Consider the following 57671-nt stretch of genomic DNA (forward strand, 5'->3'; position numbering starts at 1 on the left):
GTCTTCCCATGATCAACGTGACCAATCGTACCAATATTAACATGCGGTTTTGTTCGTTCAAACTTGCTCTTCGCCATTGCTATTAATCTCTTGTTTTATTCCCTATTTTTGTTAGCATCTAGGGACAGTCCTTCAAAACTGAGTCTGACCAGACTGTAACCAGCCCAACCACTACAACTCTTAGACGGAAAACCCCACCCAATCTATAAATGGAATATCCTCCATCATACCTAATTTGCCCAATCATCAACAATCCTTTGGAGCGGGTAGCGGGAATCGAACCCGCATATTCAGCTTGGAAGGCTGCTGCTCTACCATTGAGCTATACCCGCATGAACCCACGTACTAACTCTCCTTCGATGAATGGTGGAGGGGGTTGGATTCGAACCAACGTAGCATACGCAACGGATTTACAGTCCGCCCCCTTTAACCACTCGGGCACCCCTCCATTACACCGGTAAAGTCGCGCAATGAGACATCACGACAACCATCTTGAATACCCATTCAATTCAATCTGATTGCGAAGTGGTTATGACGATTACTATTGTATCTGTCAACAGAATAAATACAATTCTGTACAAATTTCCTGCTCATAACTTTAAATCATAGATTTTTTCTCTCTATTTTTCTTATTAACACGCTATAAAGAAGCTATGAAAGAAAAAATATCACAAAATTCTCATTATGCTCGTTTACGTCGCCGATATCGCGATATAAAAGGCTCTCCTTCTCGATCTTTTACACACCTAAAGCAGAAAGCTGCTTCTTCACAGCAAGGGATAATCCATCTTTATGGCATTCATTCTGTTCAGGCTGCTTTAAAAAACCCAAAAAGAATTTTAAAATGTCTTTACGTTACACAAAATGCCTTAAAACGATTAAATATATCCGAATCAGATTATCCTTGCTCTGTTACATTATGCACCCCCAAATATCTTGATTCGCTTGTTGGAAGTGAGGCTGTTCATCAAGGTATTGTTTTGGAAACTCTTCCCCTCAAACCATGCAAACTGTCGGAACTAACCAATACTGATCTGGTCATTGTCATGGATCAAATTACCGATCCACATAATGTTGGCGCTATTATGCGCTCTGCAGTTGCATTGAAAGCTAAAGCACTTATTACAACTTGCCGTCACTCTCCCCACGAAAGCGGTGTCCTTGCGAAAGTAGCATCTGGAGCTTTGGAAATGATTCATTATATTACCGTACGAAACCTCGCTGAAGCTCTTCAAGAACTTCATCAAACAGGTTTTACAAGCTTTGGTCTCGATTCAGAAGGTGACAAACCTCTAGAAACAGCATTAACAGGGAATAAAATTGCTCTTGTTTTAGGTGCAGAAGGTAAAGGTTTACGTAAAAAAACACGCGAAACCGTTTGCGTTTTAACACGCCTTGATATGCCTGGAAATATTAAATCATTAAATGTTTCAAATGCAGCAACAATAGCGCTTTATATGGCACATAAATATCTTAGATTCTAGTTTTTAATTTTTTGTGAAACATCAAAAAAACCAACCGACAAAAAACCCGCAAGAAACCCGCCAATATGAGCTTCCCATGCTATTGAGATGCCATTTTTTTCAAACAAAATAGAAGAAATACCTATGATAAAATCAGCTGTCAGCCACACACTCATATAAACAAGTACCCCCTTAGAACACAGAGCTTTTTTGACGGACAATAAAGATCCCAAAAGTTTTTCGTTCTGCGCATTGACATCTAGATAACCACTAAAAAAACCGTAACGTGCAATAGCCCCCATCATTCCAGATACAGCACCTGACGCCCCAATAAGTGATATGGTACTTTCTTGATGAAATGTAAAATAAGTCAAAACAGAAATAACTGCCGTTAACACCCAAAAAATTAAAAAACGTAAAACACCAAAATGCCTTGCTAAAGGAGAGCCAAAAACCAAAAGCCAAACCATATTAAGAGCAACATGTTTAAAACTACTATGCATAAATGAATAACTCACCATGGTATAACAAAATGCTATAGGATCCCTCTTAAATAATGCTGGTATAAATAAAAAAAACTCAAGACTTTCAACATAAACCTGATGAGAAAAAAAATACTGAGAAAGACAATAAAGACAAAAACAAAATGCTATCAAAACAACTATAATAAATGGAACATTCAACAAGGGTTCTTTAGGTTGTTTCGGCAATCGGGAAACATCATCATGTTGGTGACTAGAAACTTTCATTGTATAAAATCTCGTATTCTTTAGAGAATGGGTTATTCTTTATACAAAATAAATATACCACTCCCAGTGATGCAGAATCTTTTCAATACCTCTTCGAAGCCACTTTTTAAATTTTTAATAGCTCTACATGAAAATACGTGTATTTGATACAAAAGATTTTAAAAAGCATGAATATCAAGAATATGATTTACAAACTTAGTGATATCCTGCTTATTTAAATGTAAAGTTATCATGCAATATACAAGAACTTACGAATAGACAAATTCGCTTATGAGGTAGTGTATAATAAAAATATATAAACATTGTTTTTTTACTAGAAATATACTGATCATTGCATTTTTTAACCAAGCTATACTTCACTTCGATTGATAAACTTTAAATAATCTTAAGTCTCAATTTTTTCATTAATATAGCTTGCATTTCTTCTACTCTTTGAATGAAAAACGACATCTCTATGAGAAAAAAACTACCAACACTGCGTTTTCTGATATAGTAATTGGTGTTTCATGATGAATTACTCACTTGATAGTCTGTTTCCCTCATAAATGCAAAAGCGTCCATCCATCTCTTTAACAAATGTAAACAGGACTTTCATTTCAACCTCTAACAGATATAATTCAAGAACTGTCTCCTATGAACCACTGAAAAAATATGTTGATTTTAATGATGCGTCTTTGAATTTAAACAATTCATGAAGGAAATTTTTATTCCTTTCTTAGACAATCTCATCTACACATCCGCCACTTGTAACACGCAAGAGAATAGTTTGAATTAATTCAATATAAAAAAATTAAATGAGGCAATCATAGGAATTTGAACCTCTTATTAAGTTGTAAAATGATAAAGGAGCATTATAAATCAATGTATTATAAATAGATAACACACTAATCATTGAAGAGGAAGATCTTGAGAATTCTGCTTGCAATCCTTTAACCACACATCATAAATAGGATGCTCAACAGCGTTCAAACCAGGACTATCTGCAAACATCCATCCTGTAAAAATACGCCGTATTTTTTTATCTAATGTCACTTCACTGACTTCAACAAAACCAGTTGTACGCGTTGGTTCATCTTTAGAGCTCGTATAACACGCACGTGGCGTTACCTGTAATGCACCATACTGATAAATTTTACCAAGAGTAACTTCAAAACGTGTAGTCCGCCCCGTGATTTTGTCAAGACCTGCAAAAACAGCAATTCCATTGCTAATACGCTCAGCCCGCACTCCACTATTTAAGGACAAAAACACTAAAACTCCCATTAAAGAAATATATATAAAATACCTCACCCTTAACAATAAAAAAAATCTCATCATATCAAAATCAATCGTACCTTGAAAAATAATTCTTTTCATAACATAGAGTCAAGTAAGACAAAAATACACGCGCACATTAAAACATTTTATTTTTTAGGTGACCACGCATCATAATCTTCATGCACACAAGAACGTTCTCCATTGGAGGTGATAGCCCCCTTCGGTCGATAGTCCTCACTTGTTCCTGTCATATTTGCAACATGAGGCTTTTCCCATTCATAAGGATGATAATCTTCCTGTGTTGGTGGACACTCACAGCGATGATGAATCCAGCCGTGCCAGCCTGGTGGAATAGTAGAAGCCTCAGAATAGTCTTTATAAATAACCCAACGATGCGGATAACCATCCTTATGAAGTCCTCCTTCATAATATATATTTCCAAATTGATCTTCCCCTATCTGCTTACCTTTGCGCCATGTGAAAAAACGCGTACCAATGGTGTTGCCATTCCACCATGTGAAGATTTGCTTAAAAAAACGAGCCATCTGCTATTCCATTCATTTAGTGCTCTCATGAAATTAATCATTGGAATAAAATTGTTAACGATTGAAATTCCCGAAAAAATTACTAGTAAATTCAGCTACAATCCCAATTGATAGGATAACGTGCTATCCCTTAATTTCAAGAAGATATCATATATATGGCTTCTTCTCCACCTCATAAAATTTAATCTATGCCAAGTTTCATCTTAACCAATTCATTAACAGCTTGAGGATTTGCCTTACCACCTGTTGCTTTCATTACCTGTCCAACAAACCAACCAGCTAAAGCAGGTTTGTATTTTGCTTGCGCAACTTTATCAGAATTATTGGCAACGATCTCATCAACAGCTCTTTCAATAGCCTTCGTATCCGTTACCTGCCTCATATTTCGCTCTTCTACAATTTGGCGTGCATCTCCCCCCTCATTCCAAATAATCTCAAAAAGATCTTTGGCAATTTTTCCAGAAATAACTCCTTCTTTTATAAGATCAATAATACTTCCCAATTGATTTGCCGATACTGGTGACTCTTCAATCTCACGATTATCTTTATTTAAAGCCCCTAAAAGGTCATTAATCACCCAATTGGCAACTATTTTTCCATCACGCCCACGTGCTACTTCTTCAAAATAATCAGCAATAGCCTTTTCTGTCACAAGAATGGAAGCATCATACACTGTCAATCCCATTTCCTTAACAAAACGTGCTTTTATAGCGTCAGGCAATTCTGGTAAATCTGCTGCCAAAGCATCCACAAATGCTTGATCAAATTCTAATGGTACAAGATCAGGATCAGGAAAATAACGATAATCATGCGCTTCTTCCTTTGAGCGCATAGAGCGTGTTTCGCCTTTAGCGGCATCAAAAAGCCGAGTCTCTTGATCTATGATGCCTCCATCTTCTAAAATTGCGATCTGACGACGCGCTTCATACTCAATTGCTTGACCAATAAAGCGGATAGAATTAACGTTTTTAATTTCACAGCGCGTTCCAAAATTTTCACCAGGACGACGAACAGATACATTGACATCTGCACGCATAGAACCTTCATCCATATTGCCATCGCAAGTGCCCAAATAACGAACAATTGTACGCAATTTTGTCATATAGGCTTTGGCTTCATCTGATGAGCGCATATCAGGTTTGGAAACAATTTCCATAAGAGCAACACCAGAACGATTAAGATCTACAAAAGACATCGTTGGATGTTGATCATGTATTGATTTTCCAGCATCCTGTTCAAGATGCAACCTCTCAATTCCCACTTCAATATCCTCAAATTCTCCATTCGAATCTGGACCAACAGATATGATAATTTTTCCCTCCCCCACAATGGGATAGCGAAATTGAGAAATCTGATACCCTTGCGGTAAATCTGGATAAAAATAATTTTTGCGATCAAAAACAGATTTTAAATTAATATGCGCCTTTAATCCTAACCCCGTTCGAACCGCTTGACGAACACATTCTTGATTAAGAACAGGCAACATACCTGGCATGGCGGCATCAATAAGTGATACATGATTGTTCGGCTCTGCACCAAATTTGGCTGATGCTCCTGAAAAAAGTTTCGAATTTGATATGATTTGCGCATGAACTTCCATGCCAATGATGACTTCCCAATCACCTGTAAGTCCAGAAATAAAACGCTTAGAATCAGGAGTACGCGTATCAATGATGCTCATTGCCAATCCACTACCAATATTTTAAAGATATACTCATGGCTTATCTAAAACCATTCTCTCAGTGCAATCCTAGGATATAATCTTACAAAAAGCCCGATTCCATCGAGCTTTTTCTGTTTGCATAAGTATTAAGCTTTTTTAAGAGCCTTTTTCTTAGCTGATGTTTTCTCTGTAGATGTTTCTTTCACTGCAGATTTTTTCTTTGCCGGCTTTTCTTCAGCTACATCTGATTCGTCATATTCTTTCATCAACTCTTCAACCGTCACTTTTTTATCTGTAACTTTTATCTGTGTTAATAAATAATCAATGACCTTTTCTTCAAAAATCGGAGCACGTAGATTTTCAACAGCTTCCGGAGTCCTACGGAAAAAATCCATAATCTCTTTCTCTTGTCCAGGATACTGGCGAACCTGATCAAAAACGGCTGCTTTTAGCTCATCCTCACTAACTTTAACACCAACCTTCATTCCAATTTCAGAAAGCACCAAACCAAGACGAACACGACGTTGCGCAAGGACACGATATTCCTCCCGTGCCTTTTCTTCTATAATACCTTCATCTTCAAAACTGCGCCCAGCCTTTTTCAAATCATCATTAACCTGAGCCCATATATTGTTAAATTCAATCTCTAAAAGTTCTTCAGGAATTTCAAAATTATAATCAGCATCTAAAGCATCAAGAATTTGACGCTTAACTTTTTGACGTGTCACTGAACCATATTGGCTTTCAATCTGCCCACGAACAACCTCCCGTAAGCGATCTAGAGATTCTAAACCAACTTTTTGCGCTGCTTCATCATCAATTTTTAACTCATCTGGTTTAAAGACAGCTTTGACACTAATGTCAAACTCTGCTTCCCGTCCCGCCAAATGTGCTGCACTGTAATTATCAGGAAATTTAACAGAAATGGTTTTTGCATCTCCAGCTTTAACACCAACCAATTGCTCTTCAAAATCAGGAATAAATTGTTTTGACCCAAGAATCAGTTGTGCATCACTATCTGTCCCACCTTCAAATGGAACGCCTTCAAGCTTACCTTGATAATCTATGGTAATACGATCACCTTCTTCAGAAGCCCCTTCTTTTAGGGAATAATTACGCGTAGAAGAAAGGACGCGATTGACTTGATCATCAATATCCTGTTCAGGAATAGTTGCAATTTCACGAACAATCTCAATATGTTCAAAATCTTTAATTTCAATTTTTGGTAAAACTTCATACTTTATACTAAAAGTAAAATCGGCTTTGCCATCTAGAATTTTTTCATCTTCATCTACATCAATTTTTGGCTGCATCGCTGCACGTTCATTGCGGTCTGCTAAAATAGAACGGGGTGCATCACTAAGTATCTCATTGAGAATCTCCGCCATAAAGGATTTACCATACATTTTTCGCAAATGCGCACCAGGTACTTTACCGGGACGAAAACCATTAAGCTTGATTTTTCCCTTGGTATCATCCAATCGTTCATTCAACTTTTCTTCTAAATCTTTCGCTGGAACCACGATCTTAATTTCGCGCTTCAGTCCTTCATTAAGCGTCTCGGTAACCTGCATTAAACACCTTCATTTTTCTAAGGAGAGGGATAAACCCACTCTAATAATCATTACATTCTAACACTTCGAGTGTTACATTTACCATGAAGCGGAATTTCAGACACGTAGAAATCCGTAGCACTTAAGGGATTGCTTTGGTGCGGATGGAGGGACTCGAACCCCCACGGTCTCCCGCCAGAACCTAAATCTGGTGCGTCTACCAATTTCGCCACATCCGCTCAAACTTACAAGCTAATAACCTTATACAAGCGGCGTCTCTATACCATTAATTACAGAAAAAAAGCAAACAAATATATTAAAAAAACAAAATCTATGCTTTTCATACATAACTCCTTACGCTAAAAGTCAATTATGTTAAAGACATTTGATATCCCAATTCATATCATCGGTGGCGGTCTTGCGGGGTGTGAAGCGAGCTGGCAAATCGCTCAATCAGGAATTCCTGTTGTTTTGCATGAAATGCGACCCGAAAAAAAATCAGATGCCCATAAAACCGATAAATTAGCAGAACTGGTTTGTTCAAATTCATTTCGTTGCGATGATTCATTAACAAATGCCGTAGGGCTTTTACATGCTGAAATGCGATTAGCGAAATCGTTAATTATGAAAGCTGCTGATGCCAACAAAGTTCCCGCAGGTAGTGCCCTTGCTGTTGACCGTGATGGATTTTCAAAAACCGTTACAACAGCACTCGAAAACCATCCTCTTATAACAATCAAACGTGAAGAAGTTCAAGAAATTCCTAAAACTTGGAAACATGTTGTCATTGCAACGGGTCCCCTTACATCGCCTGCACTTGCTCAGGAATTACAAACAATAACCGGTATAAAAGCTCTTTCTTTTTTTGATGCGATTGCACCTATTATCCATACCGATAGTATTGATATCAACATTTGTTGGTATCAGTCTCGCTATGATAAAATTGGTCCTGAGGGAACAGGAAAAGATTATCTTAATTGTCCCCTCAACAAAGAACAATATAAAACATTCGTGGAAGCATTAAAAAATGCTGAAAAAACAGAGTTTCGTGACTTTGAAAAAACGCCCTATTTTGATGGATGCCTCCCCATTGAAATTATGGCTGAGCGCGGACTTGAAACGTTAAGACATGGTCCTATGAAACCTATGGGCTTAACCAATACCCATAACCCTACAGTTAAACCCTATGCTGTCGTTCAATTACGCCAAGATAATAAACTTGGAACACTTTACAATATGGTCGGCTTTCAAACAAAACTGAAATATGGTGAACAAATTCGCATTTTTAGAATGATTCCCGGTCTTGAAAAAGCAGAGTTTGCGCGTCTTGGTGGTCTTCACCGCAATACCTACCTTAACTCGCCAATCATTCTTGACCAAACTCTTCGTTTAAAACAAAAAAAACAACTACGCTTTGCAGGGCAAATTACCGGATGTGAAGGTTATGTAGAATCAGCGGCAATAGGGCTTCTTGCTGGACATTTTGCTGCTGCCGAATATCATCATATTTCTCCTTACCTACCCCCACAAACTACAGCATTCGGAGCCCTTTTGAATTATATTACAGGGGGACACATCATAGATGAAAAAGCAGAAACACAGTCCTTTCAGCCAATGAATATTAATTTCGGACTATTTCCCCCTATTACTTCGATTAAAGATTCAGAAAAACACTTACCAAGTAAAGAAAAAAAATTAATAAAAAAACAAGCCATAACAACGAGAGCTCTCAATGATTGTACTCAGTGGTTAGCAGATAAAGAATCAAAGAGTTCCTGTTTATAAAAAGCACACAATTCGCCTCTCACCTACTGAATAGATCTTTGTGACTCTTGTGAAAAAATCATTCTAAAGCCTTTTAAAGACTGTCTCCCCCAATCAATAAATACTACCCTACGTTTCATCATTTATTCAATTATGTAGGTGCTGTAAAATAACTTTTAGCTATAAAAAACCTTTACCGCTATTAACAATTATGATTTAATGACTAAAAGTAAAATAGATGGAAAATACACAAGCAATACTATATTATCTCTATCGAGAGATATTACGTAATATACATTATTCATAAGAGTAATTTTTCTGTTTTTTAACTTCCTCTCTCAAAATTTGTGATATTCTCTCATTTTAACTCTTGTGTGATGAAGAAAAAGCGCTCGCTTGCATATCACAAGTGAAATAAAGATATGGAAAGAATATTTGTAGGATAGAGCTTGATCTATCTCTTCCCTCTCAAATGCCAAGAAAAATCACAATATTGAAAGCGAAATCTGAATATCATAAGATTCTTTTATTTCAGACTCTCTTATAATAAATCAATAAAAATTATCCTCTTGGTGTATCACAAGCAAAGTTGGCGTATAAGTAAAAAATAAAACTATCCTTTATGCACGCGTCTCAGATATTGAGAGCTGGTCGCAACATTATAGGAACTGAGAAAAATAGTACGGTGGCACCAACATGCGCTTTTATTAAGCGTAAATGGTGGTATATAATAATTTTTATAGACTTTACAGAGTTTTTTGCCTCATACTATTTACGGATCTTGTTTTGAATTAAACACCGTGACACTTCAGCATAATAAAAGTTAACATTACATTTTATAAGCCATACCAGCGATTCATTAATCCAGTGCAATATTTTATTGAAAAGGCTAAAAATATCTCAAAGTTTTATATGAAAAACACGCATAACACATGTGTTAAAAAAACCCGCTTATAAATAAATCGGGTTTTTTTAATGTAGCTTAAATTATTTTTTATTAACTGCTTCTTTAAGGCTTTTTCCTGCAGAAAATTTGGGTACAGAACGTGCTGGAATATTGATTTCAGCACCCGTTGAAGGATTACGCCCCTTTGTTGCAGCACGATGAGAAACTTCAAAAGAGCCAAAACCTGGAAGACGAACATCTCCCCCTGAAGCCAAAGCTTCTGTTACAGAAGCCATAAAAGCATCAACAGCAGCACCAGCTTGCGCTTTCGAAACACCTGCCTTTTCAGCAACGGAGCTAACCAATTCACTTTTATTCATAAAATATTTCCTTTCCCTATATTACCTGACAACATAACTTAATCATGTTATTGGTCAGTTTATTGAAAAGTACCGCAAACAGAAGTCTTATTTTTATTCGAAACATTGTTTTTTTAGCAATAATCACAGTTATTCACGGAATTTTTCACTTTTTCCAACAAAAAACAGAATAATAACCTCAACAACGCCTTCTGCCACCTAAAAAATGCCGTTATAAATGAGATAAGTGAATCAGTGCGCAATCTGTATTCCTTCACTATCACTGCTCTCTGACCGGATTGGGACAGCCACTGTAGAGGGTTCTTTCCATTCAATAGTATCTGGAAAACGAACCAAAGCATGTTTCAAAACTTCACTCACATGATTTACCGGAATAATTTCCATATTATTTTTGACATCATCTGGAATATCAACCAAATCTTTTGCGTTGTCTTCAGGAATAAGTACCTTTTTTATCCCTCCTCGAAGAGCTGCTAGGAGTTTTTCTTTTAATCCACCAATTGGTAAAACGCGTCCACGTAAAGTAATTTCACCAGTCATTGCAATATCTTTATGCACAGCTACTCCTGTAAGGACCGAAACAATTGCTGTCACCATTGCAACCCCAGCAGATGGGCCATCTTTTGGTGTCGCTCCCTCTGGAACATGAACATGGATATCGCGTTTTTCAAAAAGTGGAGGTTCAATACCAAAGTCAACAGCACGAGAACGTACATAAGATGCTGCCGCTGAAATGGACTCTTTCATAATATCACGTAAATTTCCAGTTACAGTCATCTTACCTTTGCCGGGCATCATAACTCCTTCAATGGTCAATAACTCTCCACCGACTTCTGTCCACGCAAGGCCTGTTACAACACCAATTTGATTTTCTCCTTCAATCTGATTGTAATGATAACGTTTAACACCCAAGAAATCATGAATATTATTTTCTGTAACTTTTACAGATTTTTGATGCGTTTTGAGAATTTTTGTAACGGATTTGCGGGAAATTTTCATGAGTTCACGCTCAAGGTTACGAACGCCTGCCTCACGTGTGTAAAACTGAATAATCGACCTTAGTGCTCCATCAGAAATACTGAGTTCTTTTTTAGACAAACAGTGATCTTTTAGTGCCTTTGGTAAAAGATGCTGTTTAATAATTTCCATTTTCTCACATTCAGTATAACCAGCAATACGAATAATTTCCATACGATCCATTAACGGACCTGGAATATTAAGCGTATTGGCAGTTGTGATAAACATGACATCAGAAAGATCATATTCAACTTCCAAATAGTGATCAATGAATGTACTATTTTGTTCAGGATCAAGAACTTCTAATAAAGCAGATGAAGGATCTCCACGAAAATCTTGTCCCATTTTATCAATTTCATCAAGCAAGAAAAGCGGATTAGATTTTTTTGCTTTTTTCATAGACTGGATAATTTTTCCAGGCATCGAACCAATATATGTTCGGCGATGTCCGCGAATTTCTGCTTCATCCCGGACACCTCCCAATGAGATACGAACATACTCACGCCCCGTCGCCTTTGTAATAGAGCGCGCTAATGATGTTTTCCCTACACCAGGAGGACCTAACAAACAAATAATGGGACCTTTTATCTTTGACGCGCGACTTTGTACGGCTAAATATTCAATAATTCGCTCCTTAACTTTTTCAAGACCGAAATGTTCATTATTCATGACCTTTTCAGCAAAATCTAAATTGTTTTTAATTTTAGATTTTTTACCCCAAGGCATTGCTAATAACCAATCGAGATAGTTACGTACAACTGTCGCTTCTGCAGACATAGGAGACATATTCCGTAATTTTCTCAATTCTGCCCCAGCTTTTTCCTGTGCTTCCTTGGATAGTTTTGTATTCTTGATACGCTCTTCTAATTCAGAGAGTTCATCTCGGCTATCATCTCCTGCTCCTAACTCTTTTTGAATAGCCTTCATCTGCTCATTGAGATAATATTCTCGTTGGTTTTTTTCCATTTGCCGTTTAACATGCGAACGAATACGTTTTTCAACCTGCAAAACAGAAATTTCTCCTTCCATAAAGGACAGAACACGTTCAAGACGGGCCCGTACAGGTAAGAGCTCTAATAATTCCTGTTTTTCTGCAAGTTTAATCATCAAATGAGAAGCAATCGTATCAGCAAGCTTAGAAGGATTATCGATCTGGCCAATCGCATTGACAACTTCAGGAGAGATTTTTTTATTAAGCTTTACATAGTTTTCAAAATAAGCAATCACTGACCTTGAAAGAGCTTCAATCTCAACATCACTCTCTCTAGGTTCTTCTGTAACAGTTGCAAAAGCCTGATGATAACCTTCACTTAAAGCAAATTGACTAATTTTTGCACGTGCAGTTCCTTCAACCAAAACCTTTACAGTACCATCAGGAAGCTTTAAAAGTTGAAGAATATTAGCAAATGTACCAATATGATAAATATCCTCTGATTTTGGATCGTCATCAGAAGCATTTTTTTGTGTCACCAATAGTATTTGCTTGTCAACCGCCATCGTTTCTTCAAGAGCACGAATTGATTTTTCGCGGCCCACAAAAAGTGGAACAATCATATGGGGGAAGACAACAATATCACGAAGAGGTAAAACAGCATAAACCCCATCTCTCACTTCATCTGTCTTTTCATCAATATATTGCATAACTCTCCTTTCTGGAGCCTATGAGCTATCTACAACAACCAGCCCACCTTTAGAAAACCTCAGCTCTTCACAGTACATGAAGTGGTAATTACTAATACATAAATCAAGCATTATAATGATATTATTAGAAACACCCCTCAAATACCGTTCATTACCATCTTTTATATTGTGCATCGCACAATGTCATGCTGATACATTTTCTTTATCGTCTGCACGTTCTGAGTAAATATAAAGAGGACGCGCTTTCCCATCAACGACATCACTCGAAATAACCACTTTTTGAACGCCTTCAAGAGCCGGTAGCTCAAACATCGTCTCAAGAAGGATCTTCTCCATAATAGAACGTAAACCACGAGCACCAGTTTTACGTTCAATTGCTTTCTTTGCAATAACACGTAAAGCATCTTCATGAAATGCTAACTCAACATTCTCCATTTCAAAAAGACGCTGATATTGCTTTACTAACGCATTTTTAGGTTGTGATAAAATTTGCATGAGGGCGTTAACATCTAAATCCTCTAAGGTAGCGACTATAGGAAGGCGTCCAATAAATTCTGGTATTAAACCAAATTTTATAAGATCTTCAGGCTCTAAATCACGAAAAATTTCACCTACACAACGCTCATCAGGAGCTTTAACGGTCGCAGAAAAACCAATAGAAGTTTTTTCACCACGCCCTGAAATAATCCGTTCTAAACCTGCAAAAGCCCCCCCACAAATAAATAAAATGTTTGTGGTGTCAACCTGAAGAAACTCTTGTTGCGGATGTTTACGTCCACCTTGAGGAGGAACAGAAGCAATCGTTCCTTCCATAATTTTTAATAACGCCTGCTGAACTCCTTCCCCCGAAACATCTCTTGTAATAGAAGGATTATCTGCTTTACGAGAAATCTTATCAACCTCATCAATATAAACAATACCACGCTGCGCACGTTCAACATTATAATCTGCTGCTTGCAGAAGCTTAAGAATAATATTTTCAACATCTTCACCCACATAACCTGCTTCAGTCAAAGTGGTTGCATCCGCCATCGTAAAAGGCACATCAATAATACGTGCTAATGTTTGTGCAAGATAAGTTTTACCACAGCCCGTGGGACCAACAAGAAGAATATTTGATTTAGCCAACTCAATATCATTGCTTTTAGACTGATGCGCCAACCGTTTATAATGATTATGAACAGCAACAGAAAGAACACGCTTCGCATGCTGCTGACCAATAACATAATCATCAAGAACTGTTATAATTTCCTGTGGCGTAGGGACACCATCACGCACCTTAACCCCAGAAGACTTATTTTCTTCCCGAATAATATCCATGCAAAGCTCTACACATTCATCACAGATAAATACAGTAGGCCCCGCAATGAGCTTACGCACCTCATGCTGACTCTTGCCGCAGAACGAGCAATAGAGAGTATTTTTTGATTCGTTCCCGCTATTGCTAATTTTGCTCATTTTTCTTTCCTTTCACCACGATACATGAATACTTTACCTTTTCAAAGGAAGCTTTTTATCATGAAAACTAAAAGACATATAGAAAACCATGCATGTCTTAATATTTTTAGGTGTTTCTCTTATTTTACGATATTTTTTATAAAACTCTTTGATTTAAAGTAGCTGTTTTTTCTATAAAAATTCTTAATCTTTTTCTTCTTTTTCAGTTTCTGCACGATATTGTATAACATCATCAACTAAGCCAAACGCTTTGGCTTCTTCTGCTGTCATAAAATGATCGCGATCGAGAGTTCTCTCAATAACCTCATAATCTTGACCTGTATGTTGAACATAAATTTCATTTAAACGCCGTTTCATCTTTATAATATCTTGCGCATGTCGCTCAATATCTGAAGCTTGACCTTGAAAACCACCAGATGGTTGATGCACCATGATACGTGCGTTTGGCAATGTAAAACGATGACCTTTTGCTCCAGCTGTTAACAATAAAGACCCCATAGATGCCGCCTGCCCCATGCAAAGCGTAGAAACAGGAGGGCGAATAAACTGCATAGTATCATAAATAGCCATACCAGATGTTACGACACCACCTGGAGAATTAATGTAAAGACTAATTTCTTTTTTAGGATTTTCTGCTTCCAAGAAAAGCAATTGTGCACAAACAAGCATTGCCATACCATCTTCGACAGGACCATTAATAAAAATAATCCGCTCCTTTAAAAGACGGGAAAAAATATCATAGGCCCGTTCACCACGATTGGTTTGTTCAATAACCATAGGAACAAGGCTTAATGCTGTTTTCATTGGATCACTCATATTTTTACTTTCCGTTCATATAACAACAGCTCTTTACACATTCAATGTTTTTATCCATATGTTAAGTTAACATTACTCTCTTGCGCAAGCTACAATCAAGAGCTGTTTAAGATAGATTAAAATCTCAATAGTTAAAATAGCAATAATAACTCTACCTAAACAAATGATGAACATCAGGAATGCGAGATACCGCCCAATGGTAAAAACTTCCTTCCTGAGGTCTTTTCGTGGTCTTTGTCTTTCTGTGAATATGAAAGCCTATCAAGCGTGAATCTGTAAGCGGCTTTACACCAAAAGCTGGCTCAAAAATACGTTCAGTTTTTCGCCCAATCCAATAATAAAAAGTTTCCTTTTCCTTTGCTTCATGAAAAAAACCATATCGTTTTGCTAATCGTGAAATACCATCATTGCCAAATATCGTAACGCCAAGACTTCCTGGTAAAATCGGTATTTTTTTCCTCTTTAACCAGAACGGTCTCCAAACACGACGCTTAAATCCAAGCCAACGAGGAATAATTTCTGTGCCTGCCCAATAATCTTCAAATATTTTTATAATAGGGTTATTGGGCGGAAAATAAAGTGCAGAAACGCCTACTCTTGTATTATTTTCTCTTGCCAACCAAACCTTATCTGCATCTGGATGAAATTGTTTAACAAGGTAAACATCTGTATCTAACCAAACACCTTGTTGGTATTTCATCAGCATAACACGAAAAAAATCCGAGAACTGAACAATTGTACACCCTGGTTTATCATCAGAAAAATCGGGATCAAGGCGATAAATTGCTGAGCGTGGTAAAATTGATTCGGCTTCATGCAACTCAACACCAGCAGGGAGATTATCTATTTTTTTATCATAACTAAAAAGCTTAACGCGCTGTCCAGTTTTAACCATTGAGGACAAACAAAGCCTATCCACCAATCTTAATTGTCCACTATACCAAAAAGTACAAATATCCATAGATAATATATCAAAAATATTCTAAACTTACGCGAAAGAGTTGTTCAACATCACGAACCCTATCAGCAAGAGCAAAAATCACTATTCTATCACCAGACAAAATACGCGTATCTGCCGAAAGCTGTATTATTGTCTTATTGCGATAAATTGCACCAATTCTCAAACCATCTGATAAATTAAGCTCTGATAATGACTTACCAACCAATGAAGATGTTTGCATCACTTCAGCTTCAATAATTTCTGCTCGACCATTAAAAACTGAATGAACAGAACGAATACGCCCACGGCGCATTTGTTGCAAAATTCTCGATATTGTAACGCTATGGGGATTAAGGTATGCATCCACACCAACAGCACGACTAAATTCTTGGTAGGCAACATTATTAATCAACACCATATTGGCTTTGCAGCCCAATCTTTTAGCAATAATAGCGCTTAAGAGATTAACCTGATCTTGATTGGTCAATGTAATCATTAAATCGGACTGATCAATTCCCGCATCTTGAAGAATTACTGGATCTAATACGTTGCCGTATAAAACTGTTGTTTTTTCAAGCTGATCAGCAATTGTGAGGGCTCTTTCTCTATGCGATTCTATAATCTTCAATTTTAATTTATGGAAACGCTTTTCAATAGCCTGTGCAACATAAAGGCCAATGTGACCACCCCCTGCAATAATCATACGGTGGGCATCTTGTTCTTTATGACCAAAAAGCCCTACAGCACGACGCATCTGTTCACGAGAAACAACAAGATAGGTTATATCACCAACGCGTAATTGCGTTTCTGAATGTGCAACCAATAATTCTGCGCCACGTTTTATAGCGGTAACCGTCGTATGAAGATCTGGAAAAAGCTCTGTTAATTGACGCAAAGGTGTATTAATAACTGGACAATCTTCCATGCATTCCAAGGCTAGCGCAACAATATCATCATTACAAAAATAAAGAACATCTATTGCACCAGGTAAAGCAATACGGCGCAAAACCATTTCACCAACTTCAACTTCTGGCGAAATAACCACATCAATGGGAATATTCTCTCTAGAAAAAAGCGTCTTATAACGTGGTTCTAAATAAGATTGTGAACGAATACGAGCAATTTTTGTAGGCACATTAAATAATGAATGTGCTACTTGGCAAGCTACCATATTGACTTCATCAAACAAAGTGACAGCAATCAACATATCAGCTTTGTCTGCATCCGCAGCCAAAAGAACTTCAGGACGTGAACCGTGACCAACAAAACCTCTCACATCCAATGTATCGCGAATCTTTTCAATTAATCTCGTTTCAATATCAATAACAGTAACATCGTGATTTTCAGCAGCAAGACGCTCTGCTATCCCATAACCAACCTGTCCTGCTCCGCAAATAATAACACGCATCGCTTTAAGAAACTCCAAGCGCTTTAAGTTTACGGTGCAAAGCTGAACGCTCCATGCCTATAAATTCAGCAGTACGTGATATGTTTCCACCCAAACGCCCAATCTGCGCCACTAAATATCTCTTTTCAAACAATTCTCGTGCTTCACGTAACGGCAAATCCATTATACTTTCATCTGAATCCATTTGAAGACGTGGCAAAAAATCACTTACTTCACTGGGAAGAAAGTCCGCTGTTATAGGACCATCACCATCCCGCACAAGAATAAGAAGACGCTCAATATTATTACGTAATTGCCGCACATTACCCGGCCAAGCGTGCGTTTGCAAAATAGCAATCACATCATCACTGATTGCACGCGGTTTAATCCCAACTTGCTGTGATATTGTTTTTACAAAATGATGTACAAGTTCTGGAATATCTTCACGACGCGCTGAAAGAGGCGGAACAGCAATAGGAACAACGGAAAGACGGTGGAAAAGATCTTCTCTAAAGCGCCCATCGGAAATGAGGTTTTCAAGATTTTGCGCTGTCGAAGAAATAATACGGACATCCACCTTAACACGTTTTGTGCCGCCAACTCTCTCAAATGTCTGCCCCGTTAACACCCGAAGAATCTTACCTTGAGTCTCACGTGGCATGTCAGCAATTTCATCAAGATATAATATACCGCCATGAGCTTCTTCTAAGGCACCGATCTTGCGCTCTCTTCCTTCCATTTCACTGCCAAACAGCTCTATTTCCATTCTTTCCGGAGTAATCGTTGCAGCATTTATTGTAACAAATGGCCCATTCGAACGCGTTGAGAGCGCATGAATAGTTCGTGCAACAGTCTCTTTTCCTGCCCCTGAAGGACCTGTTATCATGATGCGACTATTGGTTGGTGCTACTTTTTCTATGATTTGACGCAAATTTTTTACAACTGTCGATTTTCCAAGCAACTCTAATGTCTCGTTCGAACGCTTTCGCAATTCTAAAAGCTCACGTTTTAAATTTGAGTTTTCAAGTGTTCTCTCTGCAACCAATACAAGTCTATCAGCTTTAAAAGGTTTTTCAATGAAATCATATGCCCCTCGCTTTATAGCGGAAACAGCCGTCTCAATATTACCATGACCAGAGATCATAACGACCGGAAGAGCCGGATATTGCGTTTTAATTTCATCAAGCAGTGCTAAACCATCGAGACGACTACCCTGTAGCCAAATATCCAAAAAAATGAGCTTTGGAATACGCTCACTAATTTGAGCCAATGCCTCATCAGAGTTACAAGCAACACGCGTTTCATAACCTTCATCATCTAAAATACCAGCAACAAGCTCACGAATATCTGCTTCATCATCAACAATCAAGATATCTGATACCATACTATTCCCCTATCTTATGATTTATGGCTTGTATAATACTACCCTGCTTACCCCCATCCGCCGGAAATATCAAACGGATCATCGCACCACGACCTTCATAAAAACTCTCCGGTGCATCATGAAGCTCCATGGAACCACCGTGATCTTCAATAACTTTGCGCACAATGGCTAACCCGAGCCCTGTTCCTTTTTCTCGCGTTGTTATATAGGGTTCTAATAACTTTTGTCTTTGCTCTTTAGGAAGTCCTTTCCCATTATCAACAACATCCACAACCATCCATTCCTTTTGACGATAAGAACGGACAAGAATATGACCGTGAATATTTTCCTCTCGCATAACTGAATCTATGGATTCGCTCGCGTTTTTGATAACATTGCAAAAAGCTTGTACAATGAGGCGGTTATCAAATGCACCCATAAGTGGTAGACTTCCTAAATCTTGCTCAAAATGAATATCATGTCGCGTCACTTCTATCAAGAAACATGCTTCGCGCAACAATTCTCGTATATCTAAAATATGCATTTGTGGTTTGGGCATACGTGCAAAAGAGGAAAACTCATCAACCATACGCCCAATATCTCCAACCTGTCGAATAATTGTCTCAATACACCGCTCAAAGACCTCTCTATCTTGTGTAATAACTTTGTTATAACGTTTACGAATGCGTTCAGCGGATAACTGAATAGGTGTGAGAGGATTTTTAATTTCGTGTGCAATACGCCGTGCAATATCCGCCCAGGCCGCTGTACGTTGTGCTGCAACAAGGTCTGTAATATCATCAATTGTTAGAACCCAAGATTGCCCCTGTCCATCATCCTCTTCCATCGTAACTTGGACATTACAGACACGCTCTTTTCCTGCAACATTTAAAGTAACCTGCTCACGATGATTTTTACGATCCAATGAACGTGCAAACTGAAAAACCTGCCAAATTTCAGCACTTAAAGATAAAAGACTTTGTCCAACAACGTGTTCAGAGCGAATATCAAACATCGCTTCAATAGACCGATTAATAATTGTAATATCACCATTATCATCTATACCTGCTACTCCTGCTGTTACACCAGATAACACTGCTTCAGAAAAACGCCGCCTCTCATCAATTTGATCACGCACTGCAATCAACTCATTGCGCCGACTTTTCAATTCACTAACCATGTAATTAAAAGTTTTGGATAATTGCCCAATATCTCCGTCCTTCGCGCGTACTGGCACGAAAATTTCCATATTTCCAGTAGCAACATCATCAGCAGCACTAATGAGAAGACGAATAGGACTTACTAAGCGATCAGCGACAGCAATAGCGGCCCAAATAGCTGATAAGAATAAACTAAAAAAAAGACATAAATAAAGCATACCAAATGCAATTTGCGTCAGCAGGCGATTTGCATTTAAATCACGATAACGATCTGTATTGACTTCTGTCAAACGCAAAGCAGATAAAACACTTTTATCAACGTCACGCACCAAATATAAAAATGTGTTTGGAATGTTGGTAAATTTTAAAATAATACCAAAATAATCATGAACGCCTGGTTGAAAAGAAAAAGGCCTTGCACTGGTTGCACGTTTAATAAGATTGGAAGGAGGAATTGGCAGTTTATCTTCATCACCAAGAGCACTCGATACAAAAATAGCTCCGCTAGAACTTAACAAAAATGCACCACGCAAATTGCGTCCTATAGCATGACGCGTTAATTGCATCCTATATTCAGCTGGATTACGTTCTAAGAGTTTTTTGTTATCAAGTGCAAATGCCATCGCGTAGGATAAATTTTTTAAATTTTGAAGCATTTCATCTGCATAAGCATTTGCTAAGTCAATAGAAGAGCCTACAATTTGCCGCGTTGTTGTATCAAACCATCGATCAAGTCCCAAATTTAAAGCTGGACCCGATACAAGAGCTACAGCAACAGCTGGCATTGTTGCAACAAGTGCAAACAATGAAATAAGGCGCACATGAAGACGCGATCCTGCACGCCTTGAACGCCAAGCACGAATGATCGGAATCATCTCATAAAAAACGATGACAATAAGCCCTAAAACCCAAAAACTATTAATCCCTATAAGAATAAGGGTTACTGTTTTACTGGGAACAACAGGGGTTAATCCAATAAGAATAATAAATGAAACAGAGGCCGTAAGTAAAGCCAATACAATAATTGTAATCCCTAAAAAAATATATATCTTACTTAAATGATACAACTCATCGTTATAAGTATTTTTATCTATGTCTTGAAGATTTGTCACAGATGTTATATTCATCATGAGCTTACGTACCCTTATCCCATTATTCTCATATAACCTTTTGTAGCAAAAATTGACAATACTAATACTACATTTAAAATAGGGAAAATAAAGAACTTCTATATTTTGCAAAATATCTTTAAAATAAACTGCGTTCGACGATACTTTACAAAGGAAATGAGATGCGATTAACAAAACAAACAAATTATGCTCTTAGAATGCTCATGTATTGTGCAGATAATCAGGGAACTCTCAGTCGTGTTCCAGAAATTGCTAAAGCATATGCCGTTTCAGAACTTTTTTTATTTAAAATCCTTCAGCTGCTTGTTCAAGCCGGTTTTATACAAACAGTGCGTGGACGCAATGGTGGAGTTAGATTGGCTAAACCCGCAGCAGAAATTTCAGTCGCTGATGTTTTGAAAGTAACAGAAGACAACTTTTCCCTCGCAGAATGTTTTGATACTGCAGAACCGACTTGCCCCTTGATCGATTTTTGTGGTTTAAATACCGCACTTCAAAAAGCATTAAATGCTTTTTTTGAGGTGTTATCCGTGATATCCCTTGCTGATCTACAACAACCATCCTTTCAAAATCATTTTAAAATTAATGACAAAAAAGTAAACTAGGATTACAATACAAGGAGATTAAGTATTTCTATTGCAGCAATAATATTAGCCGCTGGACGTGGTGAAAGAGCAGGATCTCCCCATAAAATTCCAAAACAATATCGGCTTCTAGGACAAAAGCCGATTATTTATCATACCGTGCATTGTTTTTTGCAGCATCCAGCTATCACAACAATTATCCTTGTTATTCATCCAGAAGATCGTCAAATCTGTGAACAAGCTATTGGCGATTTAAAAGAGCGCCTTATTATCGTTGAAGGAGGCAATACACGTCAAATCTCTACCTTACATGGACTTCAGGCACTCAAAAAATTCAATCTCCAATATGTGCATATTCATGATGGCGCACGCCCCTTTATCGAAAACAAGCTTCTTGATAACATTCACAACACGATCACGCCTCAAGAAGGTGTTCTTCCTGTTCTGCCGATCTCTGATACCCTTAAACGTGTAAATAATCAGCATGTTTTAGAAACAATTCCCCGTACCCATCTTTATAGTGCACAAACTCCACAGTGTTTTCCCTTTGAACATATCTTAGCGGCCCATAAACAAGCGAAACAAGCTTGCAAAAAAGAATTTACTGACGACTCTGCGATTGCTGAATGGTTTGGAATTCCTATGCGTACCGTTCTTGGGGATCCTAACAACATAAAAATTACATGGCATGAAGATTTTAATACTGCACATTTATATCTCCAAAAGAAAATGCAAATGTTTCCTGATATCCGCACCGGCAATGGTTATGATGTTCACTCTTTCGAGGATGGTGATTTTCTTATATTATGTGGTATAAAAATCCCTTTTCATAAAAAATTAAATGGACACTCCGATGCGGATGTTGCTCTTCATGCATTAACAGATGCCCTTCTTGCAACTCAAGGTGCAGGAGATATCGGTACACTTTTTCCTCCCTCTGATCCTCAATGGAAAAATGTATCATCAGAAATTTTTCTCCGTTATGCTCTTCAGATTCTAAAACAAGCAGGTGGTCGTATCGCCAATGTTGATATCACAATTATTGCTGAAAATCCTAAAATTGGTCCCTATCGTCATGCCATGACAGAAAATCTTATGACAATACTTGCAATGACACCTGATCGAATCTCTATCAAAGCAACAACAAATGAAAGGCTTGGATTTATTGGTCGTGGTGAAGGAATTGCTGCTCTTGCAACAGCGAGCGTTCTTTATTCAGGAGAACTTCCCCAATGACATATCTTTGTGAAACACAAGCACATGAAGTCCTTAATATCTTTCGCCAAAAAGGTTTGCTGTTAACAACTGTAGAGTCTTGTACAGGAGGACTCATTGCTGCAAGCCTCACAAATATTGCAGGATCGTCAGATGTTCTCGATTGTGGATTTGTTGTTTATTCAAATGAATCCAAAACACGCCTTGTTGGCGTTTGTGCTGAACTTATAAGAACCTATGGTGCCGTTTCAAAAGAAGTTGCTCTTGCAATGGCTGAGGGTGGATTAAAACATTCACAAGCTGACATAGCAGTTTCTGTAACAGGAATTGCTGGTCCTGGAGGTGCAAGTCTTGATAAACCCGTAGGACTTGTGCATTGCGCAGTTGCTTACAAAAATCACTCCCCCCTGCACAAAGAAATGCACTTCAGTCATCTTAATCGCAATGCTGTTCGCCATGCAACTGTTGAAAATGTTTTTAAAATGATTCTGGAATTGCTTCACTGAATTCCCCATACCAATTTCAAAACTCTCTATTCCACATTGAGTCTATAATCGTCAACATCTTGAAAAAATAATTTATTGTATCACAACTTGAAATAAAAGACCTGAATATCGTAAAGTTATCTCACTTCAATCCTATGTAGGTTGAATTAATCAAATTTATTCACTTGCACACCACAAGAGAAAAAAATCGTATAAATAAAATGATTCAAGAAAGAGATACTTGTACCTCTCTCTTAAGTGCTAAGAGCTGGCGTAACATCTTGAGAGGTGGCAAATAAATGGTGCAGGCTAACTTCTTCATAAGTGTAAAGATGTGGATTTTACATACTTTTACGAGGATCTATACTATTTATTATGAGCGCTATTCTGAAATGGGTATGACGCAAGCATGTTCTATTTGGGCGTTTTGTTTAACGGATGTGCCTTCATTAAAAAAGAGAAATAAAAGCGTGAGGCTGTGCATCATCTTCATCATTTTAAATAATATTCCTTCAATATGCTTTTGAACGCTGAATTAAAAACAAATAGTAAAGATGGAAACCGGTTTTTACTTTCACGCTGTTATAAATAATACGTATTGTTAAAAAACAAAAGAATAGACTACGTTACCGTAGAGCCATAAATCTGATGCGCACGCTTCTCAAAAGCCTCGGTAAATTTACGAAACGCAATATCAAACATTGAGCCCATCACTAATCCAAGAGTTTTACTTTTAAATTCATAATCAATAAAAAACTCTACATTACATGCATTGGTATTTTCAATATCATGAAAAGCCCAACGATTTTCAAGATATTTGAATGGACCATCAATATATTTAACTTCTATAAGATTTTTTTCTGTCTGAAGAAATACTTGAGTCGTAAAAGTTTCACGGATAATCTTATAGCCAACGGTCATATCCGCAAGAAGCAATATTTTTTTCCCATATTCTTTTCGAGAACGTACTATTAAAGACTCACACATTGGTAAAAATTCAGGATAACGCTCAATATCTGAAACAAGATCAAACATTTCACTGGCACTATGGGTGATCTGCCGATGTATTGTAAAAATCGGCATAATTATCTCTGTAAGGAAAATTTTTCATCACGCGCTTTTTGCAAAATGGCAAAATCATCTCCAGCATGATGAGATGAACGCGTCAGAGGATTAGAGGCCATATGTAAAAATCCTTTTACTTTACCAATCTTGGCAAAAGACTCAAATTCTTCAGGAGGCACAAAACGAATAACCGGATGATGCTTTCGTGTAGGCTGCAAATATTGCCCTATTGTCATAAAGTCAACATCAGCAGAGCGTAAATCATCCATCAATTGAAGAATTTCATTTCGGTCCTCCCCAAGCCCAACCATAATACCTGATTTTGTAAAGATTGTTGGGTCAAGTTCTTTAACGCGTTGTAACAACCGAATTGAATGAAAATAGCGCGCTCCTGGACGGATCTTTAAATATTTAGAGGGAACTGTTTCCAAATTATGGTTAAAAACATCAGGCTTAGCAGCAACAACGATTTCTAACGCGCCATCCTTATGGCGAAAATCAGGAGTAAGAACTTCAATTGTTGTCTTGGGAGCTTTTCGACGAATAGCATAAATAACTTTTGCAAAATGCTGTGCACCACCATCTGCAAGATCATCGCGATCAACAGATGTAATCACAACATGTTTTAATTCCATCTGTGCAACAGCATCCGCTACACGTTCTGGCTCATTATCATCAACAGCAAGTGGAATACCTGTTGCAACGTTACAAAAAGCACAAGCACGCGTACATATTTCACCTAAAATCATAAAGCTAGCATGCCGCTGGCTCCAACATTCGCCAATATTAGGGCAACCAGCTTCTTCACATACAGTCACTAACTTATGCGTACGTACAATTCCATATGTTTCCTTATAAATTGGCGAGGTTGGCGCTTTTACACGAATCCAATCTGGCTTTTTTTGAACGCTTGTATCAGAACGATGTGCCTTTTCAGGATGACGCAAACGTCTATTTGTAACTCTATCAACAACCTTAACCATTTAAGCCTTTGCCTTATAAATACGAAGTAACAATCAAAAATATAAAATCTTCCATACAATCTAGTCATCAAGCGTTTAAAACTTGACCATAAGCATCCAATACACTTTCTTTTATCATTTCCGATAAGGTCGGATGTGGAAAGACAGTATGCATTAATTCTTCTTCTGTTGTTTCAAGATTCATGGCAATAACAAAACCCTGTATCAATTCTGTTACCTCAGCCCCTACCATATGGGCCCCAAGAAGCTGTCCTGTTTTTTTATCAAAAATCGTTTTTACTAACCCCTGATCTTCACCCAAAGCAATTGCCTTGCCATTCGCAGCAAAAGAATAACGACCAATCCGTATATCATAACCTGCTTCTTTTGCTGTAGCTTCTGAAAGCCCTACGGAGGCAACCTGTGGTGTACAATATGTACACCCTGGTATTTTTCTTTTATCAAGCGGATGAGTACTCTTCAAACCTGCAAGATGCTCAATACATATCACACCTTCTTCTTCTGCTTTATGTGCCAACATAGGAGGACCTGCTACATCACCAATAGCATAAATGCCTTCCACCCCCGTCCAACTCCATTCATCGGTTACAATGCATCCGCGATCGGTTTTTATACCTAATGCTTCCAATCCAAGATTTTCAATATTACCCTGAACCCCAACAGCTGAAATGAGCCGATTAGCTGTGATTGTTTCTGTCTTACCCTTTACATCAATATGTGCGGTGAGAGAATCAGAGGCTTTTTCAACCTTTGTTAATTTTGCTTGCGTGAGGATTCGTATACCCCTTTTCTCTAACTGCTTACGAGCAAATGTTGAAATTTCAACATCTTCAGCTGGCATAATATGAGGCATCATTTCAACAACAGTTACCGTCGCCCCCATATCATGATAAAAAGAGGCAAATTCAATACCTATTGCCCCTGATCCTATTACCAAAAGCGATTTCGGTATTGTGTGAGGAATCATAGCTTCAAAATAAGTCCAAATAAGCTTTCCATCTGGCTCAATACCAGGAAGATAACGAGGGCGTGCACCCGTTGCAATAATGACATGCTTTGCTTGATAGTTCCCCTCTCCTAATGTTCCTTTAGGGACCGGATTTTGTGGTTGCATAATCGGTTTGGCAGATGAAGAAACCATAATTTCCGCAAGCTCACTCTCTTTCGCCTTCTTGGTAAGCTTGGCTTCACCCCAAATAATATCAATTTTGTTTTTTTTCATCAAAAAACCAACACCAGCATTTAAACGTGCTGAAACACCCCGTGAACGTGCCACAACATCTTTGATGTTTGCCTCAATTGAACCATTAATTTTTAATCCATAATTTGTCGCATGTTCAGCAAAATGTTTCATTTCCGCTGAACGTAGAAGAGCCTTTGTTGGAATACATCCCCAATTTAAACAGATCCCTCCCAAATGTTCACGTTCAACAATCGCAGTCTTAAAGCCACATTGTGCTGCACGAATTGCGGTTACATATCCGCCTGGACCTGATCCAATCACAATTACATCATAAAGATTTACCACAGTAATTCCTCCATGGATATATATAAAATGGATATGCATTTTTTGAACTTAAGTCTGTAAAAAAACATGACAGAATTATCTTATGTCTTTTGCTTTAAGCTTCACGCAAATGCTTTATCCAAACCAGAAATAGCAATAACATTGCTCTTTAAACTCTTTAAATTTGTTTCTATTCTCTTAACACGCTTTCTCACAATTTACGTGAAGAACTGTTAAACAGTTCAAACCAACATTGCTAATGGATTTTCAATCATCTTCTTAAAAGTCCGCGCGAGCTCTGCTGCTAAAGCACCATCGACAGCACGATGATCCGCAGAAAGCGTAACTGACATAACTGTCGCAACAACTAATGCACCATTTTTAACAACGGCGCGTTGGTCCCCTGCACCAATCGCAAAAATCGTTGCATGCGGTGGATTAAGGATAGCAGAAAAACTTTTTATACCATACATCCCCATATTTGATACAGCTGTTGTTCCACCCTGATATTCTTCCATTTTTAACTTGCCCTCACGCGCACGCTTTGCAAAATCCTTCATCTCTTTGGAAATAAGTGATAACGGCTTTTCCTCTGCATGGCGAATAATCGGTGTAATTAATCCATTAGGAATAGAAACAGCAACCCCAACATCACAATGTTTATGATGAAGCATTCCGCCTTCAAGCCAAGAGACATTCGCATCAGGAACCGCTTTCAAAGAAAGTGCGACAGCTTTGATCACCATATCATTAACAGAAAGCTTATAAGTAGGCTGAGTTTCTTCGTTCCCCTTAACCATTGGTGCAGCAGCATTCAGTTGTGTACGCAGTGCTAATAGCGCATCAAGTTCACAATCTACCGTTACATAGAAATGTGGAACTCTCTGTTTTGATTCCATCAAACGTGTCGCGATTGTTTTACGCATATTATTATGGGGAGCGAAGCTATATTCATCCTCTTTGAAGAGTTTCAATATCTGTTTGTCCGAAGCACCTGTAGCTACTAACTCCCCTATCGGTGAGAAATAAGACACTTTAGACATATCGCTGCTCACAGCTTTTTCTACATCGCGCTTAATAATACGCCCATGCGGACCACTTCCAGAAATAAGGGATAAATCAAGACCTGCCTGAGATGCTAATCGCCGCGCTAAGGGAGAGGCAAAAAGACGAGCTTCCTTTTTATCTTGCTGTATTAATTGCCCAGTTGATGATTCATGAGACATTTTTATTCCCTTTGAGTCCGTCTGTTTCAGAGAATCTGTCTGTTTGATGCCCTCTGGTTTTTGTCTTGTAGAAGAAGAGATTTCTTCTGTAACTTTTGCAGCTTCAGCTAAATCTTCACCTTCTTCTGCTAAAACAACAATTAAAGCATTTACTTTAACGCCTTGTGTTCCAGCAGGAACAACAATTTTAGCAACCCTACCTTCATCAACGGCTTCGACTTCCATTGTCGCTTTATCCGTCTCAATCTCAGCAATAACATCACCAGAGGAAACCTTATCTCCCTCCTTAATATTCCATTTTGTTAAATTTCCCTCTTCCATCGTAGGGGAAAGCGCTGGCATTGTAATTTTAATGGGCATTATGCTTTCCTCCGTTATGCTCTATATGTCACAGCCTTAACGGCCTCAATAATTTCAGCAGTATTAGGCAAAGCCAACTTCTCAAGATTAGCGGCATAAGGCATCGGAACATCTTTGCCAGAAATCGTAGCAATTGGCGCATCAAGATAGTCAAAAGCCTGCTGCATAACACGCGTTGCTATTTCAGTTCCCACAGATGACTGAGGAAATCCCTCTTCAATTGTTACCAAACGACCTGTTTTTTTAACTGAAGAAAGAATTGTTGGAAGATCCATCGGGCGAATGGTTCGTAAATCAATCAATTCAACATCAATACCAAGTTGTGCAATTTCCGGCAACGCTTGAACGGCATAATGCATCCCAATTCCACATGCAACAATCGTCACATCTTGTCCAAACTTATGAATACGTGCCTTACCAATAGGCAAAACAAAATCATCCAGTTGAGGAACATCAAATTGATGCCCATACAAAATCTCATTTTCAAGGAAAATAACAGGATTATCATCACGAATAGCAGCTTTCAGCAAACCTTTTGCATCTGCAGCACTATAAGGCATGACAACTTTCAGACCTGGTACATGACTATACCATGCAGCATAACATTGAGAATGTTGAGCACCAACACGGGCAGCCGCGCCATTGGGACCTCGGAAAACCATAGGAGCGGTCATTTGTCCACCAGACATATAACGTGTTTTGGCTGCTGAGTTAATAATTTGGTCCATCGCCTGCATCGCAAAATTAAATGTCATAAACTCAACAATGGGACGTAACCCACCAAAAGCAGCCCCGACAGCCAGCCCAGCAAAGCCGTGCTCTGTAATTGGGGTATCAATAACTCGGCGTTCTCCGAATTCTTCCAACAAACCTTGACTAACCTTATAGGCACCTTGATATTGCCCGACTTCTTCTCCCATAAGAAAAACTTTTTCATCACGCCGCATTTCTTCAGCCAAAGCCTGATTAAGCGCTTCACGAACCGTCATTGTAACCATTTGTGTTCCCGCTGGAATATCAAAATCAGGAGACGTATCAAAAGTAGGAGCCTGCGGAACTGACGAAGGCAGAGAAAGAGAAGATTCCTTAGGTTTTTGTGGTGTATCAGTAGGTTGCGAAATATCCTCAGCACGCTCACTTTCTTCTAACAAAATCGCAATAACAGTGTTAACCTTTACGCCTTCAGAACCTTCAGGCACAAAAATTTTACCAAGAGTACCTTCATCAACGGCCTCTACTTCCATTGTAGCCTTATCCGTTTCAATTTCAGCAATAACATCGCCAGAGCTAACCTTATCACCTTCTTTCTTGAGCCATTTAGACAGTTTACCTTCTTCCATAGTTGGTGAAAGCGCCGGCATCAAAATATCAATAGACATACTTGCTTCCCTCGCATCAAACTAAAATATCAGTATAGAGCTCAGAAGCATCTGGCTCTTGATCACTTTGTGCAAAATCTACCGCATCAGCAACAATTGCACGGACCTCTTTCTCAATAGATTTTAAATAGTCTTCGCTCGCCCAATTTTTTCTAAGAATCCGACTTTTTACTTGATCAATCGGATCGTGCTCCTCTTTTATTTTTTGGACTTCTTCCTTTGAACGATATTTTGCTGGATCAGACATGGAATGACCACGATAGCGATAGGTCTGCATATCAAGAATGATCGGTCCTTTACCTGATCGTGCCCAAGAAATTGCTTCATCAGCAGCTCCTTTTACTGATCGAACATCCATACCGTCAACAACAATACCTGGAATTTCAAAAGAAAGACCACGTCGGGAAAAATCAGTTTCTGCAGATGCACGTGAAACTGACGTTCCCATAGCATACTGATTGTTTTCAATAATATAAACAACGGGAAGCTTCCAAAGTGAAGCCATATTAAAACTCTCGTAAACCTGTCCCTGATTTGCAGCGCCATCACCAAAATAAACCAATGTCACATTATCTTTACCAAGGTACTGATTCGAAAATGCCAAACCTGAACCAATGGGAACCTGCGCACCAACAATACCATGTCCTCCATAAAAGTTCTTTTCTTTAGAGAACATATGCATCGAGCCACCTTTCCCTTTGGAAAAGCCCCCTTGACGTCCTGTTAATTCTGCCATGACACCACGCGGACTCATCCCAACGGCTAACATATGACCATGATCACGGTAAGACGTAATAACCTGATCACCTTCTTTTGCCGCTTTCAATGTTCCTATAACAACAGCTTCCTGACCAATATAAAGGTGACAAAATCCCCCAATAAGCCCCATACCATAAAGTTGTCCTGCTTTTTCTTCAAAACGGCGAATTAAAAGCATTTCACGATAAGCATCAATTTCTTCTTCTTTTGTAAAATCTGCTATTGGTGCTTTCTTTGTGGTGCTTGATAATGCAGTGCGCGCCGCCGACGCAGAATTTTTTTTAAGTCGTTCTGCCATATTAAACTCCCTTTTATGATTATTCAGGAATAACCTTTACGAACAAAAGTTACAAGCCTTATCAATCGGCTTAAACAATATCATTGCTGATTGTCGTTTAAATTAAGCGATTTTTCATTTACCTTTGGTATCATTTCGAGGTATTAAGATTGTTAGTTCATTTGGCTTAGAAAAGTTTAAGTTCTTTCGGACATACTCATCCAACATATCTTTTTCTATATGCCCGTTGCGTAAAAGAGAAATACGCTTTTCCATGAATATCCGCTCAGCTTCTATTTTATGAAGCTCCTTTTCTAATTCGCTAATATGCTGATTAACTTCACTGCGTGAATACAACCCATACTCACCATGATAAATGTGATAACTGAAATAGCTTAAGACTCCCACCGTCATAAGAGGTAGTACAAAGCGTACTTTGATTGATCGACGTTTCTGCTTTGTCCACATAAAATAACACAGTCTTTACAGCTCAAATTTCTTAATATTTTGCTCAACTATGCATGATTTTGATTAATACCTCATTACCAAATCTACACCAAAATAATTTGTTATTTCAATTTATCCCCCCTTAATACGATCAAAGTAAGCTGAATGCCTCACTTTTTATATGACAAATATTGGACATCCCACTAACTTGTGATTTTACACCCATCTTTGTCCTTAAAATTTGCTGTTAAAATGACTATAAAATCAATCAATACCCAAGGTATAATTATAAAAATAATCCCTATAATCCCTAAGCCAAAAGTAAATGGTAGACTGATTATACTTAGTATATTTATAAGAAGTATTGCAATGCCAGTTCCAACTTTACCAACCATAAAACGATGAATTCCTAGTCCACCTAGAAAAAACAAACGACCGCTAACGTCATTTTTGATTGCTGTGCCTGACCTTCAGTTAATATAGGGAATATAGGGAAAATAGATTTAATGGTATCCCCTTCACACACAAAATCAACAACGTCACCAACCTTCGGCGGCGTTTTTCCTAACCAATCCCAACTCGCAAATTGATAACGCTTACCATCAGCCCCTGAAATAATCTCCTTGATCATGACCAATAATCTTACCTTTCATCCTCAACCACCTATAAAGCTGCTCCTCATGTGTTATTCATAAAGAGATTATTTCTTTTTATAATATGTTGATTAACTCACGGCGTAAATAAAATTTGTAGCAGCCGTGATAAACGTGGAATTAAAATAGTTTTGATCCCCCCAATGATCTAATGTTTTCTGCTGCTATAAGCAGCAATACAAAATACACCTTGGTGGATTTACATCGTTGTTTTACCCGTATAAAATAGCACTGTCTTTTTCAATATTTTTATTTAACTGTGCATATTTTTCTTAATATCTCACATTAAAGACATATAGTACAATAATTCGGCATTATGAACTTAATACATTGATAAAAATAAAAAGCGAACTAAATTACTTTCTCTTTATTATAAATTTTTTACAAATCTGTAATCTGATTCCCATCTTTATCCGTAAATCTTCCACCAAGAATGACTATAAAATCAACAATTGCCCAAATACCGGTAATTATCAATCCAAACAATGATAAAGATAGAATCAGCATTAAAGCACCAGTCCGAACTTTACCAACCATAAAGCGATGAACACCAAAGATACCCGAACACCAACAAAGGAGTGCGAACATTATCTTTGAGTTCTCTGTACCTGGTCTCAACAATGGAAAAACAGAACTGACACCCCCCCCCTCACAGACAAAATCAACAGTATAACCGACCCTTGGCGGATTCTTTCCCATCCAATCCCAAGTCGCAAACTGATAACGTTTACCATCATCACCCGAAACGAGATAAGTTCCTTGATCTTGACTAATAATTATACCTCTCATCTTAATCCCTATAAATTTAAACACTTAAAAATTATTGCGTATATGCCTTTGATAAGAAATCTCAATTTCATAATCTAAATGATCTTATACTTTCATATTTTGTGCTCACAACTATACACGATATAAATCACCAGCATAACGTGCTTGGGCTCCTAGCATTTCTTCAATACGAATAAGTTGATTGTATTTTGCTAATCTATCCGAACGTGCAAGAGAACCTGTTTTAATTTGTCCACAATTCGTTGCAACAGCAAGATCTGCAATGAAAGAATCCTCTGTTTCGCCTGAACGATGAGATATAATGGCACGATAACCTGCTTTATGTGCTACTTCTACAGCATCAAGTGTTTCACTCAATGTACCAATTTGATTAACTTTTATGAGAATAGAATTGCCTACCCCCATTTTGATACCATCACGCAAACGTGCTGAATTTGTTACAAACAAATCATCGCCAACAAGCTGACATTTTTCTCCAATTGTGTCAGTGAGTAACTTCCAACCTTCCCAATCATCCTCTGCCATTCCATCTTCAATTGTAACAATAGGATAATTTTTCACAAGTTGCGCTAAATAATCTACCTGCTCTTGGGTGTCACGGCATTTCCCCTCACCTTTATAAAAATACGAACTATTTTTATAAAATTCGGTTGAAGCACAGTCTAAACCAATAGCAATTTGTTCACCTGGTTTATAGCCGCATGTTATGATAGATTCCATAATAAAATCAATTGCTTGATCAGCACTTTTAAATTGAGGTGCAAAACCACCTTCATCACCAACATTGGTATTATAACCCACATCTTTTAAACGCTTTTTCAACACATGGAAAATTTCAGCGCCATAACGAATGGCTTCTCTTACAGTAGGGGCTCCTATAGGAATAATCATAAACTCTTGAAAATCAATCAAATTATCAGCATGAACGCCACCATTAATAATATTCATCATGGGGGTTGGAAGAATATGCGCTTGTGTACCACCAATATAACGATACAAAGGTAAATTTAATGAATCCGCAGCGGCTTTTGCCACAGCTAATGAAACACCAAGAAGTGCATTGGCACCAAGACGGGCTTTGTTTGGCGTTCCATCTAAAGCAATCATTGCTTGATCAATAGCAATTTGATTTGTTGCATCCCGCCCACCAAGTTCTTCAAGAATTTCGCCATTAACTGCAGCAATCGCTTTTTCAACACCTTTCCCTTGATAGCGCAAACCACCATCACGAAGCTCTATAGCCTCATGTGCTCCTGTTGAAGCTCCCGAGGGAACCAGAGCACGACCAAAAGCTCCATTCTCCAAATGAACATCAACTTCTACCGTTGGATTACCACGGCTATCAAGAACTTCACGTCCAATGATATCGACAATTATAGTCATATGTGTTTCCTTATCCAATAAAGGTCTCGATTCATTTCTAATGCCCTATTAATGAAATATTTTTTCTCTTCTCAATTCAACTTCTTTGACAGATAATCAAATTCCATTAAAGTCTCAAGCAATCTGTGTAAATCATCAATTTTAACCATATTGGGTCCATCAGAAGGTGCGTTATCTGGATCTTGATGCGTTTCTAAAAAAACACCTGCTACCCCAATAGAAACAGCCGCACGTGCTAAAACTTCAACAAATTGACGCTGTCCACCAGATGAAGCACCCTGCCCCCCAGGTTCTTGAACAGAATGCGTTGCATCAAAAATAACAGGAGCACCAAATGAACGTAAAATAGGCAACGAACGCATATCAGAAATAAGTCGGTTGTAACCAAATGACGTGCCTCGCTCACAAAGCATAACATTCGGATTACCACTGTAAACAACCTTTTTTAAAACATTCTCCATGTCCCACGGCGCTAAAAACTGACCTTTTTTAATGTTAATAACACACTCTGTTTTGGCGGCTGCTACCAAAAGATCTGTTTGACGACATAAAAAAGCCGGTATTTGTAAAATATCAACTGTAGAAGAAACAATTTTACATTGGTCTTCTGTATGCACATCAGTTAATATGGGACAATTAAACTCCTTTTTTAAATCAGAAAAAACAGCCATTGCTTTTTCAAGACCAATACCACGTACTGCTCCCAAAGAAGTTCGGTTAGCTTTATCGTAACTTGATTTATAAACAAACCCGATACCAAGCTGATCGGTAATTGTTTTAATACGACCAGCCATTTCAAAAGCATGATCGCAACTTTCCATCTGACACGGCCCTGCAATTAATGAAAGAGGCATTTCATTTGAAAAAGTAATATTTCCAACTTTCACACAAGCATTTGGTTTAGTCATTTTATCTCTCAAAAGCAAAGTAACCCTATGTTATTGCATTAAACTAATCGACTTTGTTCTACAGCGGCTTCAATAAAAGAAGAAAAAAGCGGATGTGGATCAAAAGGACGGGATTTTAATTCTGGATGATATTGAACACCAATAAACCATGGATGATCTGCATATTCTATAGCTTCTGGTAAAATACCATCAGGAGACATCCCAGAAAAAATTAAACCACACTGTTCTAACTTATCTTTATAATCAATATTGACCTCATAACGATGACGATGTCGCTCGACAATCTTCGTCATCCCATAAATTTGAGCAATATGACTCTCTTCTTTTAATTCAGCAGCAAAAGCACCAAGACGCATTGATCCGCCAAAATCACCATTTCTTGTACGTTTTTCAAGAACATCTCCTTTAAGCCATTCTGTCATTAAACCTACAACTGGATTTTCTGTTTCGCAAAACTCACTTGATGAAGCATTCTTAATCTGTGCAATATTGCGCGCAGCTTCTATACAAGCTAATTGCATCCCAAAACAAATCCCTAAAAATGGAACTTTACGCTCTCGTGCAAATTGAACTGCTCGAATCTTTCCTTCTGCCCCTCGTGCCCCAAAAGCACCTGGAACCAAAATTCCATGGGATTTTTGTAAAGCTGAAACAGAATCTTCTTTTTCAAAAAGTTCCGAATCAATCCACTCAATATTAACTTTCACTTTATTCGCTAAACCACCATGCGCAATCGCTTCAATAAGAGATTTATAAGCATCCTTTAAGCCTGTATATTTTCCTACAACAGCAATCGTAACTTCTCCTTCAGGATGGTGAATCCGATGCGTAATATCTTCCCAACGATCCATCTGAGGGGAAGGAGCCGAATCGATTCCAAAAGCGCAAAGAACTTCAGAGTCCAAACCCTCCTTATGATATGCCATAGGAACATCATAAATTGTTGGCATATCTAATGCTTGAATGACTGCATTGGAGTGAACATTGCAAAAAAGTGATAATTTGCACCGTTCTGTTTCTGGAATAGACCGATCTGCACGCACAAGCAAAATATCAGGAGAAATACCAATTGCCTGCAATTCTTTGACAGAATGTTGTGTTGGTTTCGTTTTTAATTCACCTGCCGAAGGAATATAAGGCATTAATGTGAGATGGACATAAACGACATTTTGTCTTGGTAGCTCATTGCGAAGCTGACGAATCGCTTCTAGAAAAGGCATTGCTTCAATATCACCAACTGTTCCACCTATTTCACACAAAACAAAATCAAATTCTTCATTTCCCATCGTAATGAATCTCTTAATTTCATCCGTAACATGAGGAATAACTTGGACTGTTGCCCCCAAATAATCACCACGCCGCTCTCGTTCAATGATATTGCGATAAATACGCCCTGTTGTAATATTATCTTGGCTATTTGCAGAGCGCCCAGTAAAACGCTCATAATGACCAAGATCAAGATCCGTTTCCGCACCATCATCGGTCACAAATACTTCACCATGTTGATAAGGTGACATCGTACCTGGATCAACATTTAAATAAGGATCAAGTTTGCGAAGACGTACACGATAGCCACGAGCCTGTAATAACGCTGCTAACGCCGCCGCTGCGATGCCTTTTCCAAGGGAAGAAACCACACCACCAGTAATAAAAACATAACGTGCCATGGGCTTATGGTGATAAGCAATTTATAATGATTTTTCCAGCAAAAAATGCAAAAAGAAACAATTTTTCTTCTAAAATAAAAAAGGTGAAAAAATCACCTTTTAAAAAAGTCTATATTTTCTAAAAAAACTATTTTGCACTGTTATCCGGAACTGTATTTTCAAGAACTGGTGGAACTGGACTTTCCGCTTTAGGATTTGTCGACTGTTTCTGTTCTTGCGGAGAATTCGAAGTGCCTCCTAGCTGTTCAAGAATAGAAGGGGAAGACTCACCATCTGATGATGGGACTGATCCTGAGCCTTTATTGGTAGAATTCTGCTCTGAATTAACCGGTATACGCTTTAAAATATCAGAACTAGAATTTGATATATTACCCACCACAGTAAGTCCAATAGACACAACAAAAAAACAACAAGCTAAAATAGCAGTTAAACGTGTTAAAGGGTTCCGAGATCCACGAGTTTTCATCAACCCTGAGCTATTACTCACACCCAGCCCACCACCTTCTGAAGGTTGGATTAATATAACACCAACCAAAGTAATCACAATCAACAAATGAATAACTATAAGTACTGTTTGCATAAACCCTGCTCTTCAAATAACTCTTTCATAGCTATTTACACATAAATAACACACAATCCAAGGGAAAACTCAAATTTCTCTGCTATAGTTTACGACAAACATCGCCAATAGTTAAAAAATCAACCGCTTTTAAGCTTGCTCCACCTATCAAAGCGCCATTAACATGAGGAATGCTTAAAAGCTCAAATGCATTGGATGGCTTTACAGATCCACCATAAAGCAAACGTATCTTATTGCCTTCATCACCAAAACGAGAGCGCACCTTATCACGAATGAAATGATGTATTTTTGCAATATCTTCTGGAGTCGCTGTATTGCCGGTGCCTATCGCCCAAACAGGTTCATAAGCGATAATGGTATTCTCTGCTGTTGCATCATCTGGTAAAGATTCTTCAAGCTGCTGCGTAAGAATATCCAGTACTTTATTATTATTACGCTCCTCCAATGCTTCACCAATACACACAAGAGCCACAAGACCTGCTCGCCATGCAGCTTGCACTTTGGCACAGACAATCGCATCATTTTCCTGATACACTGTACGACGTTCTGAATGCCCAATAATGACATGACTTGCTCCTGCTTCTTTAAGCATAAAAGCTGAAATATCTCCAGTATAGGGACCATAATCATCACAATGACAATTTTGTCCTCCCAAAAGGAGATTTTTACCATCCAGCATATCAGAAGCACGAGATAAAAGCGTTGCTGGAACACAAATAAGCGCCTCAAAAAGATAACTGAGATCAGAGCTAACGCCTGTAGCAATAGCACACAACTCTCCAAGCGATTCACTCGTTCCATTCATTTTCCAATTTCCAGCAAGAAAAGGCCGAATATTTGGAGACATATTTTCACCTCAAGAACTCTTATAATACATTGTTTATCTGTAGGTACCAAATTATAACATGAAAGCAAGTCTTTAAAGCTTGCATCTTTCATCTCTTTATTGCAAATTCCATTATAGCTTTGATAATAACTCACATAAAAATGGACTTGAACAATGCTTGACATCATAAGAAATGCTACGAATTCTTGGATTTCTAGAATTTTCCTTGCTATTTTACTCTTATGCTTCATTCTTCTATGGGGGATACCGCAGTTACACAAAAAAAGTGAAAGAGATCTTATTACTTCTGGAAAATCCACAATAACTGTCGATGATTATCATCTTGCACTTTCCGATCAAAGCGCACGTTTAGCATATGCTGCTCATCTTGGACGAATGTTTACAGCAAATGAAATGCAACAATACCAAATTCCTGCTTTTGTGTTTAATAAATTACAACAAAATGTACTGCTTGATGAACAAGCACGTAAAATGAAAATAAGTCTTTCAAAAGATACAATAGCTCATACAATTGGTTCTGATAAGATGTTCCAGGTAAATGGCACTTTTGATAAAAATTTGTTTTATAACTATCTTCAGCATTTACGTATTAGTGAAAGTGCTTTTCTTAATTATTACACCAAACAAGAAAAACGCAACCAACTTATTTCAGCTTTGCTTTCTGATATGAAAGCACCAAATCTCTTTTATAAAGCACTTGCTCTTTATCAAGGAGAAATGCGTATTGCTGATTATCTCGTTATTAATCTAAAAGAAAAGGAAACAATTGCTGATCCTGATCACGAAACACTACAAAAATGGTTTGAAACACATCAAAATCAATTTCGTGCTCCAGAATACCGTACTGTCTCTTTATTATCTATGGAGCTTAACGATTTCGTAAAACCTAAAGATATCTCGACAGATGAGGTGAAAGCCTATTATACACAAAATGCTTCACGTTTTGTAACGCCTGAAAAGCGTACATTCGAGGAACTGCGATTCCTCTCACGTGAGGAAGCCGATAATGCAGCAAAAAAAATAGCTGATGGATTGAGTTTTGATGAACTGGTAAAAGCTGAAAAAAAGACTCTTAGCGACATAAAAAAAGGGCCTCTCACAGAAAATGAACTTCCTAATCATCTAAAATCTGAAATTTTTGAACTTCAACAAGGCCAAGTCAGCACTGTAATAAATGACTTACAGGGACCTGTTATCATTCGCGTCACGCATATTGAACCCTCAAGCTCTCTTCCTTTTGAAAGTGTAGAAGAAAATATTCGCCAAACACTTGCCAAAAATCGTGCTACTGATGATATCCGTAACAATTATGTAGCCATTGAAAATGCTCGTTTTGAGGGTACTTCTCTCAAAGAGCTGGCTGACCAATATAAGTTATCTTTGCGCACAATTACCATCGATAAAACGGGAAAAACGCTTGAAGGTGCAATACTCACGGATTTACCTCAAAAAGATATTTTACTGAATGCCATCTATCAATCAAACGAAGGCGTTGATCTTGATCCTCTCTCTTTTCAAAATGGTGGATACCTCTGGTATAAGGTCAATAAAATTATTCCTGCCCGCGATAAGACACTTGAAGAGGCTAAGCTAGATGTTCTTTCTCAATGGAAAAGTGAGGAAATCCAACGTCTTCTTGATGAAAAAGCCCAAAATGCTCTCAAACAGCTCACGGAAGGAAAAAGTCTCGTTGCTCTTGCTCGTACCCTTGGTATTACAAAACAAACAACACCAGCCCTCCGGCGTCAAGACTCATCTGAAACCCTTGGCGTTGAAGGAGTTAAAGCATTATTTGCTGCTCACAAAGGTCATTATGGCGTCATAAAAGGTCCGGTTGCAACAAACCGTATCATTTATCAAATAAAGACTGTAACCATGCCTAAAGATATCACGCCTCATACTCTTCCAACTGAGGTCCGCGCCAATATAGATATGATGATAAGAGAAGATCTCAGGCTAGAAATGCTACAAGTTGCCAATAAAGAACATCCTTTGGAAATTAATAGCACAAATTATAATCAGATCTTTAACGCTCTCCAATAAAAATATTGTGCATAATTTAAAGAACTTATTTGATAAAGTTTCCATCAGCTCTTCGTCTATAGTTGAAGAGGTGAGATAAATCTCTTATTTGCATATCTTAGGATCAGCATTTGTATAATGATTAATTCTCTTGAAAATCAGTGCATGTATAGATTTGCGAGAAAATAGCCAATGGAATGTAGAGTCGTTTTTGCAACGCATTAACAAATATTATCCATCCAAAGATTGTCATCCATTAAGCTATAAAGGTCATCACTATCGTCATTCATTTATAGCTCATCGTATTGCTACTCTTAATATTCATTCATAAGGAGCGTATTGCTTCTTCCTTAAATGATTTCATTTACACACCCAGCTTATGATATACAAAAAACTATTTTTAAAATTCATTATAAAAATGAAGAAATCTTTTTCTATTCAAGACTCTTATTCAATATGAGAAAAAACGAATTATCATTATAAATCAATATATTCATAAATCATAACAGTCATCAATTATGATGTTATCATTTCTCAAAAATAAGAGTTTTTATAGACTTATAGACTGGCAAGATAACTTCTCTCATAAAATAGAAATTTTATTTCATTTGCAAGTGAGATACAATCAATACATTCAAAGTACTTAAAAGTTCTTCATCAAACAAACCAATGTATTGAACCTTATCTCATGTTTTTCTTTCTCTGCATCTCACCCAACCGATACACTGAATAAAACGTGTTACTGATGAAGAAATACACCGTATTTTCAAGATCATAAAATTTCTTATTCTTTTGCGTTCATAACAACCAAAACATCAACATTTTTTATAACAAAAAAATGGTTTGGAATCAAAATAGCTCTTTTTATCTTCATATGATATGAGAAAATCAGTCTATATGTTACCCATTCCAACGTGGTAATATTCTTTTACAATATCTTTGGAAAATTGCCGCTTATTGCTGCCCTTGTTATCAACCAATAGCGATATATCAATGGCAAAGTTGCGCTCTCTTGAAAAATTGCAGCCCCTAGCTGTATAGCTTTTTGAAGAGAAGCCGGTACAATGACCAATGGAAGAAAAGCTGGCTTAAGAATTCTTGGTAAAGCACAAGAATACTCGTAAAATTGGGTATAATGATCGCGCGATAATGCTACCATAGCTTCAACAATACGACCCTTTTGTTGATCACTGAGACGATGAGATTCCAAATCTTTCCTATTCACTCCTACAGCCTTTAATATATCAGTAGGTAAATAATATTGATATCGTGATTGCATGAATGATAAAAGACGCAATACACCGCTTAATCCTTGAGAAATCCCTCCATGTTCATAGATATCTGTAAACTTTTGTGCAGTATCAGGATCTAATATCTGACAAGAAAGCTGTAAAATTATGCTTGCTGTCTCACCACAATAATGCTTTAGATCATGAAGTGTTTCTATTGGATTGTGATAAAGATCTGAAATTTGTGCATTACAATAACGTAAAAAAGCTGTCTTAGGTAAATTAAAAAGAGTCATTGCTTTCAATAAATCAATCAAAATCGGATTATTGCCACTCGTTTGCATTTCACCATGAGCAATAGCATCATACCACCAACGTAACCGTATTTCTCCTATGAGTGGATCATGTACACTTTCGCGGATACGAGAAACTTCAGCATTAAATACATAAAGAGCAGCCAATGCTTGGCGCTTTTTTTTAGGTGCAAATAAAACCGATATATAGCGATCACGATCTATGGTACGTAAAATATCAAGACAATAAGGAAGAGAGCCTATCATTCTATGAACCTATTAACGTCCCTTTTTTAGCAATTAAATTAATACCCTCTTTTTATTCATATTAAAAAATGAAGGATAAGCAAATACAGTTCAGAAAATAAGATTTTTAAATGTGTCTCTTAACTGTATTATGAATTAAAATTTCTTTTCTAGTCCCTTTTCGTTTTAGAAAGAAAAAAATTAAATAAATAATTTTTCTGATAAAACTTATCTTATCGGACTTCAAGTTTTCATTTGCAATAAAAAAGCTAAAAACCAATCGTAACATGCATAGTAAAACTTGAACAACAAACAACGCAAAACACTTTTTCAGTGGATAGATGACAATGTTATTTTATAAAAAATGCACTGATCACAAAAACTTCATCAATCATTGACCTCCTCCCCATCCTAAAAGACAAAGGTCCTTACCAACACCAATTTGTAAAAAATCCAATTGCTCTCGGTGCATTTCTGTTACTATAAACGCATTGATTTATAATGATAATTTTGTGTTTTGTATGTTAAATTAGAATTCCAAATATCGTAGATATGCTTTCATTTCAAACCAATTCCATGTTACATCAATAAAAACTATTCCCTTGCACGTCACAAGCGGAACTGGCTTGTAGGTAAAAACTGTATAAGAAAGAATTAAAATGCCTCTTATAAACTGTCTCAAGTGCTAAGAGTTGATCACTCATGTGATTCATTAGGAACTACGAGCAAAGCTCTGCCCTGAATACTTGCTGCTGTATTTAAAAACACTTAATGTGTTAAGTTATGTATATTCTATACCCCTTTTACCACCTTAAACGACAGTATTTACGGCACAGCAAAATAATCACACAGGTCTTTTATACTAGACGAGAGCATTTGTTTTATTAAACAATACTCTATTCTACAGCAAATAATAACGCTGCAACAGCGCGATCTTCAGCCAATAAAACATTAAATGTACGCACTGCTGCTCCCGTACTCATTGTATCTGATGAAATACGTTTTTCCCATAAAAGCACCCGTAACTCTTCAGGTAATCGCAATAATTCAATTCCAGTACCTATTAATAAAACTTCGATTTCAGAAGCTTCTTCTAAAATACGAGATATATCCCCTTGAGTGGGAATAGGCCCTGCCATGTCAATGCCATAAATACCTGATGGGACACAAATAATAGAACCTCTATGAGACATATCAGCAAAACGAAATCCACCATTTCCATAAGCATCAATAGGCGCGCGACTTGGAAAATGTGCTTCACGAATTTGAATTGCATCGAACATGAACAAGCACCCTTTATTTTTGAATAATCCAATTGTCTTTGCTACTTCTCACCATAAAAATTAATGATACAAAACATTGATATGTTAACCATAGCTTAGTATTGAGGTAAATTTTTATATAAAACCCTAATCTACTCATACAATAAATATATGAAAATTTGACAATAAACCGCGATCAAATGCTATACCTGTTTAAATAAATCTATCTTTTAAAAAGTTTCCTCAGTTTATTTACTCATAAATTTCTTTTTATAGAAGCAATGATCTTGTTTAAAAAACAAAAAAATTGTGTAACATTCTATAAATAAAGCAACGATTTTAATAATCTCAAGAAAACAAAAACCCATTTTTGTAGCCACTATAAAAGCCACTTTTCCAATGAAATTGTCTTGATCTTGCCAAGCTTTTTATAAAAATGCCTAAAAAATGGAATAAACTACTATTACACCTTAAGATGCATTTTCCTTTGATATAGTTTTTTTCTCTTTAGAGATACTCATATTCTCTTTCGTTGTCATTTTAGATTTAGGCTTTTGTGGTGTTTTCGCTTTAGCATTAAGCTTTGATTTTTTTTCTGCAATCGGCTCACCTTTAACGCGCACATCAGCTAATGTTGAGCGAATAACACGAATATTCATACTCTCACCAATTTCAACCTCTAATTCACCACTCTCGTCGTGAACCTTCGTAACCTTGCCGATAATACCACCACCCGTTATAACTGTATCACCACGACGTACTGCGTTAAGCATTTCTTGGCGTTTTTTCATTTGGGCACGCTGTGGACGAATGATAAAAAAATACATAATTGCAAAAATTAAAATGAGTGGGACAGCGCTAACAAATGAAATTCCACCGGAAACATCGCCTGCAACTTGAGCATAAGCGTTCGTAATAAACATTTTTATCTCCTATAGTTAAACCTCAGGTATTTCCCACTCTATTAAAATAAAATTCCGATTCAGAAGAAATTCTTAAAGAATTTATCATAAAAAGCAATAACTACATAATCTAATCACAGCTTTACAAAAATGCAATAAATCCTTAAGAGACAGAATACCAAAATACAATGAGAAAAATCTTAAAAAATAGATTCATTTTCCCCTATTATATGTCCTACAATATAAATCTTTTCACTAACTCAATAAATAATACAAGATAATTTTTCTAATGAAAAAACTTTAATTTATATAGATCATTTATCTTTTTTGATATCGAATGCCAGACATAAATACAGTAAAACGCTCTCATTTCAAACCCTCTGAATTAATCAAAATGATTTTCTTGTATGTCATATATATGAAAGAAGCCTGTAGATAAAAACTTTTTAAGAAAGGCGTAAAGTATCTTTTTTCATGCTTCTCTCAAATGCAAGAGCAGTTGGAACACTGAAAGCTGACAAATAAGAATGATGCTATTGTCTTACACTTTCATAAAGACAAAGATGGTAATATCTAACGACCCCAATGAACTACTCTCCTTATACCAATGATTTTTTTCTTCAGTGTTATTGGTTTAAGAAAATCAATTGTTTTTCATGACGTTTCTATAAACTGTAAGACTATCCAAATTTAACAATCATCAATAAATTAGTTTTCTAAATATTTAAGGGGATCAACAGGTAATGAATCCTTACGCATCTCAAAATAGACACGTGGTGTTTTAACATTTCCTGAAACACCAGATTTAGCAATCTCATCACCTCGTCTTATCCTTTGTCCTTTGTTAACAACAAGCTTACTATTACATCCATAAATAGTGATAATATTATTTTCATGTCGAATCATCACAACATTACCAAGCTCTTTTAATCCATCTCCTGCGTAAATAACAACACCATTTTCTGCCGCCTTTACCGAAGACCCTTCAGGCACTGCAATATCTATTCCTCGATTCATTACTGTTCCCTTTTTTTGACCGAACTGGCTTAATAAACGCCCTCGTACTGGCCAACGCATCTTAGAAATTCCTGTGGCTTGGGGAGTCGTCATATTATCTGTATTCGTAACAGTACTTGATAAACCAGTCTCATGATTCAATTGCGTCATCTGTTTAGAAAAATTTTTCTCAGAACTTGATTTGTTCATCTTTGCAGAAGGTGGCGTTGTTACAGGAGCTTTATATATAGGAGAGGACTTCTTGTTTTTTATAGAGGACATCACTTGAGATTGAAATGCAGATTCTGTTGTTGACACTACCCAATCGTTATTATTGTATGCATTTGAAGCCGCTAATGTACGCCTGCTTGGAACAACAAGTACCTGACCGATATAAATGGAATTGCTGTTTATACCATTTGCTAATTTTAATGCCTCAACACTAACCCCTATTTGTCGTGCAATACTAAGCAGTGTATCTCCACTCTGGACAATATAAGAGTTCCGCCGAAAAATAGGAGATTGATCCATTTGTGAACGGGAAAGTGTTCCAAGATTACGTGGAGGGGAGCCCATAACGCGATCATCAGAAGAAGTTCCCCTACCTTGATGTGGAAAATTATAGAGAGAATTGTCATCTCTCCACGAATCATCGCTTGATTCCACAGGCGGCAATTCAGTGCTTTGTATCATACCACTACCATACGATAGTATTCGCGGATCTGTAGACATAGTGCTCGATATATTTGATTGAGATGATACTGTACGATGAGAGATAATATTGGAAAAACGCTGTGTACCAGAACTACAACCAGCAACAATAGTTACCACCGCTAAAAAAGTTATTCTCTGAAAATTATGCTGGAAAATATTATCCAAAGCTTTTAAACACATCGTTTCGCTCACTCATCAATAATCAACTCACTCCATTAAAGCTTTTTTAAATTACCGAACAGTTAAAATGAGATGTTTTATTCATAAATATCTTTATATAAGATCAAAATGAATTTAACGCAGACTATTTGCAGTAATTTCTTAACTTTTAAAAATTAAAGTATCTCCGCAATGCCTTTAATAAAAGGTTGGTAACGCACTTGAAACAGTTCTAAACATTCAAATCGACTTCCAATTTTTGTATAGCGCGTCACCGTTTGTACCCCTTCGTCAGGTCCTATCGCCTGAATGAGAAGTCCATTTTCAGCTAAAAGTTCTAAAAATTCCTTGGGTTCATCAAAACGTGATGGCCAAATAAGAATGCGATCAAATGATCCCAAGCCTGTCACACTATGACTTCCATCAATCTGCCGTATAACAATATTTTCAATTCCTAAAGTTTGAAATTTTTGGCGTGCCAAATCAATAAGCGTTTTATAACGATCAATCGTTGTCACACGGTCACTCAAACATGCCATAAGAGCAGTACAGAAACCAGATCCTGTACCGATTTCTAAGACGCGATGCCTTTTTTTCAACGATAATGCCGAAAGAATTAAGAGTTGTTCTTCCAAACGTTCCATATATTCACCACACTCAAGGGGAATAACTTTATTATCATAAGCACTATTAAACCAAGGAGCAGAAACAAACTGTTGACGTGGAATTTTCTCTAATGCCGAAAAAAATCGCACGTCATCAATGCCTTTGCTACGCATTTTCAGTACAAGAGCGGCTAACTCCTCACGAAATTGTAAAATACCCTTTTGCCCCATGGTATCATTCAATCTCCAATGGAGGTGCACTTTTATCATACTGACAAACTGCTTCTTTAAAAATGGCAAAAACTTGCGTTTTTATATCATCACCTCTTGGCAATAAACGCATATTGTCTCTCCTTTCGTAAAATTAAGCAGTAATACAACGCATGCCTCCCATATAAGGTTGTAAAACATCTGGAACAATAATTGATCCATCAACCTGTTGATAATTTTCAAGCACGGCAATAAGACAACGTCCAACAGCTGTACCAGAACCATTAAGGCTATGAACAAAATGTAATTTTTTATCGCCTTCTTTACGATAGCGCGCATTCATACGACGACCTTGAAAATCTCCACAAACTGAACAGCTAGAAATTTCACGATAACATTCTTGACCAGGAAGCCAAACCTCGATGTCATAGGTTTTACGTGCTGCAAACCCCATATCACCCGTAGAAAGAACCACTGTGCGAAAAGGCAAACCAAGCCGTTTTAATATATCTTCTGCACATTCCGTCATACGTTCTAATTCAATTAAAGACTGCTCTTCACTGGTAATCGAGACCATTTCAACTTTCCAAAATTGATGCTGACGCAACATACCGCGCGTATCACGACCAGCTGCTCCCGCCTCTGATCGAAAACAGGGAGATAAAGAAGAAAATCGCAGTGGTAAATCTGATATTTCAAGAATTTCATTGTTGACCAAATTGGTTAATGGCACTTCTGCTGTAGAAATAAGCCATCGACCATCTGTTGTACGAAAAAGGTCTTCAGCAAATTTCGGCAATTGTGCTGCTCCGTAAACAATCTCATCACGGACAAGAAGAGGTATTGAGACTTCTGTATAACCATGCTCATTGACATGCACATCAAGCATAAATTGGCCTAATGCTCGTTCTAGCCGTGCTAACTCCCCTGAAAGTACTGTAAAACGTGTTCCAGACAAACGACTAGCTCGTTCAAAATTCATCTGCTTGAGATCTTGACCAAGATCAAAATGTTCCTTTGGTGTAAAATTAAATGTTGGAGGTGTCCCAAAATGTCGAATGACGACATTATCACTTTCATCTTTACCTTCTGGAACATCATCTAATGGAATATTTGGAAGTGCTGAAAGAATTTTCTCAAGACTCTCCGTCAGCTGTTTTTCTTCCGCTGTTGCAGAGGAAAGAAAGACTTTAATCTCTTCACCTTCAGCTCTAAAGCTTTCAGCCATTTGCTTATCAGATACCGCTAAAGCCTGTCCTATTTCCTTTGAAACCGCATTGCGACGTTCCTGCGCCAATTGCACCTTAGCAATATGCGACCGACGTGCAAGATCAAGTTGTATTAACCTTTCAGCTTGTGGCTCAAGACCTCTACTTACGAGTGCTTTATCTAATTTCTCAGGATTGTCACGAATCCACTTAATATCAAGCATAAAAATTCCTCATTTATATTGTTTTTATTCATTTCTTATCGCATAAGATTATACGCTTTTCTTAAGCGGATTTTCTTCTCTTTTCTATACTGTAAGCAATTAAAATTGAAATCTCGTAAAGTGCTATCGTTGGTAAAGCCACTGCAAACATCGTAAAAAAATCCGACGGCGTTATGATTCCCGCAATGATAAAAGAGAACAAAATAGCCCATTTTCGTTTAGACACCAAATCATGAGACGTAAAAAATCCAACTTTTGTTAAAAGACTGATGACAAGAGGTAATTGAAAAATCAAACCAAAAATTAGGATAAACGATGTCATAAAGCCCAAATAATCAGAAATACGCACTATAAACTCGATTTTTAAATGAACATCTGGAAGAAATTGTTGAGAAAGGCTAAACCATAGTATTATTGGCGCTAATAGACCATAGACAAACGCTCCTCCAAGACAAAATAAAATAGGCCCGCCAATGAGAAATGGTAAAAAAGCCATACGCTCATTTTTATAAAGCCCTGGTGCAATAAAGCTATAAAACTGAAAAGCCGTATAGGGAAAAGATAAAATAATTCCCCCAAAAGCAGAAAGCTTCATTTTCGTTAAAAAAGTTTCCCATACTTGTGTTGATTGCAAACGAATATCCTCAGGATTACCCCCTGCTATTTTCATTGCCCACTGATATGGCCATAGTAAAAAATTTAAGATATAATCTTTAACAAGAAAACACATCATAAAAGCGATCATAAATGCAACCAAAGCAGCAATAATTCGCTGACGAAGTTCAATTAAATGCTCTAAAAGTGGTGCCATATGAGCATCAACTTCATCTTTCTTAACATTCATGACATATCTTCTTTATCTTTAGAAGCAATAGATACTGTCGTATCTTTATTGGTTACGTTGTGATCGCATTCCAAAATTTCTTTACCTTTTTCTGATTTATGGTGTGTTATCTTAACATCCAAATTATCGCGGATATCTTCTAATGTATTTTGAATGGGATCAAAAGTCTCTGTCAACTTCTTGCTTGAATCGCTAATATTCGAAAATGTGTTTTGTAAATCATCAAGCTCGATTTGTCTTATTGCATCATCAAACTGATGACGAAGTTCATTTGCTGTTGAACACATATAAGCTCTTACCTTTGCTATTGTCTTTAATATTTTAGGTAAATCTTTCGGTCCAACGACAATGATGAGAACAAGTAAGATTACGACAAACTCTGGTCCATCAATCCCAAACATCTCTTAATTAGACTTCCTCATCAAAAAATAATGCACAATGGTGATTGCGTTTTTGTTATTTGACACGTTGTTTTTTAGCAACAGATGTTTTGCTTTTTTTAGAAGCAGACGAAGCCTTTCTGCGTGCTGTTACATGTTTTACCGATAACGGCTGAGATTGTTGAGATTCTACATCAATTATTTGAGAAGTAGTAGCCATTTCAACTTTATCCTCAATCCCGTCATCTTCTTCCTTCATATTTTTTTTGAAGGCTTTAATTCCCTTAGCAACATCACCCATTAATTCAGAAATTTTACCGCGACCGAAAAGCACAAAGATAATTAATAAAATTATAATTAAATGCGTTGGTGAAAAAATATTACCCATTACTCTCTCTAACTTTATGCTTTTAAATTTGATTTCATTTATTCATGCTTCCTCTGAAGAATGTATCAAATATAATATCTTACTTGTATATTTTCTTCTTAACTTACGAGCAATCACACGCTTTTATTGCAAAAGAACTTTTTATCCTCTCATCCCTTTTTAGCTTATTATAACACAAACCATTCAAAAATGATAAACCGCTTCATACAAAATTCAAAAGGCTTAAAAACTTTTCTAAAATAACTTCATCTGATCTCTCAGGTTACTCATCTTCCTGTAAATACTATAAGCTTATGTCTTTCATTTTAAACAATGTTATACGTATCATTACAAACATTTCATCCAAATTATCCGTTACTGATAAAGATCACAACATACTGTAAAAAAATTTACGTATTCAATTAAAAAAATTCAGAAAGAAAAATTCTAAAAACTTTCTTGACACATCATCAGTATCTTCAAAAACTATCATCTTATGTACAACATTTATTCTTTGCGTTGGTAGGAGTTTTATCATCCATTATTCCATATACAATACGAAATATGAGCCATCATCGCATTCAATTAAATATCTGGCGTGTAAATAAAACTATTCGTGGAAAGAGTAAAAATGCACTTTATGAACCAGCTCAAATGCCAAGAGGTATGGCAATACTGCTAAAAAATAAAAATGGTACCAGCTTGCGCCTTTATTCAGTAAAATACCTCCACAACCAGCTCTCTGAACCGCTGCATGCCCTAACTATTATAAGTCTCCGGATTCTAGGCATGCGTTCTCATAATATCATGTGCTTAACCTATCTCAGTATTGAAAACAGAATGGACATTAATAGAAAATTACATTCAATCAAAAGCATGGAATCAAAACATAATCCATGTAAAAAGAATTTCTTATCCTAGTCTTTTTTATAAGATTATCTCATAAGGCCGCTAGATAATACAATGTTAGAGATAGATAAACCTATTTACTTTAGTTAAAAATCCCTCATTTTACTGAGATAGCTTGTAGAGAACATCTCAATTTTAAAAGTTTTATTTTAGCATCATGCACAATAATCTAGCCATTTAGCGTGTATAATGTAAAGCTTGGGCTCCGCTTGAACCAATGAGATTCATTCACACTTTTACAAAAATCTATCACTATAATACCAGCACTTTATTGCTCTATCCATAATTTTATGCTCGCTAAAAAACTGATAAATGTAACAATGTTTTTATCAAGCATTTTAAATTCTTTAATCTTTAAACAAGCAAACCTATGAATGAATTTGAAAGATAACCTTAAATTTTTCAACAAACTTCACTAATATTCTCGTTAATTGATTATCTTTTATAGTTTTCCTGAGAGAGTCCGCGATCATAAAAAACTTCTCTTACAATATAAATATCTCTATTGAAATGTTTGTCCTCTTCCTGTCTATCTTTCATATAAAAAAATTTAAAATCTTAACGATTAATCTCATAATATAAAAATAGCTCAATGAATAAATGCTCTCATGATATTAATATTTTTTTCTGTAGTGTATAATTTAGGAGTGAAGGTATTTTTTGATTTATACAAGAGTATTTTATGGATATCAATTCTATTATTCTATGCTAATAACCCAGTACAGTTACACATATGATAGAGTTTACTCCATGAATTATCGGCATATTTACCATGCTGGCAATTTTGCTGATGTTTTTAAACACATTATTGTCACTCGCATTGTAGAATATCTCAAACGCAAAGAAAAAGCTTTTCGCGTTATAGATACACATGCTGGAATCGGTATTTATGACCTCTCTTCTTTAGAAGCACATAAAACAGGAGAGTGGCGCGAAGGTGTCCAACGACTTTTTTCAACTCCTATTCCAGAAGATTTAAGAGCACTCCTTTGTCCATGGAGTGATATCATTGATACCCTCAATAAAGGAGAAAAAGAAATTGTATTTTATCCTGGATCTCCTGTTCTTATTCGTCAATTATTACGGAAACAAGATCGCCTCACCGCAATAGAATTACATAATGAAGATTATCATATTTTAGCAAAAAACTTTGCAGGAGATTATCAGACAAAAGTTCTGCATTTAGATGGTTGGCTTTCCTTAAATGCTCATGTCCCACCAAAAGAAAAACGTGGATTTATCCTTGTTGACCCTCCCTTTGAAAGAACTGGAGAATTTTCCCGCCTTATTGAGGGATTAACGACAGCCTATCGTCGCTTTTCTGGAGGGGTCTACGCTTTATGGTATCCTGTTAAATATGACAAAGAAATTGAAAGTTTTCTTCACGCACTTTATCAAACAGGAATTCCTAAGATTCTACAGCTTGAAATGCGTATCCGAAAAAGTTCAAGTCCACCGACAATGAAGGGAAGTGGTATGATTATTATTAACCCTCCCTACCTTTTAGAAGAAGAAATGAAAAAACTCCGCCCCTTTCTTATCAACCGTCTAGGACAAGATGAAAATGCCCAAATAACGCATAAGTGGATTTAAAAAGAACATCTATTATGTTAGATCTTTCTCTATATTTTTCCTAAATCAAATATCATGTTGTAAGATATAAAGGCTTTGAATGATAAAGTTCTTTGATTCTTTGGATAAGATCAACATTATTATAATGATACGCTAATAACGATCAGCGTGAATTAATTTTTTTCCTTTTAGAAAGTCTATCCTCTTCATCATCATGGATTTCCTATTCCAATCATTTTAATGGATAAATTGGGCAAATTCATAAAGCTGTCTTAGAATAACAACTCTCATATTTTTTATGAAAGATCGGCTCTCTAAAATCATACTCTTATGCTATAAGATATATTTATAGAAAAAAATTAATAAAGACATAAATAATCGTTATTTAATAAATAAAGAATATTTCATATATTTAAAAAAAACATATTCTTAATAAACAGAATGGTCCTGAAACATAATACAAATTGTCCGCAAAATAAACGGGAAAAGCTTTCTTTTCTTTCTAACATTACATGGAACAATGCCAATCAAAGCAATGAAAAAAATCAATTCCAAGGTATCAAATTCATACAAGAGTTTGTTAGACACCTTCCGCATAAGCCAGGGGTTTACCGGATGATTGGTGAAAATGGTGATATTCTCTATGTTGGCAAAGCCCGTAATCTCAAAAAACGTGTTTCAAACTATACACGTGAAAAAGGACACAATAATCGTATTACCCGCATGATTCGTGCAACATATCATATGGAATTTATCATCACCCATACAGAAACAGAAGCACTCCTTTTAGAAGCCAATCTCATCAAAAGATTGCATCCACATTTTAATGTATTACTACGTGATGATAAAAGTTTTCCTTATATTATGATTACAGATGATCATCGAGTGCCTGCACTTTACAAACATCGTGGTGCTCGAACACGAAAAGCTCACTATTTTGGTCCTTTTGCTTCTGCTGGTGCAGTGACACAAACAGTTCATGTTTTACAACGCGCCTTTTTATTACGAACCTGTACTGATTCAGTTTTTGAAAACCGTACACGCCCCTGTTTGCTTTATCAAATTAAGCGATGTTCTGCACCTTGTACCCATGAAATTAGTGACAATGATTATAAAGAACTGGTGAGAGGAGCCAAAGCGTTCCTTTCGGGAAAAAATCAATCTGTTAAAAACGATATGGTTCAAGCTATGCATAAAGCTGCAGAAAATCTTGATTTTGAACAAGCAGCTTCCTATCGTGACCGCTTATCAGCCCTTTCTCATATACAAAGCCATCAAGGTATTAATCCTCAAACGATAAAAGAAGCGGATGTATTTGCAATTGCGCAAAAAGAAGGAATGACCTGTATTCAAGTGTTCTTTTTTCGCATGGGGCAAAATTGGGGAAACCGTGCCTATTTTCCTAAAGCAGACCTCTCTTTTTCCCGTACTGAAATTTTAGCGAGTTTTCTTGCCCAATTTTACGATGATAAACCACTTCCAAAAAGCATCCTTTTATCTGAAGAAATTGAAGAAAAGACACTTCTTACAGAAGCATTGAGTCTCAAAGCAAATCACAAAGTGTCTCTCTCTTTACCCAAACAAGGTGAACGGAAAACTCTTGTTAATCATGCCTATCTCAATGCTTATGAAGCACTTGAACATAAGCTTTCTGAAACAGCCACCCATACAAAATTGCTTCAAGGTCTTGCTAAAACATTCCAACTACCTTTTCCTCCACGCCGGATAGAAGTCTATGACAATTCTCATATCATGGGAACAAATGCTGTAGGGGCTATGATTGTTGCTGGTCAAATGGGATTTGTTAAAAATCAATATAGAAAATTCAATATTCGCTCAATAGATATCACGCCTGGCGATGATTTTGGCATGATGAAAGAAGTGATTAAACGAAGATTTTCACGCCTTATCAAAGAGCATGATCTGCCAAATAGAAATCATGACATAAAAGATGATGATCTTTTTCCCATTTGGCCTGATCTTATCTTAATTGATGGTGGTGAAGGACAAATCAACAGCGTACATGCAATACTTGCTGAATTACAATTAAATGACCTCTTTACAGTTGTTGGAATCGCCAAAGGTGTTGACCGTTATGCGGGACGTGAACGATTTTTTATAAAAGGTTCCCCCCCCTTTACACTTCCTCCACGTGATCCTATCCTCTATTTTTTGCAACGTCTGCGTGATGAAGCACACCGTTTTGCGATTGGAGCTCATAGGATAAAACGAAAAAAAGCAACATTCAAAAACCCACTTGATGAAATCGAAAATATTGGTCCAACAAGAAAGCGTGCGTTGCTTCATCATTTTGGAAGTGCCAAAGCTGTTGCTAGTGCCTCACTTGAAGATTTAAAAAAAGTTACAGGAATCTCTATGACAATTGCACAAAAAATTCATAACCATTTTCATGAAAAATAGACTTGTTTCATAACCTTCGCCTTGTTACGTTTAGGAAATATATTCTCTTTCACAAGAATTGAAAATGGCTCCATGAAAAATCATACTTTTTCTTTTCCAAATATTTTAACTTATGCACGAATTGTTGCAGTCCCAATGGTTGTTGCATGCTTTTTTTTAGAAGGGCGACTACAATCAAATGATATCACTCGCTGGATTGCTGTGTCCATTTTTATCGTTGCATCCATTACTGACTTTCTTGACGGTTACCTTGCTCGTATTTGGAAACAAACATCCAATATTGGTCGCATGTTAGATCCAATTGCCGATAAACTTCTCGTCTCTGCTTGTTTGCTCTTGCTTGCCGCAGACAGTACTATCGCTGGGTGGACACTATGGGCAGCTATTATCATTCTTTGCAGAGAAATTCTTGTATCAGGATTACGTGAATATTTGGCTGAATTAAAAGTTAGTGTTCCTGTCTCTCGTCTTGCAAAATGGAAAACTTTTGTACAGATGATCGCTATTGTATTTCTTTTAGCTGGACCAGCCGGTAATAAAATTTCCCCTTACACAGTAGAGTTTGGCATTACTATGCTGTGGATTGCTGCCCTCCTTACATTGTGGACAGGATGGGATTATTTTCGTGCAGGTTTAAAACATGTTATCTTATGACGAGTATGGAGATTTATAATGATAATTTATCTTTTTATACTTAAATAAGAGATGAGAATAGCATAAGATTGATTTATTTTAAATCTATTAATGATAAATCAATAAAACACTTTTTAGTACATTACAAATAAGGGTAGCATATAGATAAAATCCCTTCAAAAAAAGAGTAAATAGATTTTATATTCTCACAAAAGAAATTGTAATATTGAAAGCTAAAAAAACGATGAATGCTCCCTATGCTTTCAAAAAAATCTATAATCTTATAAGCAAAAAACCGAAATATAGTGTTTCGGATTTTTGCTTCTTATATACGCTTTATTATTGTAAACGCTTTATTAACCAACAATTTCTACCTCAGAAAACCAAAAGGCGATTTCTGTTTTTGCCGTTTCAGCGCTATCGGATCCATGGACAGAATTTTCGCCAATCGATAACGCATGAACCTTACGAATTGTCCCTTCTTCTGCATCACTAGGATTCGTAGCCCCCATTACTTCACGGTTTTTAGCTATTGCATTTTCGCCTTCCAAAACTTGTACAATGGTTGGACCAGAAGACATGAATTCAACCAATTCACTAAAAAAGGGGCGTTCTTTATGAACAGCATAAAAATTTTCAGCCTCACGTTTGCTCATCCAGACACGTTTAGACGCAATAACACGTAGCTCCGCATCCTCAAGCATTTTAGTAATTGCGCCAGTCAAATTACGACGGGTTGCATCTGGTTTAATCATCGAAAAAGTACGCTCTAAAGCCATTTAACCACCTTTATTTTATTTATAACATTCTCTCGCTATTTCTATAACGAGCAAGAACCACTTTGCCAAATGACTCTGCAAAAATCTACACAAATTCTTTAAAATATAGAATGAATTATAAAGAAAACTTTAATAGAAATACCTGTAATTGCTCATCCTATCATAAAGATGCTCTACCGACTTTCAATAAATATTGAATCTTCTTGCATAATCTTAAATGCTTCTCATAAAATGTATCATTGAAGCAATAAAAAATCATAAGAAAAGCCTAACATGCAAAATATATACCTTTTTGAAAGCCTTCTTCTTTAAAGAGGACGAACCTAGACACTTCGATCTAGGTTTGAAAATCCTTCTACACACATTGAGATCAATCAAAAAATGACCATATAATTAGAAACTATAGCGTACACCTAAAATACCCTGAAGGGACTGTTTTGTTTTACGTCCTTTAACATAATGTGCCTCACCATATAACTTTAACTTCTCACCCACTAAACTGCTCAAACCTACACCTAACTTACCTGCATTCCCCGATAAGTCAGTGGTAAATAGATGCCGTTGATTAATCAATGTATGGTTGTCATCTTTATTCTCACGCAACCATGCTGCTGTAATATACGCAAGTGATGAGGAATCCATGCGAAAACCAAATTCATATCCTAAAGATAAGCCAACCTCACTGCGTAATGAAGTGAATGGACGCATGTCACCTATCATGTCATTCGATAACTTGATTTCTTTACCCTCAACTTGCAACCATGTAAATTGTCCATAAGGCTGCAACCAACTGCTCTTTGACGTCTTAAGTCGATAACCTACTTCAAAGGAGGTGCCCACCGCCCATTGTCTATAACTTCCTTCAATCCCTAAACCGTTCGTTGAAACTGCCTTTAGAGTATTCTGATAATGATTATATTTTAAAATACCATCTAAATACCATCCACTATGATCCAAATAAGTGACATAAGCGCCAATGCCATAAGTATTGATACCGCTCATACCACCCCGTGCATGTGCAATGCGTGCGCGGTCATAACTACCAAAACCCCCTATATAAAATTCTCCATTTTTCCACTCGCTTACACTATTGATCCCTAAAACAATACCTGTCTGATCCAACTTAAAATCTATATGCTCTGTAGCAATACTCTCTTTAGACTTGATCGCATAGGTCCATAAAGCTGCATTCTTTTTACTTTTATCTAGAATTCCTCTTCCCACACGCACGGTTTGCATTTCATTGTGAAAAACCATTGCTGGAGCCACAGACATAGACAATACCGCATCTGTAGAGGGAGTGGTTAAAAAGTGAGAAACTGAAAGCGTCTCATCTAATTGTGGAGAAGGTTGTTCTTCATGAACTGGACGCAAAATCATTTGATCGGCTAAAGATTGAGAAGATTCTGA

At 37.0% G+C, this 57671-nt stretch carries 46 protein-coding genes, 3 tRNA genes and 2 pseudogenes (1 of these 51 running past the window's edge); 9 read left to right on the forward strand and 42 right to left on the reverse strand.

Features of this window, described 5'->3' with window-relative positions; translation table 11 throughout:
• The 3 genes and pseudogenes from ACFIJS_RS00915 to ACFIJS_RS00925 all read right to left on the reverse strand — a co-directional run.
• Positions 1-77: pseudogene (locus tag ACFIJS_RS00915) on the reverse strand (elongation factor Tu); the annotation flags it as partial.
• Between the two features lie 181 nt (positions 78-258).
• Positions 259-332: transfer RNA gene (locus ACFIJS_RS00920), tRNA-Gly, on the reverse strand.
• Between the two features lie 32 nt (positions 333-364).
• Positions 365-448, reverse strand: a tRNA-Tyr gene (locus ACFIJS_RS00925).
• Positions 449-653: 205 nt separating this feature from the next.
• On the opposite strand from ACFIJS_RS00925, the gene ACFIJS_RS00930 reads away from it, so the two are divergent.
• Positions 654-1484 (forward strand): TrmH family RNA methyltransferase, encoded by an 831-nt coding sequence (locus ACFIJS_RS00930; RefSeq protein ID WP_375648984.1) that lies wholly within the window; start codon positions 654-656, stop codon positions 1482-1484.
• Here the strand turns inward: ACFIJS_RS00930 and ACFIJS_RS00935 are convergent.
• The 6 genes from ACFIJS_RS00935 to ACFIJS_RS00960 form a co-directional block, all read right to left on the reverse strand.
• Complete coding sequence (locus tag ACFIJS_RS00935) at positions 1481-2212, reverse strand: rhomboid family intramembrane serine protease (RefSeq protein WP_375648987.1); 732 nt, start codon at positions 2210-2212, stop codon at positions 1481-1483. The two genes, ACFIJS_RS00930 and ACFIJS_RS00935, sit on opposite strands and share 4 nt — an antisense overlap.
• Before the next feature lie 888 nt (positions 2213-3100).
• Positions 3101-3526, reverse strand: a complete 426-nt coding sequence (locus ACFIJS_RS00940; protein WP_375649293.1) for a DUF2155 domain-containing protein — start codon at positions 3524-3526, stop codon at positions 3101-3103.
• 89 nt (positions 3527-3615) lie between these two features.
• A complete protein-coding gene (locus ACFIJS_RS00945; protein ID WP_375648990.1) occupies positions 3616-4014 on the reverse strand; it encodes an NADH:ubiquinone oxidoreductase subunit NDUFA12 in 399 nt (132 codons plus the stop codon).
• 181 nt (positions 4015-4195) lie between these two features.
• On the reverse strand, positions 4196-5695 hold the full coding sequence (gene gatB, locus ACFIJS_RS00950; protein WP_375648992.1) for an Asp-tRNA(Asn)/Glu-tRNA(Gln) amidotransferase subunit GatB: 1500 nt from the start codon (positions 5693-5695) through the stop codon (positions 4196-4198).
• Between the two features lie 128 nt (positions 5696-5823).
• Positions 5824-7251 carry a trigger factor gene (gene tig, locus ACFIJS_RS00955; protein ID WP_375648994.1) on the reverse strand — a complete coding sequence of 476 codons (1428 nt, stop codon included), beginning with the start codon at positions 7249-7251 and terminating at the stop codon, positions 5824-5826.
• A 135-nt stretch (positions 7252-7386) separates the two neighbouring features.
• Positions 7387-7469, reverse strand: a tRNA-Leu gene (locus ACFIJS_RS00960).
• 133 nt (positions 7470-7602) lie between these two features.
• Between ACFIJS_RS00960 and trmFO the strand changes: the two genes are divergently transcribed.
• Positions 7603-9015, forward strand: a complete 1413-nt coding sequence (gene trmFO, locus ACFIJS_RS00965) for a methylenetetrahydrofolate--tRNA-(uracil(54)-C(5))-methyltransferase (FADH(2)-oxidizing) TrmFO (protein ID WP_375648997.1) — start codon at positions 7603-7605, stop codon at positions 9013-9015.
• A 966-nt stretch (positions 9016-9981) separates the two neighbouring features.
• Here the strand turns inward: trmFO and ACFIJS_RS00970 are convergent.
• From ACFIJS_RS00970 to ACFIJS_RS01005, 8 genes are all read right to left on the reverse strand, one after another.
• Positions 9982-10260 carry an HU family DNA-binding protein gene (locus ACFIJS_RS00970; protein WP_375648999.1) on the reverse strand — a complete coding sequence of 93 codons (279 nt, stop codon included), beginning with the start codon at positions 10258-10260 and terminating at the stop codon, positions 9982-9984.
• Between the two features lie 231 nt (positions 10261-10491).
• Positions 10492-12918: an endopeptidase La gene (gene lon / locus ACFIJS_RS00975; RefSeq protein WP_375623153.1), complete on the reverse strand. Its 2427-nt coding sequence runs from the start codon at positions 12916-12918 to the stop codon at positions 10492-10494.
• Positions 12919-13101: 183 nt separating this feature from the next.
• Positions 13102-14376 (reverse strand): ATP-dependent Clp protease ATP-binding subunit ClpX, encoded by a 1275-nt coding sequence (gene clpX, locus ACFIJS_RS00980; protein ID WP_375623152.1) that lies wholly within the window; start codon positions 14374-14376, stop codon positions 13102-13104.
• Between the two features lie 183 nt (positions 14377-14559).
• Positions 14560-15192, reverse strand: coding sequence for an ATP-dependent Clp endopeptidase proteolytic subunit ClpP (gene clpP, locus ACFIJS_RS00985; RefSeq protein ID WP_005773677.1), 633 nt, complete (start codon positions 15190-15192; stop codon positions 14560-14562).
• Positions 15193-15343: 151 nt separating this feature from the next.
• Positions 15344-16153: a hypothetical protein gene (locus ACFIJS_RS00990; RefSeq protein ID WP_375649001.1), complete on the reverse strand. Its 810-nt coding sequence runs from the start codon at positions 16151-16153 to the stop codon at positions 15344-15346.
• Positions 16154-16163: 10 nt separating this feature from the next.
• Positions 16164-17540 (reverse strand): Trk system potassium transporter TrkA, encoded by a 1377-nt coding sequence (gene trkA, locus ACFIJS_RS00995; RefSeq protein ID WP_273791154.1) that lies wholly within the window; start codon positions 17538-17540, stop codon positions 16164-16166.
• Between the two features lie 4 nt (positions 17541-17544).
• Positions 17545-18903 (reverse strand): sigma-54-dependent transcriptional regulator, encoded by a 1359-nt coding sequence (locus ACFIJS_RS01000; RefSeq protein ID WP_375649004.1) that lies wholly within the window; start codon positions 18901-18903, stop codon positions 17545-17547.
• 1 nt (position 18904) lies between these two features.
• Positions 18905-21169, reverse strand: coding sequence for an ATP-binding protein (locus ACFIJS_RS01005; RefSeq protein ID WP_375649295.1), 2265 nt, complete (start codon positions 21167-21169; stop codon positions 18905-18907).
• Between the two features lie 164 nt (positions 21170-21333).
• Between ACFIJS_RS01005 and rirA the strand changes: the two genes are divergently transcribed.
• From rirA to ACFIJS_RS01020, 3 genes are read left to right on the forward strand one after another with little or no spacing between them, the layout of a single operon-like run.
• Positions 21334-21777, forward strand: a complete 444-nt coding sequence (gene rirA / locus ACFIJS_RS01010; RefSeq protein ID WP_375649006.1) for an iron-responsive transcriptional regulator RirA — start codon at positions 21334-21336, stop codon at positions 21775-21777.
• A gap of 24 nt (positions 21778-21801) precedes the next feature.
• Positions 21802-22992 (forward strand): bifunctional 2-C-methyl-D-erythritol 4-phosphate cytidylyltransferase/2-C-methyl-D-erythritol 2,4-cyclodiphosphate synthase, encoded by a 1191-nt coding sequence (locus ACFIJS_RS01015; protein ID WP_375649298.1) that lies wholly within the window; start codon positions 21802-21804, stop codon positions 22990-22992.
• Complete coding sequence (locus ACFIJS_RS01020; protein ID WP_375649009.1) at positions 22989-23477, forward strand: CinA family protein; 489 nt, start codon at positions 22989-22991, stop codon at positions 23475-23477. Before ACFIJS_RS01015 ends, ACFIJS_RS01020 begins: the two co-directional genes overlap by 4 nt.
• A 600-nt stretch (positions 23478-24077) precedes the next feature.
• On the opposite strand, the gene ACFIJS_RS01025 is transcribed toward ACFIJS_RS01020, so the two are convergent.
• From ACFIJS_RS01025 to tpiA, 14 genes and pseudogenes are all read right to left on the reverse strand, one after another.
• Positions 24078-24539: a type II toxin-antitoxin system RatA family toxin gene (locus ACFIJS_RS01025; protein WP_375623144.1), complete on the reverse strand. Its 462-nt coding sequence runs from the start codon at positions 24537-24539 to the stop codon at positions 24078-24080.
• Between the two features lie 2 nt (positions 24540-24541).
• The gene (gene lipA / locus ACFIJS_RS01030) at positions 24542-25504 is read right to left on the reverse strand and encodes a lipoyl synthase (RefSeq protein ID WP_375649011.1); all 963 of its coding nucleotides are present in this window, start codon (positions 25502-25504) and stop codon (positions 24542-24544) included.
• Positions 25505-25571: 67 nt separating this feature from the next.
• Positions 25572-27032 carry a dihydrolipoyl dehydrogenase gene (gene lpdA, locus ACFIJS_RS01035; RefSeq protein WP_375649014.1) on the reverse strand — a complete coding sequence of 487 codons (1461 nt, stop codon included), beginning with the start codon at positions 27030-27032 and terminating at the stop codon, positions 25572-25574.
• Between the two features lie 221 nt (positions 27033-27253).
• Positions 27254-28597, reverse strand: a complete 1344-nt coding sequence (locus tag ACFIJS_RS01040) for a pyruvate dehydrogenase complex dihydrolipoamide acetyltransferase (protein WP_375649015.1) — start codon at positions 28595-28597, stop codon at positions 27254-27256.
• Between the two features lie 14 nt (positions 28598-28611).
• Positions 28612-29976 (reverse strand): pyruvate dehydrogenase complex E1 component subunit beta, encoded by a 1365-nt coding sequence (locus tag ACFIJS_RS01045; protein ID WP_375649018.1) that lies wholly within the window; start codon positions 29974-29976, stop codon positions 28612-28614.
• 16 nt (positions 29977-29992) lie between these two features.
• Positions 29993-31033, reverse strand: a complete 1041-nt coding sequence (gene pdhA, locus ACFIJS_RS01050; protein ID WP_375649020.1) for a pyruvate dehydrogenase (acetyl-transferring) E1 component subunit alpha — start codon at positions 31031-31033, stop codon at positions 29993-29995.
• 114 nt (positions 31034-31147) lie between these two features.
• On the reverse strand, positions 31148-31480 hold the full coding sequence (locus ACFIJS_RS01055; protein ID WP_375649022.1) for a septum formation initiator family protein: 333 nt from the start codon (positions 31478-31480) through the stop codon (positions 31148-31150).
• Positions 31481-31662: 182 nt separating this feature from the next.
• Positions 31663-32112: pseudogene (locus ACFIJS_RS01060) on the reverse strand (hypothetical protein).
• Between the two features lie 381 nt (positions 32113-32493).
• Positions 32494-32901, reverse strand: a complete 408-nt coding sequence (locus ACFIJS_RS01065; protein ID WP_375649025.1) for a TM2 domain-containing protein — start codon at positions 32899-32901, stop codon at positions 32494-32496.
• 111 nt (positions 32902-33012) lie between these two features.
• Positions 33013-34284, reverse strand: a complete 1272-nt coding sequence (eno, locus tag ACFIJS_RS01070; RefSeq protein WP_375649027.1) for a phosphopyruvate hydratase — start codon at positions 34282-34284, stop codon at positions 33013-33015.
• 71 nt (positions 34285-34355) lie between these two features.
• Positions 34356-35192, reverse strand: a complete 837-nt coding sequence (kdsA, locus tag ACFIJS_RS01075; RefSeq protein ID WP_375649029.1) for a 3-deoxy-8-phosphooctulonate synthase — start codon at positions 35190-35192, stop codon at positions 34356-34358.
• A 38-nt stretch (positions 35193-35230) separates the two neighbouring features.
• Positions 35231-36859, reverse strand: a complete 1629-nt coding sequence (locus tag ACFIJS_RS01080) for a CTP synthase (protein ID WP_375649032.1) — start codon at positions 36857-36859, stop codon at positions 35231-35233.
• 127 nt (positions 36860-36986) lie between these two features.
• A complete protein-coding gene (secG, locus tag ACFIJS_RS01085) occupies positions 36987-37439 on the reverse strand; it encodes a preprotein translocase subunit SecG (RefSeq protein WP_375649034.1) in 453 nt (150 codons plus the stop codon).
• A gap of 82 nt (positions 37440-37521) precedes the next feature.
• On the reverse strand, positions 37522-38286 hold the full coding sequence (tpiA, locus tag ACFIJS_RS01090) for a triose-phosphate isomerase (RefSeq protein ID WP_375649036.1): 765 nt from the start codon (positions 38284-38286) through the stop codon (positions 37522-37524).
• Positions 38287-38439: 153 nt separating this feature from the next.
• On the opposite strand from tpiA, the gene ACFIJS_RS01095 reads away from it, so the two are divergent.
• The gene (locus tag ACFIJS_RS01095) at positions 38440-40329 is read left to right on the forward strand and encodes a peptidyl-prolyl cis-trans isomerase (protein WP_375649038.1); all 1890 of its coding nucleotides are present in this window, start codon (positions 38440-38442) and stop codon (positions 40327-40329) included.
• 907 nt (positions 40330-41236) lie between these two features.
• On the opposite strand, the gene ACFIJS_RS01100 is transcribed toward ACFIJS_RS01095, so the two are convergent.
• From ACFIJS_RS01100 to tatA, 9 genes are all read right to left on the reverse strand, one after another.
• Positions 41237-42097 (reverse strand): phytoene/squalene synthase family protein, encoded by an 861-nt coding sequence (locus tag ACFIJS_RS01100; protein WP_375649041.1) that lies wholly within the window; start codon positions 42095-42097, stop codon positions 41237-41239.
• 875 nt (positions 42098-42972) lie between these two features.
• A complete protein-coding gene (locus ACFIJS_RS01105) occupies positions 42973-43359 on the reverse strand; it encodes an Mth938-like domain-containing protein (protein ID WP_375622169.1) in 387 nt (128 codons plus the stop codon).
• 449 nt (positions 43360-43808) lie between these two features.
• Entirely contained in the window at positions 43809-44261 is a 453-nt protein-coding gene (gene yajC / locus ACFIJS_RS01110; protein WP_375649043.1) for a preprotein translocase subunit YajC, read from the reverse strand.
• A gap of 687 nt (positions 44262-44948) precedes the next feature.
• Positions 44949-46130: a peptidoglycan DD-metalloendopeptidase family protein gene (locus tag ACFIJS_RS01115; RefSeq protein WP_375649045.1), complete on the reverse strand. Its 1182-nt coding sequence runs from the start codon at positions 46128-46130 to the stop codon at positions 44949-44951.
• 155 nt (positions 46131-46285) lie between these two features.
• Entirely contained in the window at positions 46286-46945 is a 660-nt protein-coding gene (locus ACFIJS_RS01120) for a protein-L-isoaspartate(D-aspartate) O-methyltransferase (protein ID WP_375649300.1), read from the reverse strand.
• Between the two features lie 133 nt (positions 46946-47078).
• Positions 47079-48356: a serine--tRNA ligase gene (serS, locus tag ACFIJS_RS01125; RefSeq protein WP_375649048.1), complete on the reverse strand. Its 1278-nt coding sequence runs from the start codon at positions 48354-48356 to the stop codon at positions 47079-47081.
• 61 nt (positions 48357-48417) lie between these two features.
• Positions 48418-49200, reverse strand: coding sequence for a twin-arginine translocase subunit TatC (tatC, locus tag ACFIJS_RS01130; protein ID WP_375649050.1), 783 nt, complete (start codon positions 49198-49200; stop codon positions 48418-48420).
• Complete coding sequence (locus tag ACFIJS_RS01135) at positions 49197-49601, reverse strand: twin-arginine translocase subunit TatB (RefSeq protein ID WP_375649052.1); 405 nt, start codon at positions 49599-49601, stop codon at positions 49197-49199. Before ACFIJS_RS01135 ends, tatC begins: the two co-directional genes overlap by 4 nt.
• A gap of 55 nt (positions 49602-49656) precedes the next feature.
• Positions 49657-49968 carry a twin-arginine translocase TatA/TatE family subunit gene (gene tatA / locus ACFIJS_RS01140; protein ID WP_375649054.1) on the reverse strand — a complete coding sequence of 104 codons (312 nt, stop codon included), beginning with the start codon at positions 49966-49968 and terminating at the stop codon, positions 49657-49659.
• A gap of 1638 nt (positions 49969-51606) precedes the next feature.
• Between tatA and ACFIJS_RS01145 the strand changes: the two genes are divergently transcribed.
• The 3 genes from ACFIJS_RS01145 (at position 51607) to pgsA (ending at position 55503) form a co-directional block, all read left to right on the forward strand.
• Positions 51607-52449, forward strand: coding sequence for a 23S rRNA (adenine(2030)-N(6))-methyltransferase RlmJ (locus ACFIJS_RS01145; protein ID WP_375649057.1), 843 nt, complete (start codon positions 51607-51609; stop codon positions 52447-52449).
• Between the two features lie 420 nt (positions 52450-52869).
• Complete coding sequence (gene uvrC / locus ACFIJS_RS01150) at positions 52870-54849, forward strand: excinuclease ABC subunit UvrC (protein ID WP_375649059.1); 1980 nt, start codon at positions 52870-52872, stop codon at positions 54847-54849.
• 72 nt (positions 54850-54921) lie between these two features.
• Complete coding sequence (pgsA, locus tag ACFIJS_RS01155; RefSeq protein WP_375649061.1) at positions 54922-55503, forward strand: CDP-diacylglycerol--glycerol-3-phosphate 3-phosphatidyltransferase; 582 nt, start codon at positions 54922-54924, stop codon at positions 55501-55503.
• Positions 55504-55838: 335 nt separating this feature from the next.
• Here the strand turns inward: pgsA and ndk are convergent, their stop codons facing one another.
• Together ndk and bafA are read right to left on the reverse strand one after the other, a co-directional pair.
• The gene (gene ndk, locus ACFIJS_RS01160) at positions 55839-56261 is read right to left on the reverse strand and encodes a nucleoside-diphosphate kinase (RefSeq protein WP_375649064.1); all 423 of its coding nucleotides are present in this window, start codon (positions 56259-56261) and stop codon (positions 55839-55841) included.
• A 393-nt stretch (positions 56262-56654) separates the two neighbouring features.
• Positions 56655-57671, reverse strand: the 3' portion of a protein-coding gene (gene bafA, locus ACFIJS_RS01165) for a BafA family autotransporter (RefSeq protein WP_375649066.1). 1554 nt of this gene lie beyond the right edge of the window; the window shows 1017 of its 2571 coding nt (coding positions 1555-2571); its start codon lies off the right edge, out of view; it ends in the stop codon at positions 56655-56657.

The sequence above is a fragment of the Bartonella sp. OT172YNZD genome, assembly GCF_042193725.1.
GTDB lineage: Bacteria > Pseudomonadota > Alphaproteobacteria > Rhizobiales > Rhizobiaceae > Bartonella > Bartonella grahamii_A.

Excerpts from the sequence above, each read along its gene's own strand:
- ACFIJS_RS00930 (WP_375648984.1), top strand. The coding sequence starts at position 654 with ATGAAAGAAAAAATATCACAAAATTCTCATTATGCTCGTTTACGTCGC.
- ACFIJS_RS00935 (WP_375648987.1), bottom strand. The coding sequence starts at position 2,212 with ATGAAAGTTTCTAGTCACCAACATGATGATGTTTCCCGATTGCCGAAA.
- ACFIJS_RS00940 (WP_375649293.1), bottom strand. The coding sequence starts at position 3,526 with ATGAGATTTTTTTTATTGTTAAGGGTGAGGTATTTTATATATATTTCT.
- ACFIJS_RS00945 (WP_375648990.1), bottom strand. The coding sequence starts at position 4,014 with ATGGCTCGTTTTTTTAAGCAAATCTTCACATGGTGGAATGGCAACACC.
- gatB (WP_375648992.1), bottom strand. The coding sequence starts at position 5,695 with ATGAGCATCATTGATACGCGTACTCCTGATTCTAAGCGTTTTATTTCT.
- tig (WP_375648994.1), bottom strand. The coding sequence starts at position 7,251 with ATGCAGGTTACCGAGACGCTTAATGAAGGACTGAAGCGCGAAATTAAG.
- trmFO (WP_375648997.1), top strand. The coding sequence starts at position 7,603 with ATGTTAAAGACATTTGATATCCCAATTCATATCATCGGTGGCGGTCTT.
- ACFIJS_RS00970 (WP_375648999.1), bottom strand. The coding sequence starts at position 10,260 with ATGAATAAAAGTGAATTGGTTAGCTCCGTTGCTGAAAAGGCAGGTGTT.
- lon (WP_375623153.1), bottom strand. The coding sequence starts at position 12,918 with ATGCAATATATTGATGAAAAGACAGATGAAGTGAGAGATGGGGTTTAT.
- clpX (WP_375623152.1), bottom strand. The coding sequence starts at position 14,376 with ATGAGCAAAATTAGCAATAGCGGGAACGAATCAAAAAATACTCTCTAT.
- clpP (WP_005773677.1), bottom strand. The coding sequence starts at position 15,192 with ATGAGTGATCCAATGAAAACAGCATTAAGCCTTGTTCCTATGGTTATT.
- ACFIJS_RS00990 (WP_375649001.1), bottom strand. The coding sequence starts at position 16,153 with ATGGATATTTGTACTTTTTGGTATAGTGGACAATTAAGATTGGTGGAT.
- trkA (WP_273791154.1), bottom strand. The coding sequence starts at position 17,540 with ATGCGTGTTATTATTTGCGGAGCAGGACAGGTTGGTTATGGGATAGCA.
- ACFIJS_RS01000 (WP_375649004.1), bottom strand. The coding sequence starts at position 18,903 with ATGGTATCAGATATCTTGATTGTTGATGATGAAGCAGATATTCGTGAG.
- ACFIJS_RS01005 (WP_375649295.1), bottom strand. The coding sequence starts at position 21,169 with ATGAATATAACATCTGTGACAAATCTTCAAGACATAGATAAAAATACT.
- rirA (WP_375649006.1), top strand. The coding sequence starts at position 21,334 with ATGCGATTAACAAAACAAACAAATTATGCTCTTAGAATGCTCATGTAT.
- ACFIJS_RS01020 (WP_375649009.1), top strand. The coding sequence starts at position 22,989 with ATGACATATCTTTGTGAAACACAAGCACATGAAGTCCTTAATATCTTT.
- ACFIJS_RS01025 (WP_375623144.1), bottom strand. The coding sequence starts at position 24,539 with ATGCCGATTTTTACAATACATCGGCAGATCACCCATAGTGCCAGTGAA.
- lipA (WP_375649011.1), bottom strand. The coding sequence starts at position 25,504 with ATGGTTAAGGTTGTTGATAGAGTTACAAATAGACGTTTGCGTCATCCT.
- ACFIJS_RS01040 (WP_375649015.1), bottom strand. The coding sequence starts at position 28,597 with ATGCCCATTAAAATTACAATGCCAGCGCTTTCCCCTACGATGGAAGAG.
- ACFIJS_RS01045 (WP_375649018.1), bottom strand. The coding sequence starts at position 29,976 with ATGTCTATTGATATTTTGATGCCGGCGCTTTCACCAACTATGGAAGAA.
- pdhA (WP_375649020.1), bottom strand. The coding sequence starts at position 31,033 with ATGGCAGAACGACTTAAAAAAAATTCTGCGTCGGCGGCGCGCACTGCA.
- ACFIJS_RS01055 (WP_375649022.1), bottom strand. The coding sequence starts at position 31,480 with ATGTGGACAAAGCAGAAACGTCGATCAATCAAAGTACGCTTTGTACTA.
- ACFIJS_RS01065 (WP_375649025.1), bottom strand. The coding sequence starts at position 32,901 with ATGAGAGGTATAATTATTAGTCAAGATCAAGGAACTTATCTCGTTTCG.
- eno (WP_375649027.1), bottom strand. The coding sequence starts at position 34,284 with ATGACTATAATTGTCGATATCATTGGACGTGAAGTTCTTGATAGCCGT.
- kdsA (WP_375649029.1), bottom strand. The coding sequence starts at position 35,192 with ATGACTAAACCAAATGCTTGTGTGAAAGTTGGAAATATTACTTTTTCA.
- ACFIJS_RS01080 (WP_375649032.1), bottom strand. The coding sequence starts at position 36,859 with ATGGCACGTTATGTTTTTATTACTGGTGGTGTGGTTTCTTCCCTTGGA.
- secG (WP_375649034.1), bottom strand. The coding sequence starts at position 37,439 with ATGCAAACAGTACTTATAGTTATTCATTTGTTGATTGTGATTACTTTG.
- tpiA (WP_375649036.1), bottom strand. The coding sequence starts at position 38,286 with ATGTCTCCAAATATTCGGCCTTTTCTTGCTGGAAATTGGAAAATGAAT.
- ACFIJS_RS01095 (WP_375649038.1), top strand. The coding sequence starts at position 38,440 with ATGCTTGACATCATAAGAAATGCTACGAATTCTTGGATTTCTAGAATT.
- ACFIJS_RS01100 (WP_375649041.1), bottom strand. The coding sequence starts at position 42,097 with ATGATAGGCTCTCTTCCTTATTGTCTTGATATTTTACGTACCATAGAT.
- ACFIJS_RS01105 (WP_375622169.1), bottom strand. The coding sequence starts at position 43,359 with ATGTTCGATGCAATTCAAATTCGTGAAGCACATTTTCCAAGTCGCGCG.
- yajC (WP_375649043.1), bottom strand. The coding sequence starts at position 44,261 with ATGTTTATTACGAACGCTTATGCTCAAGTTGCAGGCGATGTTTCCGGT.
- ACFIJS_RS01115 (WP_375649045.1), bottom strand. The coding sequence starts at position 46,130 with ATGTGTTTAAAAGCTTTGGATAATATTTTCCAGCATAATTTTCAGAGA.
- ACFIJS_RS01120 (WP_375649300.1), bottom strand. The coding sequence starts at position 46,945 with ATGGGGCAAAAGGGTATTTTACAATTTCGTGAGGAGTTAGCCGCTCTT.
- serS (WP_375649048.1), bottom strand. The coding sequence starts at position 48,356 with ATGCTTGATATTAAGTGGATTCGTGACAATCCTGAGAAATTAGATAAA.
- tatC (WP_375649050.1), bottom strand. The coding sequence starts at position 49,200 with ATGAATGTTAAGAAAGATGAAGTTGATGCTCATATGGCACCACTTTTA.
- ACFIJS_RS01135 (WP_375649052.1), bottom strand. The coding sequence starts at position 49,601 with ATGTTTGGGATTGATGGACCAGAGTTTGTCGTAATCTTACTTGTTCTC.
- tatA (WP_375649054.1), bottom strand. The coding sequence starts at position 49,968 with ATGGGTAATATTTTTTCACCAACGCATTTAATTATAATTTTATTAATT.
- ACFIJS_RS01145 (WP_375649057.1), top strand. The coding sequence starts at position 51,607 with ATGAATTATCGGCATATTTACCATGCTGGCAATTTTGCTGATGTTTTT.
- uvrC (WP_375649059.1), top strand. The coding sequence starts at position 52,870 with ATGGTCCTGAAACATAATACAAATTGTCCGCAAAATAAACGGGAAAAG.
- pgsA (WP_375649061.1), top strand. The coding sequence starts at position 54,922 with ATGAAAAATCATACTTTTTCTTTTCCAAATATTTTAACTTATGCACGA.
- ndk (WP_375649064.1), bottom strand. The coding sequence starts at position 56,261 with ATGGCTTTAGAGCGTACTTTTTCGATGATTAAACCAGATGCAACCCGT.